Origin of the sequence: Xanthomonas sp. LF06-19 (assembly GCF_034105425.1) — a bacterium.
In the GTDB taxonomy this organism is placed as follows: Bacteria; Pseudomonadota; Gammaproteobacteria; order Xanthomonadales; family Xanthomonadaceae; genus Xanthomonas_A; species Xanthomonas_A sontii.
Map to the genome: position 1 here is coordinate 1 of NZ_JAXGGH010000003.1, position 57,671 is coordinate 57,671.

44 protein-coding genes and 2 pseudogenes (1 of these 46 running past the window's edge) are annotated in these 57,671 nt (G+C 66.5%); 11 read left to right on the forward strand and 35 right to left on the reverse strand.

Annotated elements, in window-relative coordinates; genetic code table 11:
• Positions 1-146 precede the first annotated feature (146 nt).
• The 8 genes from SLW55_RS07090 to SLW55_RS07125 all read right to left on the reverse strand — a co-directional run bounded on the left by SLW55_RS07090 (position 147) and on the right by SLW55_RS07125 (position 6,127).
• On the reverse strand, positions 147-1,496 hold the full coding sequence (locus SLW55_RS07090; protein ID WP_267100161.1) for a hypothetical protein: 1,350 nt from the start codon (positions 1,494-1,496) through the stop codon (positions 147-149).
• Entirely contained in the window at positions 1,493-2,089 is a 597-nt protein-coding gene (locus tag SLW55_RS07095) for a hypothetical protein (RefSeq protein ID WP_267100160.1), read from the reverse strand. The genes SLW55_RS07090 and SLW55_RS07095 overlap by 4 nt, the downstream gene beginning before the upstream one ends.
• 67 nt (positions 2,090-2,156) lie before the next feature.
• Entirely contained in the window at positions 2,157-2,348 is a 192-nt protein-coding gene (locus tag SLW55_RS07100; protein WP_267100159.1) for a hypothetical protein, read from the reverse strand.
• Entirely contained in the window at positions 2,348-2,614 is a 267-nt protein-coding gene (locus SLW55_RS07105) for a hypothetical protein (RefSeq protein ID WP_267100158.1), read from the reverse strand. The genes SLW55_RS07100 and SLW55_RS07105 overlap by 1 nt, the downstream gene beginning before the upstream one ends.
• 213 nt (positions 2,615-2,827) lie before the next feature.
• Positions 2,828-3,364, reverse strand: a complete 537-nt coding sequence (locus SLW55_RS07110) for a DUF4189 domain-containing protein (protein ID WP_267100157.1) — start codon at positions 3,362-3,364, stop codon at positions 2,828-2,830.
• Positions 3,365-3,710: 346 nt separating this feature from the next.
• Entirely contained in the window at positions 3,711-4,244 is a 534-nt protein-coding gene (locus SLW55_RS07115) for a DUF4189 domain-containing protein (RefSeq protein ID WP_267100156.1), read from the reverse strand.
• A gap of 50 nt (positions 4,245-4,294) precedes the next feature.
• A complete protein-coding gene (locus tag SLW55_RS07120; protein WP_267100155.1) occupies positions 4,295-5,437 on the reverse strand; it encodes a type IV secretion system protein in 1,143 nt (380 codons plus the stop codon).
• A 48-nt stretch (positions 5,438-5,485) separates the two neighbouring features.
• Entirely contained in the window at positions 5,486-6,127 is a 642-nt protein-coding gene (locus SLW55_RS07125; protein WP_267100190.1) for a hypothetical protein, read from the reverse strand.
• Between the two features lie 788 nt (positions 6,128-6,915).
• On the opposite strand from SLW55_RS07125, the gene SLW55_RS07130 reads away from it, so the two are divergent.
• Entirely contained in the window at positions 6,916-7,173 is a 258-nt protein-coding gene (locus tag SLW55_RS07130) for a hypothetical protein (protein WP_267100154.1), read from the forward strand.
• Between the two features lie 1,495 nt (positions 7,174-8,668).
• Here the strand turns inward: SLW55_RS07130 and SLW55_RS07135 are convergent.
• Positions 8,669-9,032: pseudogene (locus tag SLW55_RS07135) on the reverse strand (JAB domain-containing protein); the annotation flags it as partial.
• A gap of 190 nt (positions 9,033-9,222) precedes the next feature.
• Between SLW55_RS07135 and SLW55_RS07140 the strand changes: the two are divergent.
• From SLW55_RS07140 to SLW55_RS07150, 3 genes are read left to right on the forward strand one after another with little or no spacing between them, the layout of a single operon-like run.
• A complete protein-coding gene (locus SLW55_RS07140) occupies positions 9,223-9,654 on the forward strand; it encodes a hypothetical protein (RefSeq protein WP_267100153.1) in 432 nt (143 codons plus the stop codon).
• A complete protein-coding gene (locus SLW55_RS07145; protein ID WP_267100152.1) occupies positions 9,651-11,192 on the forward strand; it encodes a hypothetical protein in 1,542 nt (513 codons plus the stop codon). The genes SLW55_RS07140 and SLW55_RS07145 overlap by 4 nt, the downstream gene beginning before the upstream one ends.
• A gap of 7 nt (positions 11,193-11,199) precedes the next feature.
• A complete protein-coding gene (locus SLW55_RS07150) occupies positions 11,200-12,390 on the forward strand; it encodes a hypothetical protein (RefSeq protein WP_267100151.1) in 1,191 nt (396 codons plus the stop codon).
• A gap of 77 nt (positions 12,391-12,467) precedes the next feature.
• Here SLW55_RS07150 and SLW55_RS07155 read toward each other — a convergent pair whose 3' ends face one another.
• Entirely contained in the window at positions 12,468-13,475 is a 1,008-nt protein-coding gene (locus SLW55_RS07155; RefSeq protein WP_267100150.1) for an NAD(P)-dependent alcohol dehydrogenase, read from the reverse strand.
• Between the two features lie 148 nt (positions 13,476-13,623).
• Between SLW55_RS07155 and SLW55_RS07160 the strand changes: the two genes are divergently transcribed.
• A complete protein-coding gene (locus SLW55_RS07160) occupies positions 13,624-14,010 on the forward strand; it encodes a helix-turn-helix domain-containing protein (RefSeq protein ID WP_152237189.1) in 387 nt (128 codons plus the stop codon).
• A 224-nt stretch (positions 14,011-14,234) separates the two neighbouring features.
• On the opposite strand, the gene SLW55_RS07165 is transcribed toward SLW55_RS07160, so the two are convergent.
• The 7 genes from SLW55_RS07165 to SLW55_RS07195 form a co-directional block, all read right to left on the reverse strand.
• Positions 14,235-15,089 carry a Crp/Fnr family transcriptional regulator gene (locus SLW55_RS07165; protein WP_267100149.1) on the reverse strand — a complete coding sequence of 285 codons (855 nt, stop codon included), beginning with the start codon at positions 15,087-15,089 and terminating at the stop codon, positions 14,235-14,237.
• Between the two features lie 215 nt (positions 15,090-15,304).
• On the reverse strand, positions 15,305-15,646 hold the full coding sequence (locus tag SLW55_RS07170; protein WP_152237187.1) for a RebB family R body protein: 342 nt from the start codon (positions 15,644-15,646) through the stop codon (positions 15,305-15,307).
• 71 nt (positions 15,647-15,717) lie between these two features.
• Positions 15,718-16,044 (reverse strand): RebB family R body protein, encoded by a 327-nt coding sequence (locus SLW55_RS07175; protein ID WP_043091830.1) that lies wholly within the window; start codon positions 16,042-16,044, stop codon positions 15,718-15,720.
• A gap of 374 nt (positions 16,045-16,418) precedes the next feature.
• Positions 16,419-16,982, reverse strand: a complete 564-nt coding sequence (locus SLW55_RS07180) for a hypothetical protein (protein WP_267100148.1) — start codon at positions 16,980-16,982, stop codon at positions 16,419-16,421.
• An 80-nt stretch (positions 16,983-17,062) separates the two neighbouring features.
• Positions 17,063-17,485 (reverse strand): hypothetical protein, encoded by a 423-nt coding sequence (locus SLW55_RS07185; RefSeq protein WP_267100147.1) that lies wholly within the window; start codon positions 17,483-17,485, stop codon positions 17,063-17,065.
• Between the two features lie 971 nt (positions 17,486-18,456).
• Positions 18,457-18,708 carry a hypothetical protein gene (locus SLW55_RS07190; protein ID WP_267100146.1) on the reverse strand — a complete coding sequence of 84 codons (252 nt, stop codon included), beginning with the start codon at positions 18,706-18,708 and terminating at the stop codon, positions 18,457-18,459.
• Positions 18,705-19,274, reverse strand: coding sequence for an alpha-L-fucosidase (locus SLW55_RS07195; RefSeq protein WP_267100145.1), 570 nt, complete (start codon positions 19,272-19,274; stop codon positions 18,705-18,707). The genes SLW55_RS07190 and SLW55_RS07195 overlap by 4 nt, the downstream gene beginning before the upstream one ends.
• Before the next feature lie 116 nt (positions 19,275-19,390).
• On the opposite strand from SLW55_RS07195, the gene SLW55_RS07200 reads away from it, so the two are divergent.
• Positions 19,391-20,482, forward strand: a complete 1,092-nt coding sequence (locus SLW55_RS07200; protein WP_267100144.1) for a sialidase family protein — start codon at positions 19,391-19,393, stop codon at positions 20,480-20,482.
• Positions 20,483-20,547: 65 nt separating this feature from the next.
• Here SLW55_RS07200 and SLW55_RS07205 read toward each other — a convergent pair whose 3' ends face one another.
• From SLW55_RS07205 to pilG, 13 genes and pseudogenes are all read right to left on the reverse strand, one after another.
• Positions 20,548-21,318, reverse strand: coding sequence for a copper homeostasis protein CutC (locus SLW55_RS07205; RefSeq protein WP_267100189.1), 771 nt, complete (start codon positions 21,316-21,318; stop codon positions 20,548-20,550).
• A gap of 14 nt (positions 21,319-21,332) precedes the next feature.
• Positions 21,333-22,397 carry a N(4)-(beta-N-acetylglucosaminyl)-L-asparaginase gene (locus SLW55_RS07210; RefSeq protein ID WP_267100143.1) on the reverse strand — a complete coding sequence of 355 codons (1,065 nt, stop codon included), beginning with the start codon at positions 22,395-22,397 and terminating at the stop codon, positions 21,333-21,335.
• Between the two features lie 214 nt (positions 22,398-22,611).
• On the reverse strand, positions 22,612-23,079 hold the full coding sequence (locus tag SLW55_RS07215; protein WP_320744887.1) for a hypothetical protein: 468 nt from the start codon (positions 23,077-23,079) through the stop codon (positions 22,612-22,614).
• A 12-nt stretch (positions 23,080-23,091) separates the two neighbouring features.
• Positions 23,092-23,466: a hypothetical protein gene (locus tag SLW55_RS07220; protein ID WP_267100141.1), complete on the reverse strand. Its 375-nt coding sequence runs from the start codon at positions 23,464-23,466 to the stop codon at positions 23,092-23,094.
• Between the two features lie 395 nt (positions 23,467-23,861).
• A pseudogene (locus SLW55_RS07225) lies at positions 23,862-24,281 on the reverse strand (RHS repeat-associated core domain-containing protein); the annotation flags it as partial.
• A 511-nt stretch (positions 24,282-24,792) separates the two neighbouring features.
• A complete protein-coding gene (locus SLW55_RS07230; RefSeq protein ID WP_320744888.1) occupies positions 24,793-29,457 on the reverse strand; it encodes an RHS repeat-associated core domain-containing protein in 4,665 nt (1,554 codons plus the stop codon).
• A gap of 340 nt (positions 29,458-29,797) precedes the next feature.
• The gene (locus SLW55_RS07235) at positions 29,798-30,274 is read right to left on the reverse strand and encodes a chemotaxis protein CheW (RefSeq protein ID WP_148829659.1); all 477 of its coding nucleotides are present in this window, start codon (positions 30,272-30,274) and stop codon (positions 29,798-29,800) included.
• 73 nt (positions 30,275-30,347) lie between these two features.
• Entirely contained in the window at positions 30,348-31,685 is a 1,338-nt protein-coding gene (locus SLW55_RS07240) for a chemotaxis protein CheB (protein ID WP_267100139.1), read from the reverse strand.
• Complete coding sequence (locus tag SLW55_RS07245; RefSeq protein WP_267100138.1) at positions 31,672-38,895, reverse strand: Hpt domain-containing protein; 7,224 nt, start codon at positions 38,893-38,895, stop codon at positions 31,672-31,674. The genes SLW55_RS07240 and SLW55_RS07245 overlap by 14 nt, the downstream gene beginning before the upstream one ends.
• A gap of 111 nt (positions 38,896-39,006) precedes the next feature.
• Entirely contained in the window at positions 39,007-41,043 is a 2,037-nt protein-coding gene (locus SLW55_RS07250; RefSeq protein ID WP_017910265.1) for a methyl-accepting chemotaxis protein, read from the reverse strand.
• Positions 41,044-41,083: 40 nt separating this feature from the next.
• Positions 41,084-41,614: a chemotaxis protein CheW gene (locus tag SLW55_RS07255; RefSeq protein ID WP_267100137.1), complete on the reverse strand. Its 531-nt coding sequence runs from the start codon at positions 41,612-41,614 to the stop codon at positions 41,084-41,086.
• A gap of 1 nt (position 41,615) precedes the next feature.
• Entirely contained in the window at positions 41,616-41,978 is a 363-nt protein-coding gene (locus SLW55_RS07260; protein WP_026143267.1) for a response regulator, read from the reverse strand.
• A 17-nt stretch (positions 41,979-41,995) separates the two neighbouring features.
• Positions 41,996-42,397 carry a twitching motility response regulator PilG gene (gene pilG, locus SLW55_RS07265; protein ID WP_003472648.1) on the reverse strand — a complete coding sequence of 134 codons (402 nt, stop codon included), beginning with the start codon at positions 42,395-42,397 and terminating at the stop codon, positions 41,996-41,998.
• A 242-nt stretch (positions 42,398-42,639) separates the two neighbouring features.
• Here pilG and gshB point away from each other — a divergent pair, with 242 nt between their 5' ends.
• From gshB to SLW55_RS07280, 3 genes are all read left to right on the forward strand, one after another.
• Complete coding sequence (gshB, locus tag SLW55_RS07270; protein ID WP_017910262.1) at positions 42,640-43,590, forward strand: glutathione synthase; 951 nt, start codon at positions 42,640-42,642, stop codon at positions 43,588-43,590.
• The gene (locus SLW55_RS07275; protein ID WP_267100136.1) at positions 43,587-44,468 is read left to right on the forward strand and encodes an energy transducer TonB; all 882 of its coding nucleotides are present in this window, start codon (positions 43,587-43,589) and stop codon (positions 44,466-44,468) included. Before gshB ends, SLW55_RS07275 begins: the two co-directional genes overlap by 4 nt.
• Before the next feature lie 530 nt (positions 44,469-44,998).
• The gene (locus SLW55_RS07280) at positions 44,999-47,998 is read left to right on the forward strand and encodes a TonB-dependent receptor (protein ID WP_267100135.1); all 3,000 of its coding nucleotides are present in this window, start codon (positions 44,999-45,001) and stop codon (positions 47,996-47,998) included.
• Between the two features lie 26 nt (positions 47,999-48,024).
• Here the strand turns inward: SLW55_RS07280 and SLW55_RS07285 are convergent, their stop codons facing one another.
• On the reverse strand, positions 48,025-49,005 hold the full coding sequence (locus tag SLW55_RS07285; RefSeq protein WP_152180766.1) for a LysR family transcriptional regulator: 981 nt from the start codon (positions 49,003-49,005) through the stop codon (positions 48,025-48,027).
• A 126-nt stretch (positions 49,006-49,131) separates the two neighbouring features.
• On the opposite strand from SLW55_RS07285, the gene SLW55_RS07290 reads away from it, so the two are divergent.
• Both SLW55_RS07290 and SLW55_RS07295 read left to right on the forward strand, forming a co-directional pair.
• Complete coding sequence (locus SLW55_RS07290; protein ID WP_152236005.1) at positions 49,132-49,791, forward strand: glutathione S-transferase; 660 nt, start codon at positions 49,132-49,134, stop codon at positions 49,789-49,791.
• Between the two features lie 30 nt (positions 49,792-49,821).
• Positions 49,822-51,822: a pyridoxamine 5'-phosphate oxidase family protein gene (locus SLW55_RS07295; protein ID WP_267100134.1), complete on the forward strand. Its 2,001-nt coding sequence runs from the start codon at positions 49,822-49,824 to the stop codon at positions 51,820-51,822.
• Between the two features lie 25 nt (positions 51,823-51,847).
• Here the strand turns inward: SLW55_RS07295 and tsaB are convergent, their stop codons facing one another.
• The 4 genes from tsaB to mrcB form a co-directional block, all read right to left on the reverse strand.
• Positions 51,848-52,552: a tRNA (adenosine(37)-N6)-threonylcarbamoyltransferase complex dimerization subunit type 1 TsaB gene (gene tsaB / locus SLW55_RS07300; protein WP_017914452.1), complete on the reverse strand. Its 705-nt coding sequence runs from the start codon at positions 52,550-52,552 to the stop codon at positions 51,848-51,850.
• Between the two features lie 60 nt (positions 52,553-52,612).
• Positions 52,613-54,622 carry an ATP-dependent DNA helicase gene (locus SLW55_RS07305; protein WP_267100133.1) on the reverse strand — a complete coding sequence of 670 codons (2,010 nt, stop codon included), beginning with the start codon at positions 54,620-54,622 and terminating at the stop codon, positions 52,613-52,615.
• Between the two features lie 161 nt (positions 54,623-54,783).
• Positions 54,784-55,305, reverse strand: coding sequence for a tetratricopeptide repeat protein (locus tag SLW55_RS07310; protein WP_010343249.1), 522 nt, complete (start codon positions 55,303-55,305; stop codon positions 54,784-54,786).
• A gap of 23 nt (positions 55,306-55,328) precedes the next feature.
• Positions 55,329-57,671 carry the 3' portion of a penicillin-binding protein 1B gene (mrcB, locus tag SLW55_RS07315; RefSeq protein WP_320744889.1) on the reverse strand. 90 nt of this gene lie beyond the right edge of the window, so only the last 2,343 of its 2,433 coding nucleotides appear in the window; its start codon lies beyond the right edge, outside the window; it ends in the stop codon at positions 55,329-55,331.

The following is a 57,671-nucleotide window of genomic DNA, read 5'->3' on the forward strand; positions in this document are numbered from 1 at the left end:
TGCCACGCCGGCTTTGGCCTCACGCACGAAGCCGATGATCTGCTCTTCGGAAAAGCGCTTCTTCACGTCCAATCTCCGTCTTGTTGGGGATTGGACTCCAAATCGCTTTGCTACTCAAAACCGGGGGGACGTCGCCCCCATGATTATCACCGCCCCTTCACCGATGCCTGTTGTTGGGGCGCATCCAGCTGCTGTGCCAGGTGCTGCGGCTCAGGCGCCTGATCCGTCCTCCGTTCCTGAACCAAAGGCGGCGTACCGGACAGATCCACCTTCACGCGGTAGCCGGGTGTGCTGCCTTCGATCCAGGCGCTTCCGCCCTCCAGCAGGGTCACGGCCGTGATCTGCTCCGGCCGTTCCATCCCCTCCCGCCGCGCTTGCGATGCCGCGTACGACACCGCGGCATCCGCGATGCCGGCAGGTAACCTGCTCTTGAGCATCTGGTAGAGAGGATCAGCCGGCTGCTCGGCAGGCGTCACGCTCGATTGCTCCGGCACCTTCTGCGGAGCCCGCCAGCCCTGCGGTTCTCCGCTCTCCATACGCGGCATCTGCAGCCGCTGCATGTGCTCCGACCAATTCGGCACGCCGATGCTTTCGCGGCCCGCCCCGGGCGCAAGTGGCCCCCGCAGTTCGGCAACGCCATCCTGCAGCAGCCCACCCCAGCCCCGCGCACCCAGCGTCACCCCCATGCGCAGCGTGGCGATATCATCCCGATACCGTTCGATCATCGGCGCATGGCGCTGCGCCAGGTGCTGTGCGGTCGCGTCTTCCAGGACAGAGTGCTTCGGCCTGCCTTCCTTGTCTGTCGGCAGGAAGTTGTAGATGGTGTGGGAGTCCGTCACCAACCCCTTCGCCGCACTGATCGGATTGCGCAAGCCACTGCCCTGGTCGTCATAGCCGGTCCGCTCCAGCGCCGCGATCTCTTGCTCCGTGGCATACACCCGAACCTGACCATAGTGCCGGCTGGCGGCGCTGACGGGATCTCCCGCCATTACGTGATTGATGACCGCGTTGCCGCCCTCGGGAATACGACGATCCAAGCTGACGGCCCCATAGCCGTTGAAGGTTTCGCCTTTCAAGCCGAAGTGGTGCGCGGTGATTTCCGCGAGACCGCCACCGAGTGAATGGCCGACCACGGTGACGTCATGAGCGTTGGTGTATTGGCCAATTTGTTTTGCGGTTTCCAAGGCGTGTCGAGTGAACTCAATGGCATCCGCCGCTTGGGCGTTGTGACGGGTGGCGACCATACCCCCATCGGCAACCAGGCCATCGCGCCATGGCTGGCGGTCGAACTCGCTGCCACGGTGTGCGACGATGAGTTCCTTGGTGTCCAATCGTTGATAAAGAATGCCTTGATAGCCGGACGCGCTATCCATATAGCTCAGCCGCTTGTAGGAGACGCCACCTATATCGACAGGCTTACTTCTTTCTCCCGTCTCTGGCGGCTTTTTATATACATCATTCGCCAACGCTGCATATTGGCTAGTCGTCATGCTCATGGAAGTATATTCTCCGATGTCAGCGTCACTTTGAAGATATTGGGTCGTGCATTCTCATTGAAGTCGTCAATCTTTGATACGCCACTATCCGGAAAGTCATCCATGCCCGCTCTCGGATAGAGTCCTTTCCAGAAGTACGCAACCTTGGGTTTTAAACTATAAATCTCCTTCTTGAACAGCGCAGGCTCGTAACGCGTTTCTTCATGCTTGCCGGTCGCCTTCAATGCAATACCGACACCCGTCAGCTCAAAGCGGCACACGCCCATGCCGTAGTAGTCCGCGTCGACCATGCCGTCGGCATATACCGTCCCCACATAATGTTCCCCGTCGATCTTCTGAAGGTTGATGGGTATACCTGCTTCTTTCGGCTTGGTTCTCACGCCCTCGAATGGCTCATTAAGCGGCGTGCACTGCTCATAATTGGCCATGTCATAAAACGCAGTACCTGAAACATACCCAAAGGGCCCTGGCGCATCTTCGATGGTCATCGTGATTCGATACGCCTGGGTCGGCTTGGTATTACGCTGATAGGCTGGATCGCCATCGGCTGCCGTTTGCGCAACACCGTCGGCTTTTTCAGAAGCGGTATTCATCTGATTGCATCCGGCCAAGAGGGACAGAAGTAAAATGGCAGTAACAGTCTGAGCGTTCATAAGGGCGTTATGCCACCAGGGTGCTGCGCATAGCCAAGTCGGCCTGCGCGATGGCCTCAATCAGCCCCTGGCAACTGCGTCTGATGTAAACACCGAGCATTAGCAGCGCAACGATCAATATCGCGAACACCATTCCAACTTCCGGCACGCGCATCACCACCGGCGGAGAGAGGGGCAGCGCGATTGCCGCCACGCTCATCATGAGCACCTGTACAGCTGCGCCAACGATGGACTGCGCAACGGACGCCACTGTGCAATGCACCCGCCGTGCGCCTGAAGGCGCTGCTTGGTGGCTGATGCACGCAGCGCCAGCCGGAATAACATCGCTGCAATGCCAAGGTGAAAGAGCGCTCCCAGGGCTGCCATGCTTTGGGCCAGCAACAGCATGCTGTCGCCCGACGTCCGATAGGCGAGCGCGGTCAGGCTGGCAGTCAGCGAGAGCGCCAGGATGGTAATGGTCAGCAATGCCCGTACACGCTGCACTGACTGCAGCCACGTACAGCGGATAGGGTTTTCTGCATGAGGCCAGGTCCGATTATGGCGCATCCTCAGTGACTGACTTAGTGAAGATCGCATATGTTATTGCCTGGAACTTCTGGAAGGCATTTTTCGTAAATTTTATTACTTATTAAATCGACCCGCCCGCACCATTTGAAGCATCATTACCGATTGAAGATTCTAGAATTTTTTAAATATTGGATCTGAACAGGCTTTATAAGCAACGCCACATTGAGAGCTGCCATTTTCTCTACCACACCCTTCAAGTGCAGCACTCTCTGCAAGCTTTATTGATGACCGCCCAACAGCCACCACACGGCCAACGATGTCACCAGCGGGTGTCCTAGGTTCAGCAAGAGCCGCACATTGATTGAAGTAGGTCAAAATTACTTTGCAGCCTATTGCGCCGCTTTTTACGCAACGGTCTATTGCGTCTGATTGCGCGTCAGATTTAGAAGTTTTCCCAACAGGAACGCCATAGTGAGGAACGCCATCAATCGTTCCCATTGCAATAGCCCCCCAAGTTTTAATCCAATCGCCCAAAGGGCGTGGCTGGGGTGATTGCTGTTGATAATAACCTTGTGGGATGGGCGTACATGACGCTATATTTCCATTTGACTGTGCTGGAAGTTGACCCGGCGGACAACCTCCTTCAGCCGCCGCAATAGATGGAAAAGCCAGATGGAATAAAAAAATACTGCCCTGGTTTTCATACACCCTCAGCCATCAAGATTCAAGAAAACCTATTTCCATCATTATTAACAGCATTTCCACGAACCCCAGTCGGCTGTGTGGCGACCGATGAATTCCCGCCTCTGATACCCAGATTTTGTGGCGATCCAACCGCTTCGGAAGTATAAGGAGATGAATCGCTTCGTACAGGTTGTTGCGGCACATACGACCCCGGCGGCTGCCCCTGTGGTCCTAGCGTGGAAGCTGCATCACCAGAGAACGCCGAGAAGTGCATGCATGTCTATGGCCCGCCCTGGGGCCCTTGTTTTTCCTTACTTATCCGCTTGGCGAGCACTTCGATCCTTGATCTGATCGAAAACAGGAAAAACAATCAATATCTTTCAAACACTGGCTCTGAGCATGCCTGATATATCACCTTGCATTGCGCTCCGGGATTCCTGCGCTCACAGCGCTCTGACGCAGTCTCGACTGCCTTTTCTTTAGTTGGCGCACCATTAAACTGAATAAAACCATCCGGATTTGGCCGCCCATTAATCTGCGGCTCGGCAATGGCAGCACACTGATTTTGATAAACTAGAGCCATCTTGCAGTTCTGTGCGCCTTTTTTTGCACATCGAGCTAACGCCTGGCTCTTGGCTTCCGATTCGGACATTGCCCCAGTTGGAACGCCGTAGTAGGGAACTGAATCGACTGTGCCGATCGCAATCGCGCCCCAGGTCTTAATCCATTTGCCGCTAGGAACGGAAGGAGAAGGCTGCTGCTGATAATAGCCAGGGGGGATCGGCCCGCAGGATGCCATGTTTCCACTGGCTTGTGCAGGAATCTGCCCTGGAGGACAGCCTTGCTCTGCGTGAGCCTTCGAGAAAAGTATGAATAATAAAATGAAGCAAGCAATGTACTTCATGAAAAACCCTTCCCTGATACTAGATACTCATCGAATAAAGGCCCATACCTTCAGCCGAGACGACCATTGTCTCTTTGATTCGCGATACCGAGTGCTCCTGTATTTTGCGTAGTAGACGAGCTAGAGGCAATACCAGTCGCTCTTGCAGTATTCAAGTCTGACACGCGCGTCTCCGAAGAGGGCAAGCTATTATTCGGCTCTACACGCGGAGGAGCATACGACCCAGGTGGCTGCCCCTGCGGTCCAGGCGAAGACGCTGCACCACCGGCGAACGCCGAGAAGTGCATGAAGGACGCCATGCTGCCTTGCCACAGCGCGGCAGCCATCGGCGGCACTGACACGATTAGCAAGGTCATGAGCAATCCAATCCCTCCCTGCTGCAGCGCCTGCGACGACAAACCTTCCGCATTGCCCAGCGGGATGAGCTTCATGGCCCAGTAGGCACCCGCCACCTTCACCGTGAACTTCAGGACCATCGCCGACACGACTGACAGCATGGCCATCGAGAACAGCGTTCCCAACACATAGTACAACCACTTCTTGAACAGGTCCTTGGTCTGCTCGAACATCAAAAAGAAGATGAAGATCGGCCCGATGCCGATCAGGAAGGCCAGAGTGAACTTGAAGAGCAACAACATCGCACCGGCGACCATGGGCGGACCGGCCGTGCCGAATCCAGCCAACAGGATCGCTCGGCTCTTCTGATCGATCGACTCCGGATCGTTGGCGTTCACCTTCACCGCATCCAGGGCCGCCATCGCAAGCTGGGTGTACTCCAGATTCTGGTCGATCGCATCGGCTGCGCTGGAATTATCGTCGCCCGTGAACAAACCGTGGATCTCCTTGTCCAGGTTGTCGGTCATCGTCTTGTGCAACATGGCGCCGTTGGCGCCGACGGTGGAGGCAATCATCAGGATCACCGCGACCTTGGCCGCCTTGACCATCGTCGCCATCGCCGATTCGCGCGACTGCCCGGTGGCGATGCGATAGCCCTGGATCAGCACCCAGAACATCGTCGCCGTCAGCGCAATCACACTCACCCAGTTCATCGCACGCCGCGTCAACTCCAGACCGAAGGTCGCGATCTCGTTGGTGAAGTAGTTGTTCACCAATCTGAAGAACAGGAAGTCACCCAGGTTGGCGTCCGCCAGCGGCTGCACCCAGTGCGTCGCAGTGTCGAAAAATCCGTTCATGCTGCCTGTCTATCCGGTGTCTGGTGATGAATGTGGGCTGATACGCGGTCAGTTCTGCAGCGCGCCAGCCAGCACGCCGGCCTGCACGACCTGCCCCAGCAGGTCATCCTTGTTGCCATTCAGGGCGCGCCGCGCGAGCCGCGACTGGTCGTCCTTGAGCGCCACGATGTAGGCGTCGTAAGCCTTCATCTGCGCATTCCAGTAGTCCAGGTCCATGGCATTCTGCGCCGCGAAGCGGCGGACTTCGTTATCGTTGGCGGCCAGCGCGCCTTGGCTCGACCCGACGCTGTCGCGCTGGGCCTCGATCTGTTGCTTGAACTGCTGGTTGCGCTCGATCAGTCGCTTGAGCATGCGCACGGTCTCGTTGTACTGGGCGTTCTGCGCCATCACGATGCGCGCGCACACCTTGGTCTGCTCCCCCACCGCGTCACCGCTCATGTTCGGCGCCAGGGCCTTGAACTGGTTGAGCAGTCCCGAGAGGCCGCTCTTGGCGGCGCCCGGGCAACTGTCTTCCAGGCCGTAGTCCTGGGGCCGCTCGGCGAAGTTGTCCTGCATGGTGGACTCGCCCAGTTGCAGCCGCTGGAGCTTGATGAGCTGCTGCTGGTAGTGCTCCAACTGCTTCTGGTACTGGCTGATCGTTTCCTGCCAGCGTTTCGCGGTCTCCGCGTACTCCGCCATCGCTTTGTACATCGACTCCGGATCATTGACGATCACCTGTGCGTTGGCCTGGCCGGCGCAGAGTCCACCGGCAAGCAGCAGTGCCGCGAACCACGGCGAGAGCGGGATGAGGGAGCGGCGTTGGCGAAATGCTGTATTCACGGCAGGTCTCGTCGGGTCAGAAGCAAAACCGGTGGATCGGGATCAGGAGGCAGTCCTACAGAGCGAGGACGCCAGCGGGGCGAAGCTGAGCAGAAGGGGTTGGACGGGGGCGAAGCACTGCCCGGCAGCCGCAAGAGCAATTTCTTGCTGACGACTGCGGATTTGCCCACCACCTGGGCTGAGGGATCGATGCAGGTTCTGGTCCTGCTGCGGCCATGGTCCTTATGCGCAGTTGGGGCAGGTTGGGGCAAACTCTGACATAGCTGTGGGTGAATTTCCACCTCCCCTCATTCAGGCGGGCGTGGCCGGCTTCGCCGAACGCCTTCCATGCGTGGCCCTACAGCCGGCTGTAGGAAAAGCCTGACCCCTCAATGCGGTAGTTTCCGACCACGCTTGCGCAGTCCGCTTGCCAACACCCGCCTGATGGGGATCACGCCCCTTGGCCGAGCCTGAGATGCAGACGACCACCCCCAGGGGGAAGGACACGTGATGCGTCACCACCACATTGCAATCAAGCTGGCCGCCGCCGCACTGACGCTGCTCACGGGCAGCGCGCCGGCGCGCTGCCCGGATATCGGCCATATCCTTGCCTCGGCGAGTACCGGCTTGGGTCGAGTTACCCACAGGCTCGCGATCTATCCCAGCTCAGTACCGCGCGGGTGTATGTCTTTCAGCAGGAGGGCATCAGCTATCTGCAAATCAACGACCCGACCGACCAAGCGCACACCGCCATAGGCTGGGTCGAGAACACGCGCCGGGTCCTGCCCATCGGTGCCGATGCCGACCGCACGGTGATTCTGCCAGTCGGCTCACCGACACCGGCAGATACACTTCTGACCTACGAAGCAGATGATGTGACCGTCCGCCTACAAAACACCTCTGGCGGCGACACCTGGCTCATCGTGCCCCAAAAGTGACAAGCATCACTACCGATCGGCTCTGCCCGGCGACAGCCCACCATCCGTCTTCTTGGCCGCCTGCACCAGCGATAAAACACGTGCTTGGACCCGGGAAGCGACTTCCTCCACCGTGAAGCCACGCCCGATTACCTATCTCACCGCTTTGGCACGTAACTCATCCGTGTATTGCTTGCTGCTGCCCATAAACACCCCGGACATTGCCATCAATTATGGCAACTGGATGTCTACGAAAGGCTGGCCGGTCCACGAGCAGTGCGCGATGAGCATGGCGAACAGGGGCCTGGCGATATCCCCGAAAAGTCCCAGACGCAATCGCTTTCTGGATCAGCGGGCGATACCAGTCAAGGTCTGTAGCCCCACTCCCCAATGATGGCTTCCAAGATGTGTTGATTCGGTACGGTCGCGCCTGGACATGTCATCAGAAATGTCCGGCGTGCCGCCGCCGTGGCCGGCGCGTCGAACTTCGGGTCCCATATCTGGATGGCGTGGAAGGCTGCGATTGGTGCCGTACATTGCGGACTCGGAGCGCCGAACCCGGACACGCTGGCCATACAAAGAAAGACCGAGCAAGAATCAGGCGCCTGTGCGCGAGCTGGGGCGCTGATGCCGAGGCCTAAAGCCGCAGCCAGTGCGAGAGTGGCGGAAATGGCGCGTAGTTTCATGATGAACCTCCCTGGTTGCTGAAATGACGTGCTTGTTTTCGGGCGACTTGCGATAAGCGTGGCTCAACGAGACAGCGCCGGCGCCGATTGCTGTGGCGTCGGCTGGGACAGGCAATGCGTGGTTCTCGGCATGGCGGGTGGCTTACAGTCGGTTTGTAGAAGCAGACGGCGAGGTCCGAGAAACGGGTGGAGTGCTGTACCAGCTCTTCCGCGCGAAGGTGGGGATAGCGCTTGAGCATCTGCATAGTCAGCCATGAAGGCTCAAGAGCGAGGCTCGCGCCGCATTACTTTACCGGAACTGTGCCTGACCACAACTTGAAGAAATCCACCCAAGAGGGGCCCGGGCCAAACCAAGCTACAACTATCTGAATTTTATTAATATTTCATGGCAATGCCATCGCCACCGCAGCGACTGCTGCGGCAGACGATGGCCGCCGTGAACAAAAGAGAGGCGCTGGGTTGCGGATTCATTGCTGCCCCGAGAGTGGGGCCCGGCCATGCTACCTCCATGCCTGCTGACGTTGTTACCGACATGCCAGGCAACCATCGGTCTTCGAGGTTGCGTCGCGGCTGCCACGGCGTGACCTACTCCACGCCCTACGCCCCTGCAGCAGTAGACGCTGGCGGTCAGCAACCCCTGCGCCGCGTTGGTGATCTTCTTCCACCCATCCATGCAGATTCCTGCATGAGCGTCCGCCCTGGAGGACAGCACCGGGCGCTGAGCATTGCACCGATCCCCGCTGGCAGCGTCAGCCCTATGTCGCCATCACCGCGGCGGCTGGCGTGATGCACCAGCAGGCGTAGCAAAAAGGGGGCCGAAGCCCCCAACGTCAAAGCAAACCGTGCGCTGCGAACGACATGGCGACGGCGCCTGCGACGATGACGTGATCCAGCGTGCGAATGTCCACCAGCGCCAGGCGACGCCGTGAGGTCATCGCCTTATCGGCCGCGCTCGGCTCGGTGCCCTCCGCTCGGATGGTTGTGGGAAACGATGACCCCGGCCGCATTGAGCCGTAGCGCCTGCTTCACCACCTCGCGCGGATGCACGTCGGCGGCGTCGACCGTGCCGTGGAGCATCTCCACGTAGTCGATCAGACGACGCTTTGTATCCGTGAACAACACCGCGAAGACTTCGTGCTCGAAGCCGGCCAACTTGGTCAGCAGGTACCCCTTCACTGCCGCCGGCGAAATGAATCCCCCCCCGGGATAGTCAGTACATCCGCACAAGTCTCCCCACCGGGCAACGTCCAGAGTCCGTGCAGGGGAAGTGCACTCCGACCCTGGTTTTACTCTCCTCCACTACAGTTGCTCCACTCCGCATCCCAGCGTAAAACTCCAGCGCGAGGGCCATGATCGTGCCCGACATCCCGAAGGAGCGACAGACATGGACCTGCACCAGCACCCCACTTTCGACTGGCTGCAGTTTCCCGAAGGCCGCGCCCGATTCTCCGGTGGCGTACGCGGCATCGTCGACGAGCAGCGTCATGAGACGTTCGCGGTAGAGGTCGGCGACGCCGAATACTTCGGCGAGATCCAAAGAGCCTTCCTGCCCGACGGCAACGACTACAACATCGAAATCGTCTCGTTCGGCTATGGCCGCGATGGCGACGTCGGCATGCACATGCCGGGAACCTGTCGCGTCTTCAGTATCCCGGAAGTCGGCAGGATTCAGACGCTGGCAGTGCGCTTGATAGAAGCAGGCACGCAGTTCAACGACCGTCCGTCGCTCCTGACCGAGTATCCAAATGCGCACTTCATGGGCAAGGTTCTTTTCAGGGATGGCTGGATCCTGACCGATGCGGAGCGTGCGTCATGAGCGACGACTACGCCAAGCAAATCGATCAGATAAAGCGCGCGACCTCGCTTGATGAAGTCCAGGCCCTGGCACGCCAGTATTCGGCCAAAGCCTCCGGCGATGGCGGCATCCTCTATAGCCGGGATATCGGCAATGTATCGTCCGAAACGATCGCCCTCGAACTGGCGGGCAAGACCGGTGAACCGATCATCAACAGTACCCCCAGGGCGCAGTTCCTTGGCAACAAACAGGTCGAAGCGGCCGTGCGGGCCACTGCCGAACGCATCTTCGTCTCTCAGGGACAAAGCCTGGCCGACGCGGAAGAAGCTGCGGGCCACTTCCTTTACGGCGACGCCAAGGCTGCTGCGCGAAGCGCTACCTCCCTCGAAGGTTGCCTATGGGGGGAAGCATCGCAGGAGTTCGCTGCCTCGCTGCGGGGCGACATCAAGCTGATCGCAACCGATGCCAACGTGGAGCGCGTCTTCGGCAAGGTGGAATTGCCGACGGTGCTGGACAATCCCAATGTCAGGACATTGGGCGGGCAGCCGACCGCTGCGCTGAAGCCCATATACGCGCGCCAGGGCGCTACCGATGTGCTGCCCATGGTGCAGGCGCAGTTCATTGAAGCCGCGCCCAAGGGCATCTTCGTCGCACCCGATGGCGCCGGACCGAAAGTCACGAAGGTCGCGATTTCGCGAGAAGCAGCCGCTACGCTTGGGGCAGATGCTGCCAAGTTCCTGGCCGCTGCCGAACTCAGCGCCGCCGGTCTGGCCCGCGCACCGTTGGGACTCGGGGCAGCTCCCGCGGCCTCAGTCGGAGAGGCCGCCGTTGCCGCAGAGGCGGTCGGCGCCTCTCGCGGTCTTTCGCCAGGCGTGCTATCGAAAGGTGCAACCGCGGTCGCAGTTGCGGCAGTGGCCTACGACTTCGCTATCACTGGCCATCAGGTGGTGAAGCTGGAAGCGCAGGGCAACACCATAGGCGCCGAGTCGGCCAAGACCCATTTCATCGGTCGCAATGTCGGTGGCATTGGGGGGGGCATCGCACTGGGTTTCGTGGCAGATGCCGGATATGGCCTGGCGGGCGGCGCGGCGACTGGTCCAGGCGCACTTGTCACCTCCGGCGTCGGCGGCGTCGTAGGAGGCATCGGTGGCGCGTTTCTTGGGGAAAAATGGGCGCAGCAAAAGGACCTCGAACGTGTTTTCACGCAACAGGATCGAGACGGGAACACGTGGAGCCGCGACCCAAAAGATCCGAAAGGTACGTGGACGCGCGTCGCCGAAGCGCAACAGATCACTGCGGAAACCCAGCTCGGCGCAGGCCGCACGACACCGACCTACGGCAAGGTTCGCTATGTCGCTGGAGACATGCTGGCGAACGAACTGAACTACAAGTCCGCCAACGCGTCCTATGAACTGGGGCTGGCAAATCTGTTCGCCGCGCAGAATCCCTACTCCATTGCGCCTGGCAAGGGCGACACGCGCAGCGCGGATGGCGAAGGAAACTGGGTGCGCGACGCCCACACCTGCGTGGTCGCGTACCGTGGTCGATCAGTACCTTGAGCATGGCATGACGGCCAGCCATGTGGAGACGGCCTCTCCGCAGCGAGCCGCTGAGCTGGATCACGCAGCGAAGCTGATCATCGCGCAGAATGCCGCCAATACGCCTGCCGCAATCGCGGGCCGGTACCAGATCGCGTATAACCAGTTCGGCTGGAACCGGCATGGGGAAGTGCCTGTCGCCGTCCAGAATGCGAGTACCCAGACCGAATCGCTCGCCGCCTCCGACGGCCATACGTATACGCGCAACGCGAACGGTGAATGGATGACACCGGGGATGGTCTACGGCACCGATCAGGCCAGCGGCAATGTGCGCGACGAATTGAACGAGGTGTATCGGAGCCAGCAAGCCGGATTGCAGCAATACGCGGTCCTGGCAAACGAGGCCCTTGCGCATCCGACGCTACCGCAACCGACCCCGATGCGTGGCCTGGTGGCGCATGCCTACGCCAACGCTGGGATTGCGCGTACCGAGGCCGACATTGATGCAGCCACCGCGGCAGTCGCTCGCACGCACGCACAGGCCGGACTCGACAGAGATGGGCGTCCCTACTCCCTCACGCTGCAACCCGATCAGAGCACAGGACGGCCAGGGCCGAACAGTGCCATCGTCACGATGATGGACGATGGTCAGAAAGGACTCTTTTCCAATAGCAGAATGGTGCCGAAGGCCGTCACCACGGCGGAAGAAATCAAGCACGCGGCACAGCCGACCCAGAGCGAACGCTCGACGCCGGTCGGTCCCGCTAGGACACCGGACGCTGCACCGCATGCGGAACGGCCGGCGGCTGTTACGCCCAACGCCACCACGGCCAATGGCGCAGGGCACGCTGCGCACGGCGATCAGCAACCGGGGCCACACGACGGCCTTTCGTCGAACGACCAGACGATGTTCGACAAGCTCAGAGCGGCGACCCCGCGTGAGATCTCCGACGAGCACGTCGCCCACGCCATGCTGTTGAGCAAGAAGGAGGGCATCACGGACGCCACCAAGATTGATGGCGTACGCATGTCTGGCGATACCTTATGGGTCGTCGGGACCACACCAGGCTTCAAGGTGTCGCTGGATACCCGCGAGCCGGCTCCCCCCTTGCACGAGACGTCGCAACACGCACAAGCCTTCGACCGGCAACAGGCACAGCAATTGGCATACGACGCTTCGCAACAGGAAAGGGTTGCCCGAGGAGGCCAGGTGGTCTGAGTTCATCGGCCATGAATTCTTTCAGAGACCGGTATGGCCAAAAAACGGGCCGATCCCTTCTTCGTTATCCACGCAATTCAGGTCGATAGGCACAACTTCCCAAAATGCTTCCCCGCCGCCTGATGCGCAAACGCATCGGCGATATCTGCCAGCGCGAAGGTCTGGTCGATCACCGGCTTGATGCCGGTGGCGTCGAGGGCGCGGACCATGTCGCGCTGGTGGTGGCGGCTGCCGACGATCAGGCCCTGCAGGGTCTGGTGGCGTTGCATCAGCGCCACGGTCGGCACCTGGCCGGCAATGCCGGTCAGCACGCCGATCAGGGCGATGTGGCCGCCGATGCGGCAGGCGCGGATGGACTGGCCCAGCGTATCCGGTCCGCCCACTTCGATCACCACGTCGACGCCGCGGCCGTTGGTGTAGTCGTGCACCTTGGCCGCCCAGTCGGTGTCGCGGCGGTAGTTGATGGTGAAATCCGCGCCCAGCGCCTGCGCACGCGCGAGTTTTTCGTCGGAGGACGAGGTGGCGATCACGCTGGCGCCCATGTGCTTGGCGAACTGCAGGGCGAAGATCGACACGCCGCCGGTGCCGAGCACCAGCACGGTGTCGCCGGCCTTCAGCCGCGCGTCCACCACCAGTGCGCGCCAGGCGGTGAGCCCGGCGGTCGTCAACGTCGCCGCTTCGGCGTGGCTGTAGCCGCGCGGGGCGTGCGTGAACCAGTGCGCGGGACGAACGACGTATTCGCGTGCATAGCCGTCGACGCCGTCGCCGGGCACGGTGGCGAAATCGGCGATGGTCGGGCCGCCATCCAGCCAGGTCGGGAAGAACGTCGAGACGACCGCGTCGCCCACGGCGAACTCGTCCACGCCCTCGCCCACCGCCTCGACCACGCCGGCGCCGTCGGACATCGGGATGCGGCCGTCGGCGCTGGGCATGCGCCCGGTCACCACGCCCAGGTCATGGAAGTTGAGCGAGCTGGCATGCAAGCGCACGCGGAGTTCGCCGGCACCCGGCTGGCCGGGGTCGGGCAGATCGACGAGGCGGAGGTTCTTGAGGCCAGCGGGCTGGCGCAGGGTGATGGCTTTCATGGGCAAGACATCCTTGGGGAAAGTGGCGAGGGGCAGCGCCGCGTCAGTTGCAGCGAAACCGCATTGCAGGCATTGTCGGGACACACTTCCCGCATCGCAAGAACGTACAATTTCCGCAGGTACTATCAATTTTGTAGGTACAACGACCATGCGTCTGAAACGTCTGGATGGCAAGAGCGGCTGCGCGGTCGAAGTCACGCTGTCGGTGATCGGCGGGGTGTGGAAGCCGGTGATCCTGTTCCACCTGCTCTCCGGCAAGAAGCGCTTCATGGAACTGACGCGTCTGGTTCCCAACGCCACGCAGCGCATGCTGACGCTGCAGTTGCGCGAGCTCGAGGAGGACGGCGTCATCGTGCGCCACGTCTATCCGCAGGTGCCGCCCAAGGTCGAATATGCGCTGACGCCGCTTGGCCACTCCCTCGCGCCGGTGCTGATCAGCCTGCGCGAATGGGGCGAGTCGTATCGCACCCGCGAGCAGTCGCGCGCGCCGGCTGACGCTGCGGAATGCGCGCATAGCGAGGCAATGGCGACGTGAAGCCACGCAGGCACACCTAGCAAAGCTGGCGAGCAGCCGCATCGCGACCTTCTTGCATGTCGAGATCGGCAGCCATCGGAATCAATGCGCACTCCTGACCGGGGTGCGTCGCGTCTGCCAGCCACCGCGTTGCGAGGCGCGGACAGAACGTTCGATCAGTTGAGATCAAGTGCGGCGCGCAATCGGCAGGCGCAGGCACGCAATCTCGTGCTGCAGCACGCACGTCACTCGGCGCGGCGATCCGTCCACGCCGCACACGCAGCGCGCGATGGCAGGTCCTCGCCGTCCGGTGACGGCATCGCCGGCCCCTGCAGGTTGGCCTTGGCATACAGCGCCCCGAGGTCGTGCACGCGCAACAGGTGGCGGCGGCGGCTGACCAGGCCGCTGCGCACCCAGCGCTGCAGCTGTGCGTTGAGCTTGGAGCGGCTGGCGTTGAGCATCGCGGCGAGGATGCTCTGGTTCGGCGGCAGGGCGATCGCGCCATCGCTCCCGTGTTGCGACGCCTGCAGTTCGAGCTGGCGCAGCACGTAGCGCGCCAGGCGCACTTCCAGGCGGTGCAGGCAGATGCTTTCCAGGCTGTCCAGGGTCTGCCGCAGGCGCAGGCGCAACAGGGCGTGGATGCGCTGCTGCAGCAGCGGCGGGTCCAGCAGGACGTTGAAGTGGCGCCGCGGCAGTTTCAGCACCACGCTGGCGCCGAAGGCGATGGCGGTGAAGCTTCGCCCGTGCGGTTCCAGCAGCGCGGCCTCGTCGACCAGCCCGCCGGGCTCGACCGCGCCGACGATCAGTTCCTGCCCGTCCGGGCCGTACAGCACCTTGTACACGCGACCGCGCACGACCACGCCGACGAAGCTGCTGGGGTCGTGCTTGAAGAACAGCACGCTGCCCGCGCCGAGTGCGCATTCGCTGGCATAGGCCAGCAGGTCGTCCAGCACCGAGTCCGGCAGGCCCTGGAACAGCGGCGCGCACTCGAGCAGGCGCCGATGCGCCTGGCCGGCGTTGTCCGCGCAGGCAGCGTCGCCATCGTGGTCGCGCACGATACGCTCGATCGCCTCCGGTTGGACGCTGGCTGGAACCTCCATACTCCCTCTTCTCGGACGCAGGACGTACGACGCCGGGCGTCGAACGCGCCAGGCCAGGATGGAGGACCGGTGCGTACGCCAGGCACGGGTGGGCAATGGTGCAGGCGAGGCGCGCGCAACGCGCGGCCTGCGGGGTGTCACGGATGATGGCATCGACCGTCGCGGCGAGGAACGGCGAGACCCGACGGGTTCGCCGTTCCGGACCGGTGCGCGACTCAGAGGCCGGCCGGCTTGCCGCTGCGGAAGGCCTGCAGCACGGTCATCAGGCTGGTCAGGTTGTCCGACACGCCGGTCTGGGCGATCTTCTCCGACGCACCCGCGGCGGCGGTGGTATCCAGGCTGTAGATCTGCATGACGCCCTGGTTGTTCGCCGCCTGCGCCAGCGTGTTCTGCTGCTGCTGCGAGGCGACCGCGTTCTCGTACAGGATGCCGCTGGAGTGCGCCAGGCTCTGGTAGATCGAGCCCATCGCGAAGGCCGGCGCCTCGCCGATGACCTTGACGTTGGACTGGGTGACGGCGTCGGTGATCTGGTTGTTGACTGCGGTGGGATAGGCCATGGAACGGTCCTCGTTGGGAAGGAAGGGCGTGGCTAGCGCCGCTGCCCTGCAGCGGCGTTAGCGCGCGTGGCTCAGGACTGCTTGAACGCGTTGAGCACGGTCAGCAGGCTGGTGAGGTTGTCGGAGACGCCGGTCTGCGCGACCTTCTCGGTGGCGCCGGCAGCGGCGGTGGTGTCCAGGCTGTAGATCTGCATGACGCCCTGGTTGGCCGCCGCCTGCGCCAGGGTGTTCTGCTGCTGCTGCGCGGAGACGGCGTTCTCGAACAGGATGCCGGTCGAATGCGCCATGCTCTGGTAGATCGACGCCATCGCGAAGGCCGGCGCTTCGCCGATGACCTTGACGTTGGACTGGGTGACCGCATCGGTGATCTGGTCGTTGACCGCGGTGGGAAATGCCATGTGTTCGCTCCTGGGTTGGGGTACGGCCCACGCCGTACGATCTCTGAAAACGGGACAGTGCAGAACCTGTGAAACCATGTGCGGCGTTTGTCTCGCCAGCCTCGCCGCGATGTGCACGCGACGAGGGAACATCGGCCACGATGCGCCGCGACCTCGGCCGATGCGTGTTGCTACCGCTGCGGGGTGTATCCCCTCGCGGCATCCGCTGCCATCCAATGCGATCCACCAGTACGGCCGGCGAACGAGCTACTGTCCGCGACGTGGCGCCAGGCTGGATCGCTGATGGCACGCAGCCATTTGCATCGCACGCCGTTGCGCAAGGCCTTGGCCCACGCCGCAAAGCGCATCATGCGTGTGAAAAACACACTCCCGGTTCAGGCAGCGGGAGGCGGCGATGGTGCTCCCGGCTCCGCGGCCGGCGCATCCGCGATAAGCCCCTGCGCACGCGCCGCCTCGACCACCGCCTGCATCTGCTGGGCCAGGCTCGCGAACTCGCGCTCCAAGCACGCGCGCACTTCGGCCTGCACGAGATTGGCCAGGCGATCGGGGATCTGCGCCATCACCAGGTGATTGCTGCCGCCCTCGCCGCTCTGCGGCGGACGTAACTGGCCCGGTGGTAGCTGGTCTAGCGAACTGGCCGACTGGACCGCCTTGAGCACCGCCGCTTCGCTGGCCGCGGTGGCGCCGTCCAGCGCGACTCTGCTGTTCTGCATCGTCTGCTGCATCTGCTGGATCAAGCCTTTCACGCGCTCGCGCTCAGCATCGATCAGCGACGGCGACGCACCGGCCGTTTCGGCGGCAGGCGCTACCGGCGGCGCGGACGATTCTGACGCGAAGCGCCGCAGTTGCTCCTGCTCGAGAGGAAGTAGCGGGCGACGCAACCAGCTCTCGGTGAGCTGGCGCAGCGTGGCGAAATCGGATGCTTGGTTGGCTTGCATGGTGCTCCCCTGCGTGAAGTGAAACCGGTGGTGCGAACGGCCTAGGTGGACGCGGACTTGCGGCCGCGCACCATGTCCGCCTACTTGGCGATGCTCTGGTCGATCTTGTCGATGGGCAAGCCGGCGGACTCGGCCTCCAGCGCGCCAGCAGCGGCTGCGACCGCCGCGGCGGCACCGACCAGCACGTCGGTGGCCAGCACGCCCAGCGCATCCTCGGCGGCCTGCTCCGGCTTGTTCTCGGCCAGGTTTTTGACCAGCACGCTCTGGCTGGCCAGCGCCGTCTTGCTGACGCCGTCGAAATAGACCGCCGCCGATGGCGCGACCAGGCCCTGCGCCTGTCTGATCCGCATGTTCGAGCCGACCTCAACCTGCGACGGTGCATAGGCCATGGTTTCGGCATCGCTGCGCTGTACGCCCCGCACGACCGTGCTGTTGAGCGCGTCGCAGGCCGGCCCTGCCGCCTCGGGCTGCGCGAGCATGTGTGCGTCGAGCGTCTTCAGCATGGATGGCGGCGTTGGCGACACGGGCGGCGATGTGGCGGCTGCCGCGCCGGCCGGGTCGCCGAGCTCGCCACGATCGGCCGCTGTTACAGCCGGTGTCGCGGCAGAGGCGCCGGTGGACGCGGCCGGTGGCATGGACACCGTCGCCGCGTCGGTGATCTGTGCATTGGCGCCGTTGGGAACTGTCATGGTTCGCTGCTGAGAGAGGAATGGCCGATGCCGTGAGCCCTGCGCATCGGATCAGGCGGCCGAAGCCGGTATCGCTACGTGCAACGACGAGCGTAGAAGCCGAGCGGGCCGGCACCATCGAGGAGGCAACGCCCCGAAACGGTGGCGACCAAGGCTGCGCTGCAGCGCACGACATAGCGACGACAGCCACCCTCAGATGCTTTGCTTGTGCCACTCGACGTTGCAACGCACTCCTATCGTGATCGGCTGCAGTGCGCAGTTCCTGCATAGCCCGCGCAGCAGGCAGCAGGTTTTGTCCACATTCGTAGACATGCTCCAGGCAATCCTCGCACCTTGCATGCTGGCAATGGCAACACACCACATTCTGGCGGTAGCCACCGCTCGCTCCGGCGCACACCTTATGGCGTTCGGCCCGAACAACACGCGCTCCAAGCACCGAGGACGATGTCGCAAAAGGCTCCGGCTCCAGGTCCGCTCTTGCCGCTTGCGTCACGGCGCCGGCCAAACACGGGCATGCCTTGCAGAGTCAGGGGCGGACGCATGCATCGTCGACTGTTGATCACGAATCGCGAGGAGGGGCGACGCTCGCGCCGTACCCTCACCCCCGACCCCTCTCCCGGGGGGAGAGGGGAGTTGCCCTGCGGCGCGCACCGTCTTCTTCGCAGCGATTTTTGGAATCGCGCCTGCAAGCCAGCGCTCTTGCCAAGACGCAGCGCACAACTCCAACGAAAAAGCCGCACCCGGCATCGCCGGGCACGGCTTCGGTTGCAGGCCGCAGGCAGGGATCAGCGCGCGGCGGCAGCGCCCACGTTGAACAACTGAAACTCGCGGATATGCGCGGCGTCGACGCTGGACAGGATGTTCAGGCGCACGCGCGAGGCGGTGACCGCGGGGAAGTGGTCGATCTTCATGTGGCCGATCGCCTGCGCCTGCGCCACCTTGACCCAGGCGCCGTCGCGGAACACTTCCACCGCGTATTTCTGCACCAGTTGGCCATTGTTGAGCCATTCCATCGACAGCGCGGTGTCGAACGTCACCGGCCGCTTGAATGCAGTTCCAGGGTGGCGTGGTGCGAGCCGTCCGGTGCGCTCCAGAAAGTATCGCGGTCGCCGTCCACCGCCGCGGCGATACTGTCGTCGCTCTTGAGCCGGCCGCGCACCAGGTTGCGATCGGCGCCGTAGCGCGCCTGCAGCGCCTGGCCCATTTCCTCCAGCCGCTTGACGTCGGCTTCGGGCGGCAGGCCACGCTTGCCCGGGGCGATGCCCAGCACCAGTTGCCCGCCGCGGCCGACGCTGTCTTCCCATATCTGCACCAGCTCGTCGACGCTCTTCAGCGTCTGGTCGCTGTTCGGGTACCAGAACCACTGCAGCTTGTGCAGCGGCGTATCCACCTCGACCGGACGCCAGCGCAGGTCGCCGTGGCGATCGATAGCGTTCCAGTCCTCGCCCTCGATCACGCCCGCCCCGTTGCCGACCCAGCGCACGTCGCCGTACTCGAACAACGCGGTGTCGGCGAAGTTCTCGGCGAGCAGCGGCGGCGCGGCCAGAACATTCAGGCCGAATGCGGCCAGCCGGCGGAGCGGAGAGAGCGGACGGTCCGGCATTGCGATTCCGCGCAATCGTCGGTCGGGCAGACAGGCGGCGCTACCGGTAGTGTCAGCATGTGGTATTTAATTGATGATAAATAGGTATCCCCATTTGCGGGCCAGGACCGTACCACATGATGTCGCCTTCGCTGTTTCCCCTGCTGTCGCTGTTTGCGGTGCGCGCCATCGCCGGCCCGGCCGCCGTCGCCCCGCCACAGGCACCGCCCTCGCCCATCGTCTACAGCGAATTCGTCAACGCGCAGGCGCCGACCGCGCAGTGCCACGCCTCGACCCTGGTGGAAACCCGCGACGGCCTGCTTGCGGCCTGGTTCGGAGGCCGCCACGAGGGCGCCGACGACGTCGCCATTTGGGTCGCGCGTCGCGACGCGCACGGCTGGCAACCGGCGCAGCGGGTGGCCGACGGCGCGCAGCCGCAGGGCAAGCCGTTGCCGACCTGGAATCCGGTGCTGTTCCAGCCTGCGCAAGGGCCGCTGCGGCTGTTCTACAAGGTGGGTCCGGACCCGAAGCGCTGGTGGGGCATGCAGACCACGTCCAGCGACGGCGGCCACCACTGGTCCACACCCGAGCGCCTGCCCGACGGCATCCTCGGCCCGATCAAGAACAAGCCGGTGCAGCTGCCGGGCGGCCGCATCCTCAGCCCCAGCAGCAGCGAGGACGCCGGCTGGGTCGCGCACATGGAATGGTCCGACGACAACGGCGCGCACTGGACCCGCGGCCCGGCGATGAACGACCCGGCCAGGATCGGTGCGATCCAGCCCAGCGTGCTGCTGCACCAGGACGGCCGCCTGCAGGCGGTGGGACGCAGCCAGCAGAACCACGTGTTCAGCACCTGGTCGCGCGACCAGGGCCGCACCTGGGAACCGATGACCCTGCTCAACCTGGCCAATCCCAATTCCGGCACCGACGCCGTGGTGCTGGCCGACGGCCGCTCGCTGCTGGTCTACAACCCGACCGAGGTCGGCAAGGACTGGTGGGACGGCCGCGGCGTGCTCGCCGTCGCTCTGTCCGACGACGGCCTGCACTGGACCCGCGTGCTGACCCTGGAAGACAGCCCCAAGGACGAGTTCTCCTACCCCGCGGTGATCCAGACCCGCGACGGCAAGGTGCACATCAGCTACACCTGGAAGCGCACGCGCATCAAGCATGTGGTGCTGGATCCGAAGCGGCTGGGAGTTGGGTCAACGGCGCCTGCCGGCGGCAGGTGAATCTTGCTCGGGACCCGGGGCCCGGGACCGGGGACCCGGGAAAGCAAGAGCAAAGCGCTGCCAGATCAGGCTGCGGGATGCGGCGTTCCGGGTCCCGGGTCCCGGGTCCCCGGTCCCGGCTCCTCCAACAACACCACCATCCGCCGCACCCGCGTCACATCGGTCTGCATGCGGTCGCCGCCGAGACTGCGCACATGCGGATGCGGCGACGTCGCCCGCGACGCCAGCGGTCCACGCGCCGAGCCATGGAACTCGCGCGCGCCGGTGCGCGCGCGCAACTGCGCCAGGTTGACTTCGGTGACACCGGACCCCGGCATCACGCTCAGGCGCGCACCGGCCTGCTGCACCAGCTCGGCAATCAGGTCGGCGCCCTCTTCCGCGGTCTCGCGCGCACCGGAGGTCAGCACCCGCTCGCAGCCCAGCGCGATCACATCCTCCAGCGCACGCCGCGGATCGGCACTGACATCGAAGGCGCGATGGAAGGTGACGCCGAGCGGACCCGCCGCGGCGATCAGCTCGCGCATCGTCGCCGTGTCCACCTCACCGTTTGCGGTCAGCGCGCCGAGCACCACGCCGTCGCAGCCTAGGCGCACGCACTGCTCCACGTCGCGCCGCATCGCCTCCACTTCCGCCGCGTCGAACACGAAATCGCCGACCCGCGGACGGATCAGCACATACAGTGGAATGCGCAACCGATCGCGCACCGCCGCCAGCGTGCCGAACGACGGCGTCAGCCCACCGCCATCCAGGCCGCCGCACAATTCCACCCGCATCGCCCCGCCGTCCTGCGCGGCCAGCGCCGAGCCGATCGCATCGGCGGCCACTTCCAAGCCCATCGGCACCATCGCGCTCATGCCGCCGGCGCCGCGAAATGGCTCTGCCCGGGCAGCAGCAGATCCTGCCGCTGCGCATCGCAGACCGCATAACTGAAACCGGGCTGGATCGCGAACGCACCGACCTCGCCGCGCTTGTTCATCGCCAGGAACCCCACCTGCAGATCGCGGGTGAGTTCCGGCTTGCGCCGCACGATGCGCATCACCACCTCGCGGCAGGCCTCGGCCGGGCTCTTGCCCTGCCGCATCATCTCCACCACCGCGAAACTGCCGACGTTGCGGATCACCTCCTCACCGACGCCGGTGGAGGTCGCCCCGCCCACCTCGTTGTCCACGTACAGCCCCGCCCCGATGATCGGGCTGTCGCCGACCCGGCCGTGCATCTTCCAGGCCATGCCGCTGGTGGTGCAGGCACCGGACAGATTGCCGTGCGCATCCAGCGCCAGCATGCCGATGGTGTCGTGGTTGTCCTTGCCGCCGGGCAGCGTGCCGCGGCGATAGGCACGGTTCTCGATATTGGCCTCGGGCGCGTAGTGCGACGTCTTCAGCCACTCCTTCCACGCCTGTTCCGACTCAGGCGTGAGCAGCTTGGTGCGCTCGAACCCCTGCGCCAGCGCGAACTGCAGCGCGCCATCGCCGACCAGCATCACATGCGGCGTCTTCTCCATCACCCGCCGCGCCACCGAGATCGCATGCACGATGTCCTCCAGCGCCGCGACCGACCCGCAGCCGCCGGTGTGATCCATGATGCAGGCATCCAGCGTGACCCGCCCATCGCGGTCCGGATACCCGCCCAGCCCCACCGTGTGATTGTCCGGATCGGCCTCCGGCACCCGCACCCCGGCCTCCACCGCATCCAGCGCCGCACCACCGCGCGACAGCACCTGCCATGCGGCCTGGTTCGCGGCGACGCCGAAGTCCCAGGTGGAGATCACCCGTGCTGCGCCGCGCGGCAGGGGGCCAACACCGGCCTTGGCTTGCGCCTTGGCCACGGCGGCGCGTGCGCCCGGCAGCACACCGCCCAACCCGGCGGCCAGGGCACCGAAGGCGGCGGTTTTCAGGAAGTGACGGCGTTGCGGCATGGAAGGCTCCGGCGTTGGGAGGGCGCGCGGGATGGCGTGCGCTTAGCCTTACATCATGCGGCAGAGTTGGATGGGATTAAATGGTCTGCTCGGCGTTACCAGAGTTGGCTCGGCTGCTTGCTCCGGCAGGATTGCATCGAAACATACCTGAACTTTATCAAGCTCATCACGCACTTCAGAAGAGTGTCAACGTTAGACGTCAATCGCCCAGCCACTACAACCTGGCTGGTACTTTGCATAAAACTTCAAGCCCCCCACTAGAAACCGGCTCAATATAATAGAATATCTTTCCATCACGTGCCTTCAGCAGGCCGAGCCCCTCCCCACTACACCTATAATAATAACCACTCACCCCTTGAGGATACTTTGCAGGCGAGTGCACCAAAGAAAATGCTCCTTCAGCAGATGTAAAATACGAATCATCGAGCCTGGCAAAGCTCTTAAGGAAGTTGTCATTGGGCGCAGAGAAGACAACCGCAACCCCACCAGCATCAACACTATGCCGCTCGTAGATATCGGTAGCATTCTTAGGCAAAAAATCCGGAACCCATCCTTTTGCGATAGTATTATTCGCCACCGCATCAGCATGAGACGCATAGAATTTTGAAGAATTATTCACACATCCTGAAACATAAATAATTAACGAGAAAAATAAAATAGAGACCCTGGCAGCGCGCGCCATATACTGTGCGCCTCAAGAGTCATTGAAGGCTTGATATTCAACAGCCGCATTACGGACATCATTCCATGCAGCGTGGCTAAAATCCGAAGCCCCATCAACAGCTGCATCCGGAACATCTTCGGCCGCCATGACTATTTTTTTTATCGCCTCACGTTTTGATTTTGGAATTCCCCCCCATGCAATGAGTGGTTTACCGGATAGAAATTCCTGCTTAACTTCCCAAGCTGCACCCGGATGATCACCAAATATTTTGTGCAAATAGTCAACACCAAGACAGAAAGAAGATACAACCTCATCAAAATACAAAAGGCATTGCAACAATGATTCTTCAACAGAGATCCCCGAGTCATCCCGCGAACCTTGTCTAATTTCGAACTCATCTTTCATTATCTTCGTTCCTTATCGCTATATCTTGCTCTTCGGTAGCATTAAGCGAATCCGAATAAGTTGCAAAGAATGCACCCATACCCCACCTAGACGTGATTCCGAGCAAGCGAATCCATGGGATTTTGGTTGCGGGTGCAGGATGAGCCTGCTGTGCAGTCTGAGGTATCCCGTTAAGCTTATAACGTTGCCAAGACGTGCCTGGAGTCTTGGTTTTCCAGTACGCCTTTGGCGCGGCTTTGGGGCCACCATTATTTCCATCCGACACATATCTACATATTGCTCGGTCGGCGCCATTTTTTTGGACCAAAAAATGTTCCAGGCGGCTGCCCTGGAGCTGGCGCCCACGGACCGCCGGGGATATTATTTGGCGGAGTCATTCCCGGCGAGTAGGCTTGCAAACCATATATATCAATTTCAGCAGCGGGATTTTGGAGCGAATACCCGTATAGGCTTACTCCACCCAAAAATCCAATCGGATCACTCTGCACATACCGCCCCGTACCGACCTCGTAGTCACGGAAGTAGTTCTGATTGAGCCCACTCAACGCATCGTAGCGCCGCCCAAGAAAGCGCATATCGAACACGAACGCCGTCCCGTCCTTGTCCGGATCCTGGTCCGGGGCGGTGGTGCCGAAGGCTTCGCCCTTCAGGTCCCAGCGCCAGATCGCCACGTCGCGAACCGGGTCGATGACGGCACGAGGCGTGCCCAAGTTGTCCGGCTGCACATAGCGCAGCGTGGTCTTGGCCAGCACGCCGACCGGCAGATCGTCCAGCCAGATCGCCTGCTGCACGATCGCACCATTGGCGTCGTAATCCAATCAGTCGCATTCGGTCACGCCACTGGATCGACAACTTTTTCGTAGCTTTGTTAATAACACCACTACACGCCGCGCCGACGCGCGCGGCCGTCGTTCGCCCCAGGGATTACCAGACCGTTTGGCACGCCGCATGGATGTTGACCGTATGTCTATACTCAATCGCTGCGGCATAGCTATTTTGAACCAGAACCCACCCTGATCGGCCGCATTACTCAGTCAGTGGCTTATTCAAAGTCCCGCTAAAGAACTTCCACCTTGTTCTTCTTCGCATCCCATGAAATCAGCTTCATAACCCCGGGCGGCCAGGGTTGCGAAGGCGGAAAATTCGGCGGTAAAGCATACCAAGTTACATGGACATCGCACACGGTTCTGTTAACCAACTGGAATCCACCCATCCTTTCCTCCTTGAGTTTCTCCTTAACTACAGCCGGCAAATCATGATCCACACCAGGAAAAGTTTGGCAAACCTCTCCTGCAGAGGCCGCTGAAATTATTGATACCAAAAAAACTAGAATCCATAGTCTTCGCATTTTCTAGACTCCCGGCGCTTGATTGCATCAAGAAGGTTGCGCTTTGCACTCGCGTCCAGCGGCGTAATTTTACCAATTTTAGAAATGCAATCGATGGTAATAGCATCCGCCCTACATTCCGTTTCATGAAACTCACGAGCGTAGGCATCACTGTCCGCCCTATAACTTTGGGGCCACGGAGCTGCACCAAGAGGGCGACCCAAACATGCTCCTGGATGAACAGCCTCTAAGAACCTTATATGTTCATTCTCGTGCTTCTGAGTGCATTCACGATCACAACCATTGTTACAGTTACTTACCATAAAGCCCCCCTTGCCATCGCAAGTAGTTAGCCCTAGCTGACCGGCACAAGTTTTGGTGTCCCAGACAACTTCGAGCCCAAATGGATCATAGAGACGAGTGGGCGTACCCAAGGAGTAAAGGTAGGAAGAAGCACCTCCTCTCAACCCAATCGGATCGCTCTGCACATACCGCCCAGCACCCGGCTCGTAGTCACGGAAGTAGTTCTGATTGAGCCCGCTCAGCGCGTCGTAGCGCTGACCTGGGAAGCGCATATCGAACACAAAGGCGGTGCCATCCTTGTCAGGGTCCTGATCCGGCGCGGTGGTGCCGAAGGCTTCGCCCTTCAGGTCCCAGCGCCAGATCGCCACGTCGCGGACCGGGTCGATCACCGCGCGCGGGGTGCCCAGGTGGTCGGGTTGCACGTAGCGCAGCGTGGTCTTGGCCAGCACGCCCACCGGTAGGTCGTCCAGCCAGATCGCCTGCTGTACGACGGCGCCGTTGTTGTCGTAGTCGCCCAGCCAGTGGCCGCTCTCGTCGTACAGCGTGTAGACGTTGGTCTTGCCCACCCGCCGCACCTGCTCGCCGCGGCCGTTGTAGGCGTAGTTCGCCACGGTGGTGCCACTACGCTTGACCTGCGTCAGTCGGCCATTTGCTCCATACACGTACTGCACGGCCGTGCCGCCGATCGCGGTGGTGTTGCCGGCCGCGTCATAGCTGCGCGCGGTACCGGCCACGCTGCTCAGGCGGTGGCTGGTGGTCGGATAGGTGTAGGTCTGCGTGGCGGTGTTGACCTTGGCGCTCAGGCGGTTGCCGGTGGCATCGTAGGTATAGCCGTCGATCACCGTATCGGTCGGGCCGTCCTTGAAGGCGGTCAGCCGGCCCAGCGGGTCGTAGTCCAGTTTGATGACCGGCGCGGTGTTGCCCGGCGCAGTTAGCGCGCTGAGGTTGCCGACCGGGTCGAAGGCAAAGCCCACCGCCAGGCCATCGCTGCGGGTGTCGTTGACCGCCAACGGGCGATAGTCCTGGTCCAGCACGCGCTGCATCGGACGGCCGTTGCCGTAGGTCCACCCGGCAACCGGGCCGAACGGATAGTAGGTGGCCTGGTTCAGCAGCACCTGACGGGAGCCGCCGGGTGAGGTCACGCCGACCTCGGTGGTCTGGCCCTGGGCGTTGCGCACGTAGTCCACCACCGCCCCATCCGGGTAAGTCAGGCGGCTCAACTGCCCGGCCTTGGTGTACGCGTAGCGGACCACGAACACCTTGCCGTTGGTGGTCTGCACCTTGCGCACCAAGTCACCGAAGCGGTCGTAGCAGTAATCGGTGCTGCCGCTGCCGTCCTGCATTCGGGTGAGGCGGCCGATGCCGTAGGTTTCGCCGCTGGCGCAGGTGCTCTGGCTGACGTCGTAGGTGTAGCTGACGTTGAGGCTGGTGGTCGGATAGGTGACCTGGGTCAGGCGGTTCAGTGCGTCATAGCCGTAGCTGGTCTTGATGTTGCGCGCATCGGTCTGGGTGGCGCGGTTGCCGGCGCTGTCGTAGGTATAGGTCGTGCTGCCGGTGTCCGGGCTGGTGAGCTTGGTCAGGTCGCCCAGGCCGTTGTAGGCGTAGGTGGTGTCCAGGCCCTTGGGGTCGGTGACCTTGGTGAGGTTATCCAGTGCGTCGTAGCCGAACTTGGTCTCGGCGGCGATGCCGCTCACGTCCTGCAGGGTGCGCGCCAGCCGGTTGAGCGGGTCGTAATCGTTCTGGGTCACGTGACCGAGCGCGTCGGTGACGGTCTTGGTGTTGCCGTTTGGGTCGTAACCGAAGTCGGTCGGATCGCCCTGCGCAGTGGCCTGCGTGGCCAGTTGGCCGAGCTGGTTGTAGATCCGAGAGAGCGTGCGCTTGAGCGTACCCGATGCGTCTTTGGTGTCCTCCTTGGACCGGTTGCCGGCATTGTCCAGGGTGTAGTGGATGGTGTTGCCGGCGTTGTCGGCGATATCGGTCAGCCGATGCGCCGCGTCGTAGGTGAAGCGGGTGAACGCGCCATCCGGCTGCGTCACCTGCTTGACCAGACCGGTCGGCCAGTAGTCGATGGTGGTGATGCGGTCGTCGCTCTCGCTGCTGTCGTCGGACCCGCGCACCTTGCTGGCGGTCAGCCAGCCGCGCGGGTGATAGGTGTAGTCGGTGACCACGCCGTTGGCGTCCTTCGCCGACAGCACGCGGCCGGCGCCGTCGTAGGCCAGGTACTCGGTAACCTGGCCCAGCGCATTGGTCAGCTTCCACAGGTCGCCCTTGCGGTGCGGACAGGTGGTCGGGGACGTGGCGCAGGTGCTGTCGTCGGTGGGGTAATACGTAAAGCTGGTGATGTCGTTGACGTCGGTGCGCGCGCCGTCGACCGACTTGGGCAGGCCCAGGATCGGGCAGGTGCTGTCGGTCGCGGCTACGTCGGACGCTTCGCAGTAGCTGTAGGTGATAGTGCGCTGCTTGCCTGAAGCCGTGTCGCTGCTCGTCATCTGCACCGGCTGCAGGCGATCGTTATAGCTGTAGGACACAGTGCGCCCGCCGGTCTGCACCGACAGCAGGCGATTGCTGCCAGCCGCGGTGCGCGTCGTCGTGGTGCGCTCCTGCGGTTGCCCGACCGCCTCGCGTACAGTGTGGATGTTCACCGCAACACCGTTCTCAGTCGCTTCGGCGTAGCTGTGCTGAGTCTGGATACCACGGCGATCGGTGACGCTGCTGAGCCGGCGGCGGAAGTCGCTGGACTGGTCGTTGTAGCTGTACTGCAGCGTGCCGTCGGTCCTGGCGACGGTGGCGACCTTCGGCGAGGCACCACCCGCCTCGGTCATCGTGTAATCGTTGACATCGCCCAGCGCATCGGTGACGCGAGTACCGGCAGCCGAGTACGCCAGCGTGACGCCGTCGATACCGCCGGCGTGCTGGCTGGAGATCGCACGGCCGACCTCGTCGTAGGCGAAGGTGCTGAAGCGCTGGCCATCTTCCGTGGTCACGCCGGTAAGATGGCGCGGGAAGCGCGTGTCTTCATAGTGATAGATCCGACTTTTGCCATCGGCATAGGTGACGCTCGCAAGGCGCTGCTGGTCGTAGCCGTAGCTGGCCAACTGCACCCCACCGGAGACGATGCCGGTGATCAGCGCATCGTCGTTGTCGTCGGCATACACCAGTTCGATGGAGCGCCCCTGCAGCGAGGCGATGCTCTGCAAGCGCCCACGCGCGTTATAGCCGTACACCCATCCGCTGCCATCCTCGGCCATGCGCGAGACCAGATTGCCCTTGGCATCGAAGGTGTAGATGGCATCCTGGCGATACAGCACCCACTGGTCGCCGTTGGCGACGATGCGTTCGCCCGAGGCATTGGCCGCGCGATACTCGGCTCCCATCTTGCGGAACGGCACGGCATAGCCGCTACCCTCGATCAGGCCCAGCGCGTCGCCCTGGATGGTCAGGTGCAAGCTGTGCGAGAAGGTCCAGCCGGGGCCGAATCCACCGGTATTCAGTGCGATGCCTGAGTGGTAATAGCGCGTCAGGGTGATCCAGCCCAGATCCAGGTCGCGCTCGGTCTGGAATTTCTCGCCGGTCTTGACGTCGCAGGGGTTGCCCACCATACCCGAGTTGCCGCCGCCAACTGTGCTAGCTCCTTGGCCTTGCTCGTCTCCGCACTGCAGGGTGATGACCTCGATGGTCGCGAAGATCTCATTGTTCGTGCAGCCTTGGTCGCTGATGTACCAGTTGGTGTGGGGCTTGGGGCATTCGCTCCGCCGGGATCGGGCGATGGAGCTGGTGTAGCCGTAGGTACCGCTGCAGTCGTCGAAAAAGACGACCACGCTGTAGTACCTCGTTTGCATTTCCGCCCCCATGTCGTACTCTGGGTATGGGCCTGCTCCCACAACCCATCCGCCCTGCGGCGTGGCGGATGCAGTTCCACATTGGGGCGCCTGTTCACTCAACTGCTGCACCAGCGACGCCACGGCCTCCGCTTCGGTGAGGACCTTGGTCGTCCCGGCGATGTAAATCCAATCTTCGTCTTTTGCCTTCTCGTTGCCCATCCAGTACGTGATCAGCGAGACTCCGTCATCACGAAGCTTCGTGTCCTTAATGGTGTCGACATACTGGTAGGCATCCTCCGAATACTGGGGCCCCGGAATCGCCTTGATCGCCGCTTCCGCCTCCGACTGGGTGTCGTAGGTGCCGCGATCAATTCCCTCGGCATCGCGGACGACGAACTTCTGCTTCGGCCCTTCTGTTACGGCAAACGCCGAACCGACGAACAAAAAGAACAGAGCCAGTACCAGCGCAAAGCGGGTGGCACGGATGTAGGATGGGGCGTGATGCACCGTAGTCATTGCGCGTCCTTGCAAGGAGTTCATCAATCCAATCGAATCAGGGGTTGTTGGCTGTTTACCCAGCCGAACGCCGACCAGCGCACCGCCAATGGCCGCCACAGGCTCGGCGGTAACATTGAAGAACCAGACAGGTGGGATACCCGAGAGTGGGCAGTCGCATCATCCCTGAGCGACGCAATACAGCGAACGGGTGCACGCACGTTGCGCATACGACAATCCTTGTCATTACGAGAAGCGATGCTAGACGATGGCCCTATCCACTGGCAACAAGCCGCTGCGGCTTTCGCTCAAGCGCGCATAGCATCGGCCAGGATGGTTGCGGTACGCAGTCAGAAGCAAGGCCGTTTGCAGGACTGCCGCCGATCTAGATGACCGCCGCAAACCGCTCCACCACCATCCCCTCGATCGCCTCCAGATCCGGCAGCAAGGCGCTCTGCTCGCCCAGCAGCACGCGCATGTGCACGCCGGGCGGGAGGGTTTCTTCGGAGGCGTCGGCGAGCAGGCCGTCGCGGGGGACGGAGATCAGCTGCGGGAAGGATTGGGTGAGCAGGGCGACGTACGGCAGGTCGGGGTTGCCGCCCAGGGCCTTGAGCACGACGATCTTGTTGTTGGCGGCCACGATCTCGGCGCCCAGGCCGGTCAGGCGGGCGAAGGAGACCAGCGGGACTTTCCAGCCGTACCAGGCGATCTGGCCGAGCAGCCAGTGCGGGGCGTCGGGCAGCGGTTCGACCGGCACGCGCGACATCACTTCGGCGATGGTGGCGTTGGGCAGCAACACGCGCTCGCTGCCGGCCAGGATGAGGACACCGCGTATTTCGTCGTTGCTGGCGTAGCTGCTCATGGAGTGACTTCGTCCTGGAAGCGGAAAAAACGCGCGATAGGGGCGCAGCGATGAATGGCGTGTGCCGCCTCGCTCAGCCGCTCCACCGTGCGGTCAAGGCCTGGGCCAGTTGCGCCGGATCGCCGCCGGGATGGCCCTGCAGGATCAGTTGCGCGCCGGCGGCGGGGTCGTAGCAGCCGTCGCCGGATTGCCCGGCCACCCAGGCGCCCTGCGCGGCCAGCGCCAGCACCGCATCCACCTGCTGCGGGTCGCTGCCGCTGAGCAGCAGCACCGCGCTGTGCGCGGCCGGCAGGCCGGCGACCACGGAGGCGCCGGCGTCCTGGGCGACGAAGCGCAACCCGGCCGTGCCGTGCACGCCGACGTCGTCGGGCAGGATGTAGACGTTGCCAGGGGCGACCGGCTCGCCGGCCTCGGCCAGCAGCACCGGCAGCGCGGACACGCGGGCGATCTGCTTGACCAGGTTGCCGTAGCGGCCGCCATCCAGGCGCAACTGCACCAGCAGCGGCAGCGGGAAGTTCTCCGGCAGTGCGGCGAGCAGGCGACGGATCGCATCGGGGCCGCCAATGCCGGCCATCACCAGCACCGCACCGTGCGCGGCGGCGCCTGCACCGACGCCGCTCGTGGACGCGGGCTCTTCCGATTCCAGCGCGACCAGCGACAGACCTTCGGTGGAGAACTGCGGGACGTGTTGCGACGCGCGCGGCGCAGCGGCAAGCAGGGGCGCATCGTCGTCGACCAGCGACCAGGCACTGGCTGGCAGCGCCGCGGGTGCGGTTGTGGGCGCAGCCGGTGTGGCATCGGCCTGCGGTGCAGCCGGCGCGGCAGACGCTTCGCTGGCAGCGGCTTCGGCGCGTGCGAATTGCAGGTCCTCGAAACCGGGCGCGACGTCCGCCGGCGGCTGCCAGGCATACATGCCGTCTTCCGGCGCGGCCTCAGCAAAGCCGGCAGCTTCGTCGACATGCAGGCCGATCGGCGCGTCCTCGTGCAGCTGCGCCGGCGTCGCCGGCAGGCCCGGCTCCGGCTGCAGGCCGGTCTCGGTCTCGCGGCCGGGCGGCAGCACGTCCTGATGGCCTTGCAGCTTGGCCGCCAGATGCCGCGCCCAGCGCTGCGCTTCCCAACCCTCGCGGCGCGCGGCCAGCTCGGCCTCGTCGAAGATCACGGTGACGCCGGGCAGCGCCAGCGCCGCATCCAGCCGCTCCAGTGCGTCCTCGATCGCCGGCTCCAGCGCTATCAGCACAGCCGCCGGCGCAGCGTCAGACAGGGTCTGCGCGTCGATCGCGCCCGGGTCGTCCTCCAGCACGATCGCCGCGCCGACCAGGTGCAGCGCTTCGCGCAGGCGCTCGCGCGCCTTGCCGGGACGGGCCAGCAATGCGACCGGCGTGGAGGTGGCGTCGCCGTCATTCGCGAACACGGGCGATCCCCAGCAGGTCGTAGACGTTGCGCATCAGATCCAACTCTTGGTAAGGCTTGCCGAGATAGCGCTGCACGCCCAGTTCGAAGGCGCGCTGGCGGTGCTTCTCACCGCTGCGCGAGGTGATCATCACGATCGGCACGGCGGCGTAACGCGGATCGGCGCGCATCGCCGTCGCCAGTTCGTAGCCGTCCATGCGCGGCATCTCGATGTCCAGCAGCATCAGGTCGGGCACGCGCTCTTCCAGGCGTTCCAGCGCCTCGACGCCGTCGCGCGCGGACACCACGTCGAAGTTGTGGCGTTCCAGCACGCGTCCGGTGACCTTGCGCATGGTCAGCGAGTCGTCGACCACCATCACCAGCGGCACGCGGCGCTGTTCGGTCGGCGTAGCCTCCACCACCGGCCGCAACGGCTGCGCCAGGAAGCGGCGCACCAGCGGGGCGATGTCGAGGATCACCACCACGCGGCCGTCGCCGGTGATGGTGGCGCCGTAGATGCCAGGCACCGAGGCGATCTGCAGGCCGACCGGCTTGACCACGATTTCGCGGTTGCCGAGCACCTGGTCGATCGCCACCGCCGCACGCAGGTCGCCCGCGCGCACCAGCAGCAACGGCACCTGCGCCTGGCCTTCCGCCCGTGCCGGCGCCTGCCCGACCAGCGAGCCGAGGTCGTGCAGCGCGTATTCCTCGCCGCTGTAACGGTAGCCGCCGGTGCCGGCCTCGAAGCGCTCGCGGCCGATGCGGCCAATGCCGCTGACCGACGCCACCGGCACCGCGAAGGTGGTCTCGCCGATCTGCACGAACACCGCCTGGGTCACCGCCAGGGTCTGCGGCAGGCGCAGGGTGAAGGTGACGCCCTGGCCGCGCACCGAGTGAATGTCCACCGAGCCGCCGAGCTGGCGCACTTCGTTGCGCACCACGTCCATGCCCACCCCGCGGCCGGCCAGCTGGCTGACCTGGTCGTAGGTGCTGAACCCGGGCGCGAAGATCAGCGCATCCAGTTCGTCGTCGGACAGCACCGCGTCGGCGGCGATCAGCCCGCGCTGCTCGGCGCGGCGGCGGATCGCCTCGCGGTCGAGTCCGGCGCCGTCGTCGGCCACTTCCAGCACGATTTCCGATCCCTCGCGGCGCAGGCGGATGGCGATGTTGCCCTCCTCCGCCTTGCCCGCGGCACGCCGTTGCTCCGGCGCCTCCAGGCCGTGCGCGACCGAGTTGCGCAGCATGTGTTCCAGCGGCGCGACCATGCGGTCGAGCACGTTGCGGTCGAGTTCGCCGTGGGTGCCTTCCAGGCTCAGGTGCACCTGCTTGCCGGTTTCGCTGGCGGCCTGGCGCACCACGCGCCGCAGCCGCGGCACCAGGCCGTCGAACGGCACCATGCGCGCACGCATCAGCCCGTCCTGCAATTCCGAACTGACGCGCGACTGCTGCTGCAGCAGACCGTCGTACTGCCGCGCCAGGTCGTCGAGCACACCCTGCAGGCCGCCCAGGTCGGCCGCGGACTCGTTGAGCGCGCGGCTGAGCTGTTGCAGCGTGGAGAAGCGGTCCAGTTCCAGCGGATCGAAGCTCTGCTCGGTCTGGTCCTGTTCGCGCTGGTAGCGGGCGACGATCTGCGCCTCGGTTTCCAGATCCAGGCGCCGCAGCTGGTCGCGCAGACGCGCGTTGGTGCGGTCCAGTTCGGCCATCGCGCCGCGGAACGCGCCCAACTGCTGCTCCAGACGCGAGCGGTAGATCGCCACTTCGCCGGCGTGGTTGACCAGGCGATCGAGCAGATCGGCACGCACGCGCACCTGTTCCTGCATGGGTCGCGCGATCGTCGCCTCTTCGTCGGGCGTGCCCTCCACCGGCAGCGGTGCCGACAACGGCGCCGCCACGGCGGCCAGTGCCGCGGCAGCCAGCGCGTCGTCGGCCGCCGCGAGCGGCGCCGCGACGGTAGCCTGGGCATCGCTGGCGGCGGCGAGCCGTTGCCCGTGCGTGCGTGCGTCGAACGCGCCGATCAGGTCCTGCGGCATCGCCACCGCACGGTGGTTGCCGGTCAGGGTCAACAACTGGTGCAGGCGATCGAAGCCGCGCTCCAGCAACTGCACGTCCTGGCGGTCGAGCTCGGTGCGATGGGCGGCGACCGCCTCCAGCAAGGACTCGATGCCATGGCCGAGGTCGCCGATGGCGTTGATGCCGGCCATGCGCGCGCCGCCCTTCAGCGTATGCAGGTCGCGCTGCAGGCCGCCGAGCACGTCGCGGTCCTGCGGCGCGGCACGCAGCTCGGCGATCAGGCGATCGCAGTGGTCGAGCAGGTCCTTGCCTTCGTCGACGAAGATATCGACCAGCTCGCGATCGAGGTCGGCGAAGTCCAGCGGCCCCAGATCGACGGCCGACAGATCGGTTCGCGCGGCATCGGCCGCGGCATGCGCGGCGTCGACGTCGGGCTGCACGGGCACGGCTGCCGCCGACGCGTGTTGATCGGCTTCTTCGTGCGCTGCGTCGGCCGATGCCGTCGCGTCCGTCTCGGTCGCCGCGGTCGTGTCGTCGTGAGCGGTGTCGCCCTGCGGCGCGTCGGGCGCTGCGTCGGGCGCTGCGTCGGGCGCCGCATGATGCGCGTCCGTCGTCTCGTTGGCATCGGACGACGACGCGTGCGCGGCATCGTCCGCTTCGGCGGCGACATCCTGCAGCGCGCTCTCGCCTGCACCGCTGGTCGGCTCGACGTGTTCTGCGTCGGCGTGCTCGCCGACCGTGTCGGTGGTGGGGGAATTCGCACCGCCCTCGCCCGTCCCCGCGTGCAGAGGCGAAGCGGCGTCCAGGGTCACGTCGCCGTGCTCGGCGGCGACCTCGGTATCGTCGTTGGCCGAGGCCACGCCATCGTGGCGCCAGCCGCTCGACGGCGCCAACGGGTGCTGGCGCAGGCCGATCGCAGGGGCGTCCTCGTTGAGATGCTGCTCGTGCGCTTCAGCGGTGTCGTCAATGGGCGCATCGGCGTCGCCGTGCGTCGCATCGTGCTCCGATGCCTGCAAATCCTGCCCGTGTGCGGACGCGTCCTGGCTGTCGTTCGCCTGCGCGTCGGTCGCATGGTCTTCGACAGCGTGGTCCGCTGCCGAATGATCCGTTGCCTGCGCTTCGGTCGCGTCGGCGTCGCGGTCGGCCGCCGAATGATCGGACACCTGCGACTCCGGCGCATGCACGGACGCATCCCGGGCGTCCCCGTCCTGCGCTTCGATTGCGTGAGCCTCGGAGCCCTGCGCCTCGCCAGCATGCTCCGGCGCCTGCAGTTCCTGCGCGTCCATCGGGGTATCGGTCGCAGCATCGGCGATGACCGCATCGACCGTCGCGTCCTGCGCCGCCGGATCCAACGCTTCCGCAGCCGGGTCCGACACCTGCTCGGCGCTCAGCGGCGCCTCGACCGTCAGCTCGTCGAGCTGGCCGTCCTGCGCAAGGGCCGCCTGTTCGTCGGCATCGCGTTCGTCATGCGGTGCGGCCGCCTCGTCGCCCGGCGCTGCGTCACGGGACTGCGCATGGTCCTGTGCGGCCGCCGGCTCAACAGCAAGCGGCTCGTCCTCGCTCGCCGACGCCAGCGTGCCCACATCCGTGTCGGTGGTGGCGTCGCTGTCTGCCGGCGTGGACGCGGCGTCCGCGTGAACATCGATGCGATGCTGGTCGGCGTCGACCGCGTCGGACTGCCCGGCAACGTCATCCACCGGCAGCGCTTCGTGCAGATGCGCGGCATCGCCGAGGAACGCCGACAGATCGTCGGCCGCGGTGAGTTCCACCGCCTGCACGGCCTGCTCATCCAGGCCGGCCTCGGCCGGTGCCGACGCGGACAGGTCTTCGTCGTCCTCGTCGTGCGCGATCGGCGGCCACTGCACTTCCGGCAGGGTCTCCACCAGCGCGCGCAGGCGCTGCGACAGCTCGGTGAACGGCGGAATCACCGGCGACGGCGCCTGCAGTTCCGCGATGGTGTCGGCAACGGCACGCGCCGACTCCTCGAGCGCGCGCACGCCTTCGGCGCTCGGAACGCTGCCGGACGCCAAGGCGCGCTTGACGTAGCTCTCGGCCGGGCCGGTGACCGCAGTGATCTCCGGCACGTCGGTCATCGCGAACGCGCCGCTCATGGTGTGCACCGCGCGCAGCAGCGCTTCGGTCGCCGGCTGCGGTCCGTGCTGCAGCCAGGCGTGCACGGTCTCCAGATGGGTGGCGACCTCGGCTTCGAGGATCTCGCGCAGCACGCTGTCCACCGAGGCCGGCGTCCCCGCGCGCGGCGCGACGGCTGCCTGTGGGGTGGCGAAATAGAACGCCTCCTCGCCGGCGGCAATGCGTTCGGCCACCGTCTGGATCGCGTCCAGATCGGCCTGCACCGTGCCGTTGCCGCGCAGCGCGGCATTGAGCTGCGGCAGCACCGCGTAGGCCTGCTCGACCATGGCCACCACCGCCGGACTGGCCGGGCGCGAGCCGTCGAGCACGCGGTTGAGCATGCTCTCGATCTTCCAGCTGAACTCGCCGAGCACGCGCGCGCCGACCAGGCGGCCGCTGCCCTTGAGGGTGTGGAACACGCGGCGGATCGGCCGCAGGCTTTCGGTGTGGGCAGGCGCGGCGCGCCAGGCCGGCAGCAGCGCACCGAGATTGACCAGTTCCTCGTCGAATTCCTCGAGGAACACCGCGCGGATCTCTTCGTCGATCTCGCCATCGCCGTCGATGAAGCCGGCCTCGGCGGCAGGCGGCGCGGCGCCAGGCGCGGCGCTCGCCTCCGTGCTGGCGGGTGCTGCGATCGCAGGCTCGCCGCTGTGGGCGGCCGCGGTCACGTCGAACTGCGCGGCAGCAGCTTCCAGGTCGGCCAGGAACGCGGCTTCGGCGTCCGACACCGGTGCAGCGTGTGCCTGTACCGGCTCGGGCGTCGCATGCTCCTCGGATTCCAGCGCGGCATGCTCCGGCGCCGATGGCGCATCGGCCACGGCATCGGTGTGCGCGGCCTCGCCGATGGCGGCAAGGCCGGCATCGGTCTGCGCCGAGTCATCCATGGGCGCGTGCGACTCGGTCTCGCGTGCGGCGTCGGTGGCCTCCGCGGCCTCCGACGGGATCGCGTGCGCGGCGTCTTCGGCGTCGGCACCGGCGTCTGCTGGCTCGGCCTCCCCTGCCGCGTCGAGGCGCTCGCCGTGGGCGATATGGGCGCCTGCGTCGGCCAGCGCGGCCGCATCCGGCAGCGCGAACGCGGCCTGCTCGTCCTGCGCGGCTGGGGTGGCGTGCCAGTCGAGCGTGTGCACCTCGTCGGAGGACCCGCCAGGCGCGTCGGCGAACGCTGGCGCGTCTTCCAGTTCGATGACCAGGGGCGGCGTGGAGGCGTCGGCGTGTTCTGCAGCAGTCGGCGTGTCGACGATGATCAGATTGGGATCGTCGTGTTCGTCCAGGCCAGCGAACGCGGCCGGCACATCGGCCTGCGCCTGCTCCGGATACTCGGCGGCCACCGGATCGAAACCGGCGACATCGGAGACGGACGCCGCGGAAGCGGCTGCCGCGTCGTTTTCCCGCGTGAACGCCGAAGGCGTCTCCGGCCGCAACGCGTCCTGTTCCAGCACCAGGGAATCGAGGCTGATGTGCAGCGGCTCGGCGGTGCCGCTCCAGCTGTCCTGTTCGGCCGCGACCGGATCGAAACTGAGCGCCTGCGACGTTGCTGTGGGCTCGTGCTCGTCGCGCGCAGCGCCGTCGTCGGCGGGCGCGGAGGCGTGTTCGGCCGCGGTGTCGGCGTCGTCCGTCGCCAGGCTCCACTGCGGCGCCTGCGGTGCGGATGGCGCAGCGTCCTGCGTGCGCGGCGTCGTCTCGAGCGTGTCCTCGGCCGGCGCCAGATCCCAGGCCGGCACGGCCGGCGCGGCGATGGACGGGGGCGCCGACGCGTCGATGCGATCAGCGGCCACCGGCGGCAGCGGCGCAATCGATTCGGCCGCCTCGCTCGCGCTCGGCAACACGCCCGGCGCGGCCGGCGCGGTGTCGGGCAGCGGCCAGTAGCGCAGCGCTTCCAGGCTGCTGCGGGTGATGTCGAGGATCTCCTCGCGCCCGGGGCGGCGCTCGCGCAGCGCTTCCAGGTAGTACTCGAGGCTGGCCATCGCGTCGGCCAGGGTGTCGAGCTGGCGGCCGCTGGGCACGCGGCGCTTGCCGATCAGCTCGGTGCCGACGTAACGGCGCACGCCTTCCAGGTAATCGGCCGGCTGCGGCAGTTCCAGCATGCGCAGGGCACCGGCGACCTCAGCGAGCAGGCGCGGCACCTCGTCCAGGCGCGCATGGTCCCAGTTGGTCTCGATGAAGGCGACGAAGTGCTCGCGGGCGCTGCCGAAATTGGCGATGGCCTCGTGCGCCAGCACTTCCACCGTGCGCCGCGCCTCTGCGGCACTGGCGTCGTCGTGCACGTCGCCGCCGGCGCCGAGGTAGGCGACCTGGTCGTCGAGCGAGGCGTCCACGTACAGTAGCGCACCGGCGATATCCAGCAGCAGGCCTTCGTCGGCCGCGCGGGCGCCATCGACGATGCTGCGCAGCGCGTCGCGCTGCTGCACCACCACGCTGCGCGCCACCCCCAGGCCCATCACGCCCAGGGTATCGGCGACGCTGCCCAGCTCGTCGACCTGGGTCTGCAGCGCGGCGACGTCGCCGCCGGTGCGCAGATGCAGGTCCAGCGCGTCCTTGACCCGCAGCAGTTCTTCCTTGATCGCGGTGCCGACGGTGTCGAGCAGTTCGCGGTTGCGCCCGGCGAGGCTGCCGCGCGCATGGTCCAGTTCGGCCTCGGTGGCGGCGGCCGCGTCAGGCGCCAGCGCGAACAGCGCGCCCTCGCTGAGGCCGGCTTCGCCGCGCGCGGCGCGGATCTCGTTGAGCAAGGGCAGCAACACGATCGGAATGTCGCGATGGCCGTCCTGCAGGCGTTCCAGGTAGTCCGGCAGCAGCACGGTGCCGCGCATCAGCGTGGCGCAGGCCTCGTCGCGGTCGACCGCCTGGCCGTTCTGCACCGCGATCGCCAGCAGTTCCAGTTCCTCGGCGACCATCGCCGGCGCGTACAGCTCGACCATGCGCAAGGTGCCCTGCACCTGGTGCAGGTAGCCGGCGCAGAAACGCATGCGGCCGGTGTCGGCCGGTTCCTCGACGAAGGCCTCGATCTCGCCGCGGACCTGGCGCAGGGTCTCGTCCAGTTCCGGCTTGACCCAGCCCAGCGCGGCATGGCTCATCGCATCGCGCAGCGCGCTCATCGCCGCGTCTCCGCGGCCGGGCACGCGCCGTGCCGCGCGAGCGCGGCGACGGGATGCGGGAGTTGTTCACGGTACGTCATGTGCGCTTCCTTCCACCCGGTTCCGGCCCGCTTACGCCGGCAGCTTGAAGTCGGCGACCGAGCGCCGCAGGTCCGCCGCCAGTTGCGCCAGGCGGCCGATCGATTCGGCGGTCTGTCCCGCGCCTTGCGAGGTCTGTCCGGTGATCTGCCGGATCACGTCCATCGTCTGGGTGATGTCGATCGCCGCCGCCGACTGCTGGTGCGCGGCGATGGAGATGTTCTTGATGAGGGTGTTGAGCGCATTGGACACGCGTTCGATCTCGGTCAGCGCGGTGCCCGCGTCCTCGGCCAGGCGCGCGCCGGACACCACTTCGGAGGTGGTCTGCTCCATCGAGCTGACCGCTTCGTTGGTATCGGCCTGAATGGTCTGCACCAGGCCTTCGATGCGGCGGGTAGCGCCGGAGGTGCGTTCGGCCAGGCGCTGCACTTCGTCGGCGACCAGCGCGAAACCGCGGCCGGCCTCGCCGGCCGAGGCGGCCTGCACCGCGGCGTTGAGCGCCAGGATGTTGGTCTGCTCGGAAATGTCGTTGATCAGTTCCACGATCGAGCCGATCTCCTGGGTCGACTCGCCCAGGCGCTTGATGCGCTTGGAGGTCTCCTGGATCTGGTCACGGATCTGGTCCATGCCCTGGATGGTCTCGCGGACCACGCCGGCGCCTTCGGCCGCGATCACCACCGAGCGCTGCGCCACTTCCGCCGACTCGGTGGAGTTGCGCGAGACCTGCTCGATGCTGGCGGCGATTTCGTTGATGCGCACGGAAGCCGAGCCGATCTGCTCGGCCTGGTGCCCCGCCGCCTCGGCCAGCTGGCGCGCGGTGGCCTGGGTTTCCTCGGTGGACACGGCGACCTTGGCCGAGGTGTCGTTGATGGTGGTCACCAGGTGGCGCAGTTCGTCGACGGCGTAGTTGATCGCGTCGGCGATGGCGCCGGTCATGTCCTCGGTGACCGAGGCCTTGACGGTCAGGTCGCCTTCGCCGAGCGAGCTGATTTCGTCGAGCAGGCGCATGATCGCCTGCTGGTTGCGGCTGTTGTATTCCACCTGCGTCTGCAGGCGGATTTCCTGCTCGCGGCTGCGGCTGCGCACCGTGGTCCAGACGAAGCCGACGATCGACAGCAGCGCCAGCAGGCCGGAGATCACGCCCAGCCAGAAGTTCGGGAACAGGCGGGTGTCGCGGGTCGAGCCGAACGCGGAGAACGCGTCGAACAGCTTCTTGCTGTCCTCCAGCATCTTGCCCGAGCCGGCGGTCAGCGCCGCGGCGGCGGACTGCGCGGCGAACAGGCTGCGCGAGCTGGCTTGCAGCGCGTCCAGGTCCTTCTTCATCTCCGCCCACTGCGCCTGCGACTGCTCCAGTGCAGCCAGCGCGGCAGCGTTGCGCACTGGGGCGATGCCCAGTTCCTCGTTGCCGTTGCGCAGGCCCTCGAGCATCTGCCCGAACACCACCGCGTCGCGCGCCAGCGCGTCGCCGGCGCTGGCCGCGCCGCGGCCGCCGGCGCGCATTTCGGTGACGCGGCGGGCCATGGTACCGGCCACCACCACCTGCTGCAGGGTGTTGTAGATCTGCGCGGCGGGCGCGCCGCCGACCGTCATCGCGCGCACCACCTCGTTCAACTGCGCCTGCAGCTGCGGTACGCCGCCGACGAAGCGGTCGGCGTTGCCGGCCAGCGCCAGCACCGCCGGTTCGCTGTCCACCACCTGCTGCGCGTTCTTGGCCAGTGGCGCCCAGGTGCCGTTGAGGGTCTGCAGCGGCGCGGACACGCCGGCTTCGTTGGCGTAGCGTGCGTTGAGCTCGGCGACGGTGCTCTCCACCTTCGCCTTGGTCTGCTTGAATTGCTTGAAGGTCTCGGCGTTGCCGGACACTGCGTCGCGGGCCTGGTTGGCCAGCTGTTGCGACAGCACCTGCAGGTCGGCCGCGCCGGTGCTGGCGCCGGCCAGGCGGTTGCCCTGCCAGGTGGCCACGCCGGTGTTGGCGCCGAACACGACCAGCGACAACGCCAGCAGGCCCAGCCAGAAACTCGTGCCCACGCTGCCGAGCTTGCTGGCCTTGCGGGCGTCCGGAGCAGTACTCATGATGCGACCTCGGTCTTCGATGCGGAGGCAGCGCGCGCGCTCAGGCGGCGGCTTGCCGGAATTCGGGAGTGCGCGACAGCAGCGACAGCGAGAACACGCCCCAGTCCTGGGCGTCGCCGCGGAAGGCGCGGTCGATGAAGTGCGCGTAGCGGCCCTGGGCCAGATCGCCCGGCTCCACCGCCTGCGCCTCGGTGAAGCTGCGCTGGCCGAACAGTTCGTCGATGGTCAGGGCCACGTCGCCGCCGCTCTGGCGCATGATCAGCACGCGCTGGCCTTCCTGCAGCGCGGTGCGCTCGCCTTCCAGGAACTGCTTCAGGTCGACCACCGGGCACAGGTTGCCGCGCAGGTTGCCCACGCCCAGCAGCCACGGCTGCGCGCCCGGCACCGGGGTGACCGGCGGCATGCGCACGATTTCCACCACTTCGCGGAAATCCGAGACCAGGTGGCGCTTGCCGACGCGGTAGCCAACCCCGCGCCAGACGTCGTCGTCGAAGGCGCGTTCGGGCATCTGCACGGCGTGCGCCAGGCTGCGCCGCTCGTAGGCCTCGAGGATGTCGAAGGGCGAGCGCATGTCAGCCCACCAGTTGATTGATGCGGGCGATCAGCTCGTCTTCCCGCGGCGGCTTGACGATGTAGTCGGTGGCGCCTTGGCGCATGCCCCATACCTTGTCGGTCTCCATGCTCTTGGTGCTGATGATCAGCACCGGGATGTGCCGGGTGGCCTCGTCGCGCGACAGCGCGCGGGTGGCCTGGAAGCCGCTCATCCCCGGCAGCACCACGTCCATCAGCACCAGGTTCGGCGCCTGCTCGCGTACCAGCTTGATCCCGTCCTCCGCGTTGTCGGTGGACAGGACCTGGTGCCCGGCTTTTTCCAGCCATTGCGTGAACACCGCCCGGTCGGTCGGTGAGTCCTCGATCAACAAGATACGGGCCATGCTGCCTTTCCCCCTGGTCAGGCGTTGACGTATGTACGGATCGCGCCCAGCAGCTCTTCGCGTGTAAAGGGTTTGGTGAGGTACTGCTCGGACCCGACGATGCGCCCGCGCGCCTTGTCGAACAGGCCGTCCTTGGAGGACAGCATGATCACCGGCGTGGCCTTGAACAGCTGGTTGCCCTTGATCAGCGCGCAGGTCTGATAGCCATCCAGCCGCGGCATCATGATGTCCACGAAGATGATCTGCGGCTGCTGGTCGGCGATCTTGGCCAGCGCCTCGAAGCCGTCGGTCGCCGTCACCACTTCGCACCCTTCGCGCTTCAGCAACGTTTCGGCAGTACGACGGATCGTTTTCGAATCGTCGATCACCATGACCCGCAAGCCTGCGAGTTCCCCACCCGCAGTCGTGTTTTCACTCATCACTTGCCCCCAAGCGCGCGACGCTTCATCGGATCCGGCTTCGCTGCGAAACGCCATGTATCCCAAGACCCGCTGCGACTGTCAAGGCCGCCGCTGCCGGTCTGCGTTGAACCACGTAACAGCACAAACTATGTCACAGTTTGGCGGATAACGTGCGACACCGCGCAGCCGCGCCCGACACCCGGTGCGCGGCGCCCCCGCCGACCCGCTACCATCTTCCGCTCAGTCTCTCAGGTGCCCCCATGCCGTTCGATGTCATCGTGGTGATGGACCCCATCGCCAGCATCAAGATCGCCAAAGACACGACCTTCGCGATGCTGCTGGAAGCGCAGCGCCGCGGGCACCGGCTGCACTACGTGCGCCCCGGCGGGTTGACCCTGCGCGATGGCTGCGCAACCGCCCAGGCCGCGCCGCTGCGGGTGCGCGACGACAAGGCCGGCTGGTTCGAGCTGGACGCGTTCGCCGAACTGACCTTCGGTCCCGGCCAGGTCGTGCTGATGCGCAAGGATCCGCCGTTCGATGCGGAGTTCCTGTACGACACCCACGTGCTCAGCGTGGCCCAGCGCGCCGGCGCGCAGGTGGTCAACGACCCGCAGGGCCTGCGCGACTTCAACGAAAAGCTGGCCGCCCTGCTGTTCCCGCAGTGCTGTCCGCCGACGCTGGTCAGCCGCGACGCCGCCACGCTCAAGGCCTTCGTGCTGGAGCATGGCCAGGCGGTGCTGAAGCCGCTGGACGGCATGGGCGGGCGGTCGATCTTCCGCAGCGGCACCGGCGACCCCAACCTCAACGTGATCCTGGAGACGCTGACCGACGGCGGCCGCAAGCTGGCCCTGGCGCAGCGCTTCATCCCGGACATCAGTGCCGGCGACAAGCGCATCCTGCTGGTCGACGGCGTGGCGGTGGACTACTGCCTGGCGCGGATTCCGCAGGGCGACGAGTTCCGCGGCAATCTGGCCGCCGGCGGCCGCGGCGAAGGCCGCCCGCTGAGCGAGCGCGACCGCTGGATCGCCGCCCAGGTCGGCCCGGAGATGAAACGGCGCGGCATGCGCTTCGTCGGCCTGGACGTGATCGGCGACTACCTCACCGAGGTCAACGTCACCAGCCCCACCTGCGTGCGCGAGCTGGACGCGCAGTTCGGGCTCAACATCGCCGGGCTGCTGTTCGACGCCATCGAGGCCTACCCGGCGCGATGAGCGCGGCCGCCGCGACGCCCGCGCCGCGCATCGGCGAGCGCGAACGGCTCAGCGCCACCCTGGTGCTGTCGCTGATCGTGCACGGGCTGCTGATCCTGGGCGTGGGCTTCGCGATCGACGACGATGCACCGCTGGTGCCGACGCTGGACGTGATCTTCAGCCAGACCAGCACGCCGCTGACGCCGAAACAGGCCGACTTCCTGGCCCAGGCCAACCAGCAGGGCGGCGGCGATCACGACACGCCGCAACGTCCGCGCGATAGCCAGCCAGGCGTGGTGCCACAGCGCCAGGACGGGCTGGCGCCGCAGGCGTTGCGTGCGCAGACCGCGGCCGCGGCACCGGAACCGACCCCGCGCGTGGTCAGCAGCGCGCGCGGCGAGCAGCCACTGCCGGTGGCGCAGACCCAGCCGCGTACCGACGACCCGCAACGGCCGTTGGACGCGCAGCGCGAACAGCGCGATGCCGAGATGGCACGCCTGGCCGCCGAAGTGCACCTGCGCTCGGAGCAATACGCCAAGCGCCCCAACCGCAAGTTCGTCTCCGCCAGCACCCGCGAATACGCCTACGCCAACTATCTGCGCGCCTGGGTCGACCGCGCCGAGCGCGTCGGCAACCTCAACTATCCCGACGAAGCGCGGCGGCGCCGGCTCGGCGGCCAGGTAGTGATCAGCGTCGGCGTGCGCCGCGACGGCAGCCTGGAGAGCAGCCGCATCCTGCGCTCCAGCGGCGTGCCGATGCTCGACGCCGCCGCACTGCGGATCGTGCAACTGGCGCAGCCGTTCCCGCCGCTGCCGCGCACCGACGACAACGTCGACATCCTGCAGGTGACCCGCACCTGGGTGTTCCTGCCCGGCGGCAGCCTAGTCGACGACCGCTGAGCGGCACGCAGATCGCCCCTCTCCCATCGGGAGAGGGGTTGGGGTGAGGGTACGACCGCCCACAACGCCTGCCGGTCGCAACAGGTCGAGGCTTCGCCCCGTACCCTCATCCGCCCCTTCGGGGCACCTTCTCCCGATGGGAGAAGGGAGAGCGATGGGCCCTCTCCCATCGGGAGAGGGGTTGGGGTGAGGGTACGACCGCCCGCAACGCCTGCCGGTCGCAACAGTTCGAGGCTTCGCCCCGTACCCTCATCCGCCCCTTCGGGGCACCTTCTCCCGGCGGGAGAAGGAGAGCACTGGCCCCTCTCCCACCGGGGGAGGGGTTGGGGTGAGGGTCCGGTCGCCCACAACGTCCAACGGCCGACATAACCATTGGTGCCGCCGACATAACGACGCGGCATTTCTGTGATGGCGTCCCATTAAGGTTAATGGAGCGGGGGAACGTTACCGCGCATACCGCATCATCCAGGACGGGCGGATTCGAGTCGGCGCGGCGGCCCCCCGCCCCCACCACCCGAGTCGCCTTCCGCATGCACAACCATCGCTCCCTCCGCAGGCCCGCCCTGCTCGCCCTGGCACTGAGTGCCGCCCTCGCCCTCCCGCCGGCCCAGGCCCAGTCCACCACCGGCGCCGTCGCCGGTCAGGCGCCCGCCGATACCCAGCGCATCCTGGTGCGCAGCGACAGCGGCCTCAGCCGCGAGGTCGCCGTGGATGCGCGCGGCCGCTACAACATCGGCCAGTTGCCGCTGGGCACCTACACCATCATCGCCAAGGGCGCCGACGGCAGCGTGCTGGGCAGCCGCGACGGCATCGGCCTCACCGTCGGTGCCGTCACCGACGTCTCCTTCAGCCCCGCCACCACCAGCCTGGCCGGCGTCCAGGTCAGCGCCGACCGCGCCGCCGCCGCGATCGACGTGAGCAGCGTGGACTCGCGCACCGTGATCAATGCCGAACAGCTGCAGCGCCTGCCGCTGGGCCGCTCGGCCGAGGCCATCGCGCAACTGGCGCCCGGCGTGGCCGGCAACAGCGGCAGCGGTACCTACATCGGCCCGACCGGCACGCAGCTGCTCAGCTTCGGCGGCTCTTCGGCCGCGGAGAACGCCTATTACATCAATGGCTTCAACACCACCGACCCGCTGCGCGGACTGGGCGGACTGACCCTGCCCTACGGCAGCATCGACCAGTTGGAGGTCTACACCGGCGGCTACAGCGCCAAGTACGGCCGTTCCGACGGCGGCGTGATCAACGCCGTGGGCAAGCGCGGCAGCAACGAATGGCATTTCGGCGGCCAGGCGACCTGGGAACCGGACGGCCTGCGCTCCGCAAAGAAGGACGTGTACGCGCCCGGCAACGGCGCGCTGTACCGCCCGGACAGCAAGAGCGGCTCCACCCTCAGCACCCAGAGCGTCTACGCCGGCGGCCCGCTGATCCAGGACCGGCTGTTCTTCTTCGGCGCCTACGAACTGCAACGCCAGGACGGCGATCGCTTCTACGGCGCACGCGAGACCACGCCGGGGCCGTACTACTACGACTACCAGTACCGCCGGCCGAGTTGGTACGCCAAGCTCGACTGGAACATCAGCGACAGCCAGCTGCTGGAAATCACCGGGGCGTCCAGCCGCTATGTCACCCGCGGCAAGTACTACCAGTACAGCGGCCGCGACATCGGCGCCCTACGCGGCAACGCCGACACCACCAAGACCGGCGGCGACCTGTGGAGCGCCAAGTACACCGGCTACCTTACCGACCGCCTGACCTTCAGCGCCCTCTACGGCCAGCAGCGTACCGACGACTACAGCCGCAACCCCAACTACAACGGCACGCTGACCTATCTCTCCAGCCCCGGCTTCCAGAACCCGGCCTACACCGGCGGCACCCCGATCACCAATGCGCAGACCACCGCGTTGCTGGTCGATCCGGCGCGCGGCAACCGCACCGACAACCTGCGCCTGGACCTGAACTACGCCATCGGCGCGCACAGCATCACCATCGGCATCGACAACCAGAACGCACGCGCGCTCAACCGCGGCTCGGTGGCTTCGGGCGACGGCTACTACTGGATCTACGGCCAGGCCAACCCCAACGTGCCGATCAACACCGGCCTCGGCGTACCCGCCACCGGCGGCTACCCCAACGGCCAGGACGGCTACTACGTGCGCAAGTACATCTACAGCGCGCTGGCCTCGGTGCGCTCGGCGCAGCGCGCGCAGTACGTGGAGGACAACTGGCAGGTCAACGACCGGCTGTTGCTCAACCTCGGCCTGCGCCTGGACCAGTTCACCAACTACAACCGCGACGGCGCGCCGTACATCAAGCAGACCAGCGGGCAATGGGCGCCTCGGTTAGGCTTCAGCTGGGACGTCGACGGCGATGCGCGCTTCAAGGTGTACGGCAACGCCGGCCGCTACTACCTGGCGCTACCGCTGAACCCGGCGTTCAACGCCGCCGGCGCCACCCTGGCCACTTCGACCTACTACACCTATGGCGGCATCGACGCCAACGGCTACCCGACCGGCCTGACCCAGATCTCCGGTGCGGTCTCGTCCAACAACAACTACGGCATCCTGCCCGACCCCAAGACCGTCGCCACGCAAGGCATCAAGCCCTCGTTCCAGGACGAGTTCATCCTCGGCTTCACCAAGGCCTGGGGCGACAGCTGGGTCTACGGCGCCAAGGGCACCTACCGCGTCCTGCGCAGCGGCGTGGACGACTACTGCGACAGCGATACCGTGTTCGCCGCCGCCGCGGCGCAAGGACACACGGTGACCCTGGCCAGCAATCCGGTCAGCTGCTGGCTGATCAACCCGGGCCGGGCCAACACCTTCACCCTGGTCGACACCTCGGGCAACTACGTCAAGGTGCCGCTGAGCAACGCGCAGTTCGGCTTCCCGGCGTTCAAGCGCAACTACTACGGACTCAACCTGTCGCTGGAGCATCCGTTCGACCAGCGCTGGTACGGCCGCCTCGACTACACCTGGTCGCGCAGCTACGGCACCACCGAGGGCCAGTTGCTGTCGGGCATCGGCCAGACCGCGGTGTCCACCACTCAGGCCTGGGACTTCGCGCAGTTGATGGAGCACACCAACGGCCCGCAGAGCAACGACCACACCCATCAGTTCAAGTTCTACGGCTACTACCAGCTCAACCCCGCATGGCTGGTGTCGGCCAACCTCAAGCTGATCTCCGGTTCACCGTTCAGTGCACTGGGCTCCTACGGCCCCGACCACAGCGACCCTTCCGGCTACGGCATCGCCTATCACTACTACCAGGGCCAGCCGGCGCCTCCGGGCAGCCAGGGCCGCCTGCCGTGGCTGCAGCAACTGGATCTCGGCGTGTCGTGGCGGCCGGCCTACGCCGACCGCAAACTGGCCTTCAACCTGGACGTGTTCAACGTCTTCAACGGCCAGGCCACGCTGTGGAAGTATCCGTACTCGGAGTCGGACCCAGGTAAGGCGGACCCGGTGTATGGCGCGGCCCTGCTGCGCCAGGCGCCGCGGTCGCTGCGGTTGAGCGTCAGCTACGACTATTGATCGGCGGCACGGCGACCGGCGCGCGATCAGCGCGCTGGCCGTCGCCGCGCACGTGCAGGCGCCGCACCGGCAACGGCCGCCGTGCCGCCCTCCGCCTCGGTGCGCATCGATGCGATCCGCGCCTTCATCGCATCGATGAAGGCGCGCACCTTCGGCGATGGCAGCCGCGTCGGCGGGTATACCGCATGGATGCCGAACGATGCCGAACGCCACGCCGGCAACAGACGCACCAGCCGGCCGGCGGCGACGTCGGCGGCGGTGGAGAAATCCGTCAGCAGGCCGAACGCGCCACCGGCCAGCACGATCGCGCGGCAGCCGGTCGCGGTATTGGCGACGAAGTGCGGCACGCAGCGCACCGCCACGCTGTCGCCGCGCGCATTGACCAGCTCCAGGGTGCGCGGACGGGCAATGCTGGACAGCAGCACGAAGGGGAGCGCAGCCAGCGCCGCCGGGTCGCGCGGCAGCCCGTGGCGCGCGACGAACTGCGGGCTGGCGACCGGCCACACCGCATAGCTGCCGAGCCGTACCGCGCGGTAGGTCGAATCGGCGAGACGGCCGATGCGGATCGCCACATCGAGATTGTCGGCGACCAGATCGACGATGCGATCGTTCGCGACCAGTTCGACATCGAGGCGGGGGTGCCTGTCGCGCAAAGCGACCACCGCCTGGGCCACAACCTGCGCGCCGTAGTCGACCGGCACGCTGACCCGCAGCGCGCCACGCAACGGGCCGGCGTCGGGAGACACCGTCTGCAGCGCATGCTCGGCCGCGCGCACGATGTCGCGGCACGCCTCGTAGAACCCGCGTCCGGCGTCGGTCACGCTCAGCCGTCGCGTCGTGCGCACCAGCAGGTTCGCGCCGACCTCCGATTCCAGGCGCTGCATGTGCGTGCTGACCACCGTCTTGGCCAGGCCGAGCCGCTCGGCCGCGGCAGTCAGCGAGCCGGCCTCGACCACTGCGACGAAGATCGCCAGACGATTCAGGTTGACGTCGCGCAGGTCGGCCATGCCCGATTGTCCTTCCGGAAAGGATAATGTTTCTCGCATTGTCCGTCTTCTTGCCGGCCGCGGCCAGCGCTAGGCTGCAGCCGATCGTCGCCGATCCCCGGCGATGCACGATTGCGGAGCCGTTCCATGTCCACCCTCAGTCCTCGCGGCACCGATCGTCCCGCCGCTCCGATCCGGGTCTATTCCGCGCCCCTGTCCGGACACGCGCACCGGGTGCGCCTGTTCCTGTCGCTGCTCGGACTGCCGTTCGAGACCATCGATGTGGATCTCGCCGCCGGCGCGCAACGGCAACCGGCGTTCCTGGCGCTGAATCCGCTCGGACAGATACCGGTGATCGACGACAGCGGCAGGGTGCTCGCCGATTCCAACGCGATCCTGGTCTATCTGGCCAAACGCTACGGCCATCCGCAGTGGCTGCCGGACGAGCCGCTCGGCGCAGCGACCGTGCAGCGCTGGTTGTCGTACGCGGCCGGGCCGATCGCCTACGGGCCCGCCGCGGCGCGGCTGGCGACCGCATTCGGGATGCCGCTCGACCTGGCGGCGGCCAGGCGTACGGCGACCCGGTTGCTCGATGCGATCGACCAGGAATTGGCCGACACGCCGTTCGCCGCCGGCGCGCAACCGACCATCGCCGACATCGCCGGCTACACCTACATCGCGCATGCGCCAGAAGGCGGAATCGCGCTCGAACCTTACCCGCAAGTGCGGGCGTGGCTTGCCCGGATCGAAGCCTTGCCGGGATTCGTCGCCTTGCCGGCGCTGCCGCCCGGCGCGTCGGCCGGCTGAGCGCTGCCGGCCGACGGCACGCAGACCGCGATGAACGCGCCGACCGCTGGCGTCGCCGGCTGGGATCTGGAGACCTCGCCGTTCCACCCCGGCGAACTTGCCGTCCAGCAGCGGGCCGGGGCCAGCGCGGTCGCGGCGGCGGCCGGGCGGCGCAGCATCCGCCGCTGCATGCCCGAACAGCATCGGGACTTCTTCGCGCAACTGCCGCTGTTCGTACTCGCCGGCAGCGACGCGCACGGGCAGCCGTGGGCGACGCTGCGCGTGGGCCAGCCCGGCTTCCTGAGCACACCGGACCCGCGCACGCTGCGCATCGCCGCGCCGCCCCTGCCCGGCGACCCGCTGGCCGGCACCTGGCGGCCGGGCGCGCCGTTCGGCGGCCTGGGCATCGCGCTCGAAACGCGACGACGCAATCGCGTCAACGGCAGCGTCAGCGCAGTCGATGGCGACACGCTGACGGTCGCGGTGGAGCAGAGCTTCGGTAACTGCCCGCAGTACATCAACAGCCGCAGCCCGACGTTCGCCGCAGGCGAGGTCCACGCGCATACCGCGACTGCCGTGTCGGCGCGTCTGAGCGATGCGCAATGCGCGCTGCTCGCGCGCTGCGATACCTTCTTCATCGCCAGCGCGAACACCTCGGAGGATGCCGGCGCCGCGCGCGGCGCGGACGTGTCGCACCGCGGCGGCCTGCCCGGCTTCGTGCGCGTCGACGATGCGCGCACCCTGACCACGCCGGATTTCAGCGGCAACCGCTACTTCAATACGCTCGGCAATCTGTTGCACGATCCGCGCGCGGGGCTGCTGTTCATCGACTTCGAACGCGGCGACCTGCTGTACCTGGCCGCCCGCGCGGAGATCGTCTGGGACGGGCCGCTACTGGCGACGTTCGCGGGCGCGCAGCGCGTGGTGCGCTTCCATATCCGCGAAGTGCGCCACACGCGCGCCGTGTTGCCGTGGCGCTGGTCGGCGGTGCAGCGCCCAGCGCAGTTCGCCGCGGCGTCGACGCCTGCCGCCGAACGCGCCTGGCGGCCGCTGCGGATCGTGCGGATCGTCGACGAAGCGCGTGCCATCCGCTCGTTCCATTTCGCCGCCGAGGACGGCGGCGCGCTGCCGTCGTACGCAGCCGGCCAACACCTTACGCTGCGTTTCCCGATCTGCGGCAATGCCGCGCCGACGGTGCGCAACTACACGCTGTCCGACGCGCCGGGTGGCGCGCTCTACCGGATCACCGTGAAACGGCAGGGCCGGGCATCGGCCTGGCTGCACGACCATGCGCAGGTCGGCACGACGCTGGACGCGCAGATGCCGCGCGGCGATTTCGTCTTCGATGCCGCCAGCCCGCGGCCGGTGGTGTTCGTCTCGGCCGGGATCGGCATCGCGCCGATGCTGGCGATGCTGCGCCAGGCGCTGGCCGACACCGCCTCGCGGCGGCGGTTGATCTTCGTGCACGGCGCCCGCGAGGCCGCCGATCGTCCGTTCGCCGCCACACTGGCACGGCTCGCCGCGGCCGACGCGCGGCTGTCGCTGCATTGCCTGGACAGCCGAGCGGCCGGCCACGGCGCCGGCCGCATCGGCATCGCGCGGTTGCAGCGGATCCTGGCATTCGACGATTACGACTTCTACCTGTGCGGACCGCCAGACTTCATGCGCGATATGTACCGTGGATTGCGCGCGCTGAACGTAGCGGACGCGCGCATCCGCTTCGAGGCATTCGGCCCATCGAGCCTCGTCCGCGATACGAACCCCGCAGCGCCCGCAGATGCGCCACGGGTGCGCGTGCGGTTCCAGCGCTCGGGACGCGAGGCGGTCTGGACCCCGGACGCCGGCACGTTACTGGAGCTGGCAGAAGCGCAGCGGATCGCTGCGCCCTCCGATTGCCGCTACGGTTCCTGCGGCACCTGCGCGACGCGCGTGCTGTCCGGCGCAGTGCATTACCTGCGTCCGCCCGACACCCAGATCGAACCAGGCTGTGCGCTGCTGTGCGTCGCCAGGCCTGCGCACGAAAGCGCCACGCCGCTGGTACTCGACCGCTGACGCGCCGACGGCACGCCGCACGCACTCACCGTGCGGCCCGCTGCGCCTGCTGCTCGGCCAGGGTCAGGGCGACGTTGTCGCGCAGGTAGGCCGGTTCGGCGCGTTCCGGCGCGATCCCTTCGCCGCGCGCGTACGCAGCCGCGGCCAGGGTCAGCACGTCGGCGGCATGCGGCAGCGCCTGCGCATCGGCGCTGCGCCAGTGCGCGCCGAAGCGGCGCTGCAAGGTGCCATCGACCGCCGCCAGCCCGGTGCCGACCGCAGCCCAGGCCGCATCCGGCTCCGGCAACACGAAGGCTTCCGGACTCAGCACCTGCTCCGGGGTCAGCGCCTGCAGGCCGCCGTCGGCCTGCCGCGCGTACGCCGCGGTGTAGACCTCGCCCATGCGCGCATCGATCGCCGCCAGCACCCGCGGCGCGTCGGCCGGCGCGCGCAGCGCCAGCACCTGCAGCGTGGACACCGGCAGCACCGGCAGGTCCAGGGCCAGGGCGATGCCCTGCGCGACCGCGATCGCCAGGCGCACGCCGGTGAACGCGCCGGGGCCGCGACCGAAGGCCACTGCATCGAGCTGACGGCGGCCGATGCCGGCCTCGGCCAGCAACTGCTCGGCCCACGGCAGCGCCAGTTCGGCGTGCCGCCGCGGCGCCAGGTCGAAGCGCTCCAGCACGCGGTCGCCGACCAGCACGGCGACGGAGCAGGCTTCGGTGGAGGTTTCGAAGGCGAGCAGATTCATTGGAGGCTGGGAATCGGGAATGGGGATTGGGGAATCGGAAAAGCAAAGGCGGCGCGTCGGCTAGTTTGACGTGGCCGGTGGCGTCGCGGCCTCGGGATTATCGCCCAGCGCCGGGGCCTCGGCGGCGAAGAACTGGCGCACGTCCTCCACGTCGCGGGTGCGGGCGAACGGCGGCAGCGACTCCAGGAAGGTGCGGCCATAGGACTTGGAGAGCAGGCGCGGGTCGCACAGCACCAGCACGCCGCGGTCGCGCTCGCTGCGGATCAGCCGGCCCACGCCCTGCTTCAGCGCGATCACCGCCTGCGGCAACTGCTCCTCGCGGAACGGGTTGCCGCCGTCGCGGCGGATCGCCTCCAGGCGTGCTTCGAACACCGGATCGTCGGGCGCGGCGAACGGCAGCTTGTCGATCACCACCACGCTCAGCGCATCGCCGACCACGTCCACGCCCTCGCGGAAACTGGCCGAGCCGAGCAGCACTCCGTTGCCGGAGGCGCGGAAGCGCTCGAGCAAGGTCGCGCGCGGCGCCTCGCCCTGCACGAACAGCGGCCAGGGCCCGTCGCGCAGCGCCTCGGCCGCCTCGCGCAGCGCGCGGTGCGAGGCGAACAGCAGGAAGGCGCGGCCCTGCGAAGCCTCCAGCACCGGCTGCAACGCGGCGATCAATGCGGTGCCGAAGCCGCGCGCGGCGGGATCGGGCAGCGCCGGCAGGTAGCACAGCGCCTGCCGCGCCCAGTCGAACGGGCTGGGCTGCAGCAAGGTCATCGGATCGCGCAGGCCCAGGCGGGTGGCGATGTGCTCGAACTCGCCCTTCACCGCCAGCGTCGCCGAGGTGAACACCCAGGCCGCGCGCGAGGCCTCGCGGTGCGCGCGCAGCGGCCCGGACACGTCCAGCGGCGTGCGCTGGCAGCGGAAGCCGCGCGGGGTCAGTTCGTACCACAGCACGTCGTTGGACGGCGCGTCCGCTTCCGGCTCGGCCTCGAAATCCGGAATCGGCGCATCCTCGCCGAGCCAGCGGCCCAGCCGCGTGCGCAGCTCGCGCGCGCGCGCCGCACAGGCGTCGAAGCCGGGCGAGGCCTCGCGCAGGGCCGCCAGCGGCTCCTGCAGCCGCGCCAGATCGGCCAGCAGCGCGTCGAAACCGTCGCGCACCTGCGGCTTGGCCAACAGCCGCCATTGCGTGCCGCGCGCCGGCAGCCCCTCCATCGCCGCGCGCAATTCGCGCAGGGTCTGTTCCAGCGCCTGCGCCGGCGCCTGCAGGCTGGCCAGCGCGCCGGCGACATTGCGACTCTCGGCCACGCAGTCGCGCGCCAGTTCCTGCAGCGGGCGCATGCCGAAACCTTCGCCGAAGAAGTTCGCCGCCAGCTCCGGCAACTGGTGCGCCTCGTCGATCACGAAGGCCTGCGCCCCGGGCAGGATTTCGCCGAAACCTTCCTGCTTCAGCGCCAGGTCGGCCAGCAGCAGGTGGTGGTTGACTACCACCAGGTCGGCCGCCTGCGCGCGCTGCCGCGCCTGCACCACGAAGCACTCGCCCCAGAACGGGCATTCGGTGCCCAGGCAGTTGTCGACGGTGGAGGTGACCAGCGGCAGCAGCGGCGAGTCGTCGGCCAGCGCGTCCAGTTCGGCGATGTCGCCGAAGCGGGTGCGCCCGCTCCAGGCGACGATGCGCTGGAACTGCGCGACCTGCTCGCGCGCGGTGAAGCGCGGCTCGCCGCGCGCCTGCTGCAGGCGGTACTTGCACAGATAGTTGGCGCGCCCCTTCAGCAGCGCACTGCTCAGGCCCACGCCCAGCGCCGCGCGCACCCGCGGCAAATCGCGGTGGTAGAGCTGATCCTGCAGCGCGCGCGTCCCGGTGGACACGATGGTCTTCAGCCCCGACAACAGCGCCGGCACCAGGTACGCATAGGTCTTGCCGGTGCCGGTGCCGGCCTCGGCCAGCAGCACGTCGCGCTGCTCGAACGCCTCGGCGATCGCCGCAGTCAACCGCAACTGCGCCGGCCGCGGCACGAAGGCGTCTAGCTGACGCGCAAGCGCCCCGCCTTCGCTGAGGGCTTCGGTGCTTGCGTGAGCTAACGACATGGGAATGGAGAGTCGGGAATAGGGAATGGTTAGAGCAGCAGCGCTACCCGCTCACTGTGACTGCCGCCGGCAGAGCGGGAAGACCGAACGCCGCCAGGGGGACGAGCCGCCAGAAACGCAGTTCTACCCATTCCCCATTCCCGACTCCCCATTCCCGGCCCTCAGTACCTCTTGATCCCCGGCACCGTGCACCCGGCGATCTGCGCGTGCGCCGAGGCGGCGTTTTCCTTCTGCCCGCGGGCCAGGCGCGCCTGTTCGATGGTCGCCCAGTGGCGGCGGCACAGCGGGCCGGTCTGCGAGCCCAGGTCGATGGCGCGCTTGGCGAAGGCTTCGGCCTGGGCGTCGTCCTTCTGCAGCAGCGCCACTTCGGCGCGGTCCTGCAGCAGCGCCGGGTCGTCCGGCACCAGCTTCAGCGCCTGGTCCAGTGCTGCGGCGGCGCCGGCCAGGTCGCCGGCGCTGCGCTTGCGCTTGGCGCTCTCGCGCAGATCCTCCACTTCCGGATCGCGCAGCGGCTGCACGCTCAGTTCGGTGTCGTCGGCACCGCCGCTGGCGTCGATCGCGGCGATGCGCTGCGCCGGCGTGGTGGTGTCCACCGGCGCGGCCGGGGGCGGCGGCGGCGGTGCGCTGACGCAGGAGGCGAGCAGCAGGCTGAGGGCGGCGATGGCGGGAAGACGTGGGGTCATGAGCGGTATCCGGGATCCGGGAATCAATGCGCCGGCGGCGGCGCGGCCGCGTCGGCAGGCGGGTCTTTCTTCTTGTCCAGGCCGAACCAGCTGCGCCAGCCGCCACCCTGGTGTTCGCCCTCGGCGGGCGCGGCGTCTTCCGGCAGCGCCTGCGGCGGCGTGCACGCGGCATACGCCGGCACGAAGCCGACCACGAACGGGAACTGGCGCGCGCCGGGGCAGCTCGGGTCGGTGCTGTTGTACCCCACCGGGTCCATCCACTGCCAGTCGATGCCCTTGCCCTGCACCTGCAGCGGCGCGCTCGGCAGCCGCGAGAAGATGCCCGACCACACCCGCATCGCACCGGTGGCGCCGTACAGGCCGGTCTGCTTGTTCTGGTCGTTGCCGATCCAGATCACCGCCAGGTGGTCGCCGGTGTAGCCGGCATACCAGCTGTCCACGCCATCGTTGCTGGTACCGGTCTTGCCGGCCGGCGACAGCTTGCCCAACCCATCGCTGAGCAGTTGCCGCGCGGTGCCGTTGCTGACCACCTGCTGCAGCGCCATGCCCACCAGGTTGGCGGCGATGGAGTCGCCCTCCTGCGCCGGCGCCGGGGTCTTGTCGTAGCGCTTGAGCAGCTTGCCCTGCGGATCGAGCACGCCGCGCACCGCATGCAGCGGCTGGATTTCGCCACCGGAGGCCAGGAACTGGTACAGCTGCGCCATCGCGTACGGGCTCTGGTCGGTGGCGCCGAGGATCAGCGAGGGATTGACCTCGGCCTCGATGCCGGCCAGCACCTTCACCAGTTGCGCCACGCGCTCCGGCCCGACCTGCATGCCGATGCGCACCGTGGCCTGGTTGTAGGAGTGCGCCAGCGCATCGACCACGCGCACCGTGCCGTGGCTGCGGCCATCGGAATTGCCCGGGCTCCAGGTGCGGCCGCGGCCCAGCTGCACGGTGACCGGGGTGTCGTCGACCCAGCTGGCCAGCGAGTAGCGGTCCGGCTGCGCCAGCGCCAACAGGTACACGAACGGCTTGAGCAGCGAGCCGACCTGGCGCTGCGCCTCGATCGCGCGATTGAAACCGGGTTGGGCCACGTCGCGGCTGCCGACCACCGCCAGCACCTCGCCGTTGTGGGTGTCGGTGAGCACCAGGCCGGCCTGCAGCGGCGGGCGCTTCTTGTTGGTCTCCAGCGCGGTGATGGTGCGCGTCACCGCGCCCTCGGCATAGGCCTGCGCCGACGGCGACATGCCGGTGAGCACGCTCAGGCCGGCGCCCTGCAGCGCGCTTTCGGGGTAATCGCGCGCCAGCTGGCGCCGCACCAGGTCGACATAGGCGGGGAACCGGTTGGCCGCGACCAGGCCGGGTTCGGCCGGCACGCCCAGCGGCGCGGCCAGCGCCTTGCGGTAGGTGGGTTCGTCGATCAGCTCGCTCTCGCGCAGCTTGCCGAGCACGAAGTTGCGCCGGTCCAGCGCGCGCTCGGGATAGCGCCGCGGGTCGTAGTAGGACGGCCCCTTGACCAGGCCGATCAGCAGCGCCACCTGCTCCGGCGCCAGCGCATCGAGTTCGCGGCCGAACCAGAACTCCGCGCCCGAGGCCACGCCATGCACAGCCTGGCTGCCGCGCTGGCCCAGGTACACCTGGTTCAGATACGCCTCGAGGATGGTGCGCTTGTCGTAGCGCGCCTCCATGATCAGCGCGTACAGGATCTCGTTGAACTTGCGGGTGACCGTCTGTTCCTTGCCGATGCCGAGCAGGCCGCTGCGCGCCAGCTGCTGGGTCAGGGTGCTGGCGCCCTGCCGGCTCTTGCCGCCGGAGCGCACCATCACCCAGGCCGCGCGGACCATGCCGCTGAGGTCGATGCCATGGTGCGAATTGAAGTCGCGGTCCTCTACCGCCTGCAGGCCGGTGACCAGCAGTTCCGGCACCTCGTCCACGCGCACCAGGCGCCGCTCTTCCTGCTTCTGCCCGTACAGCGTGGCGATGCGCGCCGGATCCAGCCGCGCGGCCTTGAGCGCCTTGCGCGTCTGCGCATCGCGCAGCGCCACCACGCGGCCGCCGGCCAGCGCGACCTCGATGCGGCGCGGCGCGACCCGCCCGTCGACATCGACGTAGCCGCGGCTGGCGATGGTGAAGCGGCTGCCGTCCTGCTGGTAGCTGCCGGGGCGCTCGGCGCCGGCATCGGCGCGGTAGCTGGCGGCATCGAGTTCGGTCTTCAGCGTCTGCGGGTCCATCGCCGTGTCCGGCGCCAGCACCAGCGGCCGCGCGTAGACACGGGTGGGGATCTGCCAGCGCAGTTCGCCGAAACGCTGGGTGACCTGTTTGTTCAGATAGACCGTGTACGGAATCAGGAAGCCCAGGCCGAGTGCGGCGGCGGCCAGGCCCCA

Coding starts and splice junctions, on each gene's coding strand:
- SLW55_RS07090 (WP_267100161.1), bottom strand. CDS start 1,496: ATGAGCATGACGACTAGCCAATATGCAGCGTTGGCGAATGATGTATAT.
- SLW55_RS07095 (WP_267100160.1), bottom strand. CDS start 2,089: ATGAATACCGCTTCTGAAAAAGCCGACGGTGTTGCGCAAACGGCAGCC.
- SLW55_RS07100 (WP_267100159.1), bottom strand. CDS start 2,348: ATGAGCGTGGCGGCAATCGCGCTGCCCCTCTCTCCGCCGGTGGTGATG.
- SLW55_RS07115 (WP_267100156.1), bottom strand. CDS start 4,244: ATGAAGTACATTGCTTGCTTCATTTTATTATTCATACTTTTCTCGAAG.
- SLW55_RS07120 (WP_267100155.1), bottom strand. CDS start 5,437: ATGAACGGATTTTTCGACACTGCGACGCACTGGGTGCAGCCGCTGGCG.
- SLW55_RS07125 (WP_267100190.1), bottom strand. CDS start 6,127: ATGTACAAAGCGATGGCGGAGTACGCGGAGACCGCGAAACGCTGGCAG.
- SLW55_RS07140 (WP_267100153.1), top strand. CDS start 9,223: ATGGACCTGCACCAGCACCCCACTTTCGACTGGCTGCAGTTTCCCGAA.
- SLW55_RS07145 (WP_267100152.1), top strand. CDS start 9,651: ATGAGCGACGACTACGCCAAGCAAATCGATCAGATAAAGCGCGCGACC.
- SLW55_RS07150 (WP_267100151.1), top strand. CDS start 11,200: ATGACGGCCAGCCATGTGGAGACGGCCTCTCCGCAGCGAGCCGCTGAG.
- SLW55_RS07155 (WP_267100150.1), bottom strand. CDS start 13,475: ATGAAAGCCATCACCCTGCGCCAGCCCGCTGGCCTCAAGAACCTCCGC.
- SLW55_RS07160 (WP_152237189.1), top strand. CDS start 13,624: ATGCGTCTGAAACGTCTGGATGGCAAGAGCGGCTGCGCGGTCGAAGTC.
- SLW55_RS07165 (WP_267100149.1), bottom strand. CDS start 15,089: ATGGAGGTTCCAGCCAGCGTCCAACCGGAGGCGATCGAGCGTATCGTG.
- SLW55_RS07170 (WP_152237187.1), bottom strand. CDS start 15,646: ATGGCCTATCCCACCGCAGTCAACAACCAGATCACCGACGCCGTCACC.
- SLW55_RS07175 (WP_043091830.1), bottom strand. CDS start 16,044: ATGGCATTTCCCACCGCGGTCAACGACCAGATCACCGATGCGGTCACC.
- SLW55_RS07180 (WP_267100148.1), bottom strand. CDS start 16,982: ATGCAAGCCAACCAAGCATCCGATTTCGCCACGCTGCGCCAGCTCACC.
- SLW55_RS07185 (WP_267100147.1), bottom strand. CDS start 17,485: ATGCTGAAGACGCTCGACGCACACATGCTCGCGCAGCCCGAGGCGGCA.
- SLW55_RS07195 (WP_267100145.1), bottom strand. CDS start 19,274: ATGCCGGACCGTCCGCTCTCTCCGCTCCGCCGGCTGGCCGCATTCGGC.
- SLW55_RS07200 (WP_267100144.1), top strand. CDS start 19,391: ATGATGTCGCCTTCGCTGTTTCCCCTGCTGTCGCTGTTTGCGGTGCGC.
- SLW55_RS07205 (WP_267100189.1), bottom strand. CDS start 21,318: ATGGGCTTGGAAGTGGCCGCCGATGCGATCGGCTCGGCGCTGGCCGCG.
- SLW55_RS07210 (WP_267100143.1), bottom strand. CDS start 22,397: ATGCCGCAACGCCGTCACTTCCTGAAAACCGCCGCCTTCGGTGCCCTG.
- SLW55_RS07215 (WP_320744887.1), bottom strand. CDS start 23,079: ATGGCGCGCGCTGCCAGGGTCTCTATTTTATTTTTCTCGTTAATTATT.
- SLW55_RS07220 (WP_267100141.1), bottom strand. CDS start 23,466: ATGAAAGATGAGTTCGAAATTAGACAAGGTTCGCGGGATGACTCGGGG.
- SLW55_RS07230 (WP_320744888.1), bottom strand. CDS start 29,457: ATGAACTCCTTGCAAGGACGCGCAATGACTACGGTGCATCACGCCCCA.
- SLW55_RS07235 (WP_148829659.1), bottom strand. CDS start 30,274: ATGAGCAGCTACGCCAGCAACGACGAAATACGCGGTGTCCTCATCCTG.
- SLW55_RS07245 (WP_267100138.1), bottom strand. CDS start 38,895: ATGAGCGCGCTGCGCGATGCGATGAGCCATGCCGCGCTGGGCTGGGTC.
- SLW55_RS07250 (WP_017910265.1), bottom strand. CDS start 41,043: ATGAGTACTGCTCCGGACGCCCGCAAGGCCAGCAAGCTCGGCAGCGTG.
- SLW55_RS07255 (WP_267100137.1), bottom strand. CDS start 41,614: ATGCGCTCGCCCTTCGACATCCTCGAGGCCTACGAGCGGCGCAGCCTG.
- SLW55_RS07260 (WP_026143267.1), bottom strand. CDS start 41,978: ATGGCCCGTATCTTGTTGATCGAGGACTCACCGACCGACCGGGCGGTG.
- pilG (WP_003472648.1), bottom strand. CDS start 42,397: ATGAGTGAAAACACGACTGCGGGTGGGGAACTCGCAGGCTTGCGGGTC.
- gshB (WP_017910262.1), top strand. CDS start 42,640: ATGCCGTTCGATGTCATCGTGGTGATGGACCCCATCGCCAGCATCAAG.
- SLW55_RS07275 (WP_267100136.1), top strand. CDS start 43,587: ATGAGCGCGGCCGCCGCGACGCCCGCGCCGCGCATCGGCGAGCGCGAA.
- SLW55_RS07280 (WP_267100135.1), top strand. CDS start 44,999: ATGCACAACCATCGCTCCCTCCGCAGGCCCGCCCTGCTCGCCCTGGCA.
- SLW55_RS07285 (WP_152180766.1), bottom strand. CDS start 49,005: ATGGCCGACCTGCGCGACGTCAACCTGAATCGTCTGGCGATCTTCGTC.
- SLW55_RS07290 (WP_152236005.1), top strand. CDS start 49,132: ATGTCCACCCTCAGTCCTCGCGGCACCGATCGTCCCGCCGCTCCGATC.
- SLW55_RS07295 (WP_267100134.1), top strand. CDS start 49,822: ATGAACGCGCCGACCGCTGGCGTCGCCGGCTGGGATCTGGAGACCTCG.
- tsaB (WP_017914452.1), bottom strand. CDS start 52,552: ATGAATCTGCTCGCCTTCGAAACCTCCACCGAAGCCTGCTCCGTCGCC.
- SLW55_RS07305 (WP_267100133.1), bottom strand. CDS start 54,622: ATGTCGTTAGCTCACGCAAGCACCGAAGCCCTCAGCGAAGGCGGGGCG.
- SLW55_RS07310 (WP_010343249.1), bottom strand. CDS start 55,305: ATGACCCCACGTCTTCCCGCCATCGCCGCCCTCAGCCTGCTGCTCGCC.